The following is a 57,671-nucleotide window of genomic DNA, read 5'->3' on the forward strand; positions in this document are numbered from 1 at the left end:
CCCGCTTCCTCCTGACCTCGCGCTGAGGCCAGCATCTTCCGAAGGGGTCAGTTTTCAGTTGCCGCCTGGGGGTCAGTTTTCACCTGCCGTCGACAATCGTCCATCCACAGCCGGATGTCTGTGCCCCATTGCTGATCGACGAGGCGTGCGACCGTGTCGACTCCTCCGGCCGCATTCGTTGATGTCCAGGTCACAACACCCGGTGATGCCCGATGGATCAGGAGCTCTGCACTTGCCAAGCTAGTCGTTGCCAGCACTAGCACCATGATCATCGTCAACTGCAGTATCCGGGACCGACTCAGGCGATGCACAACCGCGGACCAGAAGGAAGTCTCGGCAATAGTGGCCTCGAACGGCTGACTTGCCGCGTCGGACTTTGGGACGCGGTCAGGTCGAGAGCCAGCTTGGAGGTTGCGTACAGATGCCCTCTGAGAGACGTCCTCCAGCGCGAGTCTGTGCATGAGCCCGGGCAGGTGAGCCATCTCGATCAGTTCCTGGCGGCAGACCTCGCACGTGCTGAGATGTCGTTCAATCTCGGCGTGCTCCTGCGGGTCCAGCGCACCCAGCAAATACGCCCCGATCGACGTCATCCTCGGACACAGCATGGGCCTGTCGTCCTGTGTGCTCCCGCTGTAAACAAGGCGTCCAGCGCGTAGTGACTGCGTGGCTCGACGCGTACCGATCGGGACACTGAGCGACCTGGACGTCTCGTCAACCGCCGCAAGAACAGCTCGATCTCATCGGTCTCGGCCTCGAACCCTCGCTCGGCGATCAGCACCCCCGCCATCCGCGACGAGCGACGATGCCCAGGCGCGTGCACCGGGAGCCTGTGCCGGTCGCACAACACCCGAATGGCTGTTTCTGTCTCTGGCCGTTCCTTCACATATGGCTAGTACGCCGACCGCGGTCGCATGGTTCATCTGGGTCAAGGGATCTGAACCGATCGCCTCGAGTCTTGAGACCTGCGAACTGACCGAACTGGACTGGTACGCCGCACAGGTCGGCAACATGACCCCTGCGGTAGCCGGACCTCGGGCACTACAAGCACCCGCGGCACGCTTGGCCGCCGAAATCAGGCACCTGAGCTGCGGTTGATAAGTGAGTGCTGCCGGTCCGCGCCGTACAGCGCCCTGGAGGCGCGGACCGGCCTCTCCAGGTCGACGAGTGTCCTCGTCCAACAGCGAGTATTCTCACGCAACAATAGGTCCCCTAGCCGAGGGGGCCACGTCCTGCCTCAGGCCAGAGGCACCCGTGTAAGCCACCGGCACATACTGACCGTACATGGCGGAGGCGCCAACGATCGGGTGGCACGGCCGTCGAGCATGATCCGACACGCTCCAGGGCTCTAGGTCTAGAGATCGAGAGTGTCTAGGTCTACGGCGTTGGCCATGGCATGGGCGCCCTTGTCGTTGAGGTGCATGCCATCGCCGCTGTCCAGCGCGGGGTGAATGTAGTCGGGATCCTCGGGGTTCTCGACAGCTCGGGCCACGTCAAAGATCGCGTCGAAGGTGTCGGTCGAACGGATCCAGTCATTTACCTCGCGCCGGGCCGCAAGGCCGTCTGGGGTACTCACCCCTGGGTAAACGGCGCCCGCGAACGGACCGATGGTGGCCGCGATGATCTTCAAATCTGCCTCTTGAGTGTGGCCGGCCAGCGCCTTGAAACCCTCGATCAGGGCGTCGGATGTGACGGGCGCCTCCCCAGACATGCCGGGAAGGCCAAGATCGTTCACACCGAAGTGCACGAGCACGTGAGTGACGCCGGGAATCGACAGAACGTCGCGATCGAAGCGTGCGAGCCCATGTTCGCCAACCTCATCCCGCAACAGACGGTTCCCGGCGATGCCCTGGTTGACGACCCATCCCCGCTCGAGGCGCCGATTGAGGAAATCGATGGAGCGGTTGTTCGCGCCGATCGTGGAGCCGACTCCTTCGAACCAGGAGTCACCGAACGCTACCGCAATGGCAGTGCCATCCGGAGCGAACACATCCACACCCGAGACGTAGAACCGACCTTCAACCTGCTCAGCGCCCGGTAACTCGGGGGCCATAACTTGGTTGCCGTCGGCAATTTGTGCGAGCTCAGCTGGCTTATGGGAATAGGTAGCCAGGCCCGTCTCCTCAGGGAAAAACAAGCTGAGGAACAGGTCGTCGCCGGCCGTGACAGGTAGATCGAGCGGGTCAGCGACAACCTCACTTCCTGGCGGGATGCTAAGTTCGGCACTGCCATCGAAGGTGAGGGCGGCGTGTCCATGTACGGTGGCAACTGCGCCGGCGGCGATGGTCAAGGGGATGCGGCCGTAGCGATTCGTTAGGCACACACGGATACGTTCTCCACCACCGGCCATGCGCAACACATGACGCACGGTCTGGTTCTCGAAGCCGTGTGGTTCGGAGAGCTTGACCTGCTCGTAAGGACTGATCACTGCGGTACGGAAGCCCGCAGTCCACATCATGCTCACTCCAATCCATTGCGAGGAATCAATGCTTCGAAGTTGAAGCATGATCAATCTCGAGATGAGCGGCCCCTGACCACAACCCCACCGGCGACGCAGACACTCGTCCTATGGAGGCCGATGCGCTTGATCCCAGCAACTGGAGGCCTATCTCGTTCTCACCGAAGCTCTCGCCTTGCTCAGTGCCAGGTGGAACAACAGCCACACGGCGTTGGCGGAGTCAGCTGTGTTCTGCCTCAACTCCTAGCCCGTCTCGTCCATTCAAACAGCGATCTGACGATGACACAACTGGCCGACGGCGTCGCCTACGGCCCGTGGCCTGACCTGCCAGGCCTCATCACCGGCCCCCCCGTCCCCGGACGGTGAACGCGCTCCCTACATCACCATCAGAGACCGGCCGCGATCCGGTCGACCGGGTCCTGCGCGGCCACGTCGAAGTCATCCGCCTTCTGCTGTTTCGATCCGCTGAGCAACGATGGTGAGCTTGTGCGGCTTAGTATGCTGGCTGCGGGTTATCACCCTCACCACCCCCGGGTGGGAGTAACCCATCGCCACGATCGTGACTGTGTCGGTTGCGTGCGCTTTCACCTAGTTCTCATACGCGAAAGCGCCGTGTTCATCGAGCTGCGCATCCCGTGCCATCGCTATCGTTGTCGAGAGCAAGAAACTCCCGGATCGACCGGTCCGGGTCGACCCGGTGGTGCATTAGCTCCAGGTTCAGTATGGTGCGCGAACGTTCGGCTCGGTGTCTGCCGCCGGTCTAGGCACGGCCTGACGCCTCGCTCCAACGTCCGCCTTGAAACGCGGCTCATCCGATCATCAACGAGGCGCACATGGCGTCCTGGTACACGCAACTCAAGAGTTGCAAAATTCCAATCGCCTATACGACTCGGCAGGTCCGTGGCAAGCCGAAACACAACCCTCTAGCGCAGAAGACTTCAGCGTCTCGGCGGCAGCAGTCTCGAGGAGGTACGCAGTGCGCCCGCGCGATCCTTGCCCGACCTCGCTGTATCTTCGAGGCAGTCGCGCCGCGGGGATCATCCCGAACCCCGGCAGCACTCATCGTCCGACCACCACCTGCTCACCCTCGGACAACTCGGCGTTGCCCTTCGGCGCGACCTGCGCGAACCCATCCGCGGACAGACCGACAATGACCGGCACGAGGTCGGCCTCCCCGTTCCGCAGCACCTCAACACGCGACCCGCCATCCGACCCAGACGACAAAGCAGCCACCGGTACTGCGAGCACCTTGCCGCTTGTACTTCTCACCGGGATCGTCACCCGAACATTCGCATCCCGCAGCAGCGCCAACTGACTCGGGGTCAGCCTATTGGGGGCTACGACGACATCGTACTGGTTGCCGTTCTTCGTGATCCTGCGGACCTTCGCCGCGATCGGCGTACCCTCACCGAGGTCAAGAGTCGCGGCCATGCCCGCCTTCAGCCGCTGGGCGGTCTGTGCATCGACCTTGAGCGTGACCACCAGCGATGCACCACTCGCCGACATGACCACACCGTCCACCGTGCCGCCACGCTCGACCTTCACCTCATCGACCCGGCGCGGCAGGGTCTTCACATACGCGATTTCCGACACCGGGAGCGGGGTGCTGGCCTTGAACTTCGCCTCGCCATCCGCTTCCTGCGCGTCGACGAGATTCTCCTCCGCGTCATCGACCGCGCCCTGCTGTACTGACGTGTCCCTGACGTTGGCATCTTTCGCCGCGTCTAACTGGGCTCGGGCCTGCCGAAGCCGGTTCCTCGCCGTGTCGACCTGCGCCTTGGCCGCATCAACTGCCTGGGTGAGTCGGCCGTCCGGCTCGGGAGCGTCGTACCCCGCTTTCTCATAGAGCCGCTCGACCGCCCGCGAGGTGTCAGTGTCGTATTCGTCGTCGACCGTCCCCGGATCCAGGCCGAGCCGGTCCAGCGTCTGCTCAAGCTGGAGTACGTCGGGACCCTTACTGCCCGGCGTAAGAGTCCGGTACATCGGCAGAACCCCCGCCAGGCCGATCACCGGGCGGCCGGTGATCTCCAGCAAGGCCTTGCCCTCGGTAATCATCGACCCGACGGCCGGCACCTTCCCAGTCACGATCGGCGGCGTGGTCAGCCCGCTGGTCTCGACCCGGATGTTCACCGCACCGTCGAACGACGCGTCTCCACGGCCGACAATCCTGCTGGACAGCGCCATCTTCGCGACCGGCGCCGTGATCTGCGACCTCATCGGCGGCGCCGTCCTGGCCGCCGCGTCCTCCGGCGAGGTGATCCGACTGCCCATGGCCACGCCGACTCCAAGGGAGACGATGGCCACTCCGGCCACCCCTAACAGCACCCGGCGCCTGGACCTGGGCGAAGCGCTCATCGGTTCGCCATCTCGTCGCGATATGCCTCGAGCTCGGCCTTGTTCTGGTCGACGAACTCCTTCTCGGCCTCGTACTGCACCGTCTTGTATGCCTCGTCGTACCCCTTGGCCTTGCACTTCTGGTCCGCCACCGCGAGCCCGATCTCGAACCTGCGGAGATCGGTCAGCTTCGCCGCGTCGACCCTGTCGAACGACGGCGGACCCTGCACATTCTTGCCTGGGCTGCCGCCAGCCGGCGGCCTGTTGCCAGTCAGCACGTCCAGCCGCTCCTGCACCTCCTGACGGGGCTCATCGACCTTCGTGAAACCGGAGTGCCCGGCGTCGGCCAGGCAGTCGGACCACGTGGCGATCGCGTCCACGACCCGCTGGTCGGACTCGATGCGCCTCGCCAACGCCTCGATGTCCTTGAACAAGTTCTCGAACCGCGAGAATTGAGCGGCCTTGTCGCGGCCCTCGCCATACACCTCTTCCTGCGCCTGCCCACGGCAGCCCAAGTCCACGCTGCCCCTCGTGGCCGCCTCGCCTTTAGGCGCGGTCGCAACAACCCCATTTCCGGTAGTAGTCGGGCCGTTGAGCGCCTTGTCGTAGGCCTTCTGCGCCGCCGGCGACAGCGCGTTTCGGATCCTGGTATTCGGATTGCTGTCGTCGCCCGACCCGGCCTTGGACCAGTCGATCGTGCTGATCCCGTACCCGTACTGCTCGGCGAACTCGTCCGGCGGCAGGCTGAACGCCTCGGCGAACTTGCCTTTCGCATTCTGCTCCGGCGCTACGGCGACATACTCGAAGCCAGCCGCCTTCATACAGGCCGCGATGGCGTCCTCGACCCTGCGCTGCTTGGCCAGTTCCTCCTCGCTCGGCTGCTGGCCGCCACCGGCCCGACCCGCGGCCCGGAGCCCGTCACCACCGGACGAACTGACGAAGCCCTCGCCCATGTACTCCGCGAGCGGGCTCTTGTCGCTCTTCTCGTTCCCGGACGCCGCAGGACTCTGCTTGCTCCCACACCCGGCGAGAGCCAAGACCGCCAGCACGGCGAGCGCTGATGCTGTTCGTGAGATCTTCATAGCCATGGAGCGTGCCGTCCACGCAATAAAGAACCTGTGAAGGAACGGTTTGCTCCCCATGCTATCAGCTGATCTTCATCGGATCTTGAGGAACTGTGCAGCCCTCAGATACCATTAGAGGCTCGACCCGGAGACAAACCACATCGATGCAGCTTTCGGCCGCACCAGTTGGGGAGATGGCAGATCGTCGGCACTCAATCGCCAGATAAGTTCAGGTGATCTCACTAACGAGGTACCTGGCAGTCTTGGTTAGTCTGCTGCGGCTTCTGGGAGTCGGCCGCGAAGGTGATCCCGAGCCATGCTGCCGCCCCTTGGGAAGGGTGGCTGTACCTCACTACGGTAATCGACATGGCCTGGCGGCGGGTCGACCGCTGTGAGGCCGACCACCTGCGCACTGAGCTGATCGATGACGCCCTGTCCAACGCCATCGCTGGGCCCATGTTCTCGGCGCGAGGCGTGAGCTTCCACCCCGACAGCGGCTGCTAGGGCGGATTCAACTGGTCGTCGCAACACCTCGATCCGGGAGGTGTTCGTGGGCAGGCCAGCGGGATGGATGCGGGAGTTGACGGGCAGGGCGCCGATGAAGTCGCCGGGCAAGCCGTCGCTTCGGCGCGATGTGGAGCGGTTGTTCTGGCGTGAGATCCGCAAAGGGCTGACCAGCGAGGACGCTGCGATCGCTGTCGGCGCGTCGCAGGCGGCCGGGAGTCGTTGGTTCCGAGAGCGTGGCGGCATGCCGACGTTCTTGCTCGCACCGGTCACCGGTCGCTACCTGTCGTTCGAGGAACGGGAGGAGATCGCATTGCTGAAGGCCCGGGGTGCTGGGGTGCGGGAGATCGCACGCCAGTTGGGCCGCGCGCCGTCGACCATCTCCCGGGAACTGCGCCGAAACGCGGCCACGCGAGGCGGGAAGCTGGAGTATCGGGCGTCGGTCGCGCAGTGGAAGGCAGAGCTGATGGCGCGGCGTCCCAAGACGGCCAAGCTCGTCGAGAACGAACGGCTGCGCGAGTACGTGCAAGAACGGCTGTCCGGGCAGGTCCGCCGCCCCGATGGGACGCCGGTGCTGGGGCCGGAGACAGCGCCGTGGAAGGGCCGAAACAAGCCGCGGCGCCAAGATCGCAGGTGGTCGACGGCGTGGAGCCCGGAGCAGATCTCAAACCGGCTGAAGGTCGACTTCGGTGATGATAAGTCCATGCGCATCTCGCACGAGGCGATCTACCAGGCGCTGTTCGTCCAAAGCCGCGGCGCGCTCAACCGAGAGTTGGTCGCCTGCTTGCGCACCGGACGGGCACTGCGAGTCCCCCGTGCGCGTGCCCGTCAGCGGGCCAACGGTCACGTGACGCCAGAGGTGATGATCAGCCAGCGGCCCGCCGAGGTCGAGGACCGTGCCGTCCCCGGGCACTGGGAAGGCGATCTCATCATCGGCACCAACCGGTCAGCGATCGGCACCTTGGTGGAGCGCAGCACCAGGTTCACGATGCTGATCCATCTGCCCCGGATGGAGGGATACGGCATCGAACCGCGAGTGCACAACGGTCCCGCCCTGGCCGGCTACGGCGCCGAGGCGATGCGTGACGCGCTTACTGCGCAGATGGCGACGATGCCCGAACAGTTGCGCCTGTCGCTGACGTGGGATCGCGGCAAGGAGCTCGCCCAGCACGCACGACTGAAGATCGACACCGGCATCGCGGTCTACTTCGCCGACCCGCACAGCCCCTGGCAGCGCGGCACGAACGAGAACACCAACGGCCTGCTGCGCCAGTACTTCCCTAAAGGCACCGATCTCTCCCGCTGGAGCGCCGCAGACCTCCAGGCCGTCGCCACCACGATCAACGGCCGCCCCCGCAAGACACTCGAGTGGAAGACACCTGCCGAGGCACTCGACGACCAGCTAACCTCAGTCCAACAAGCCGGTGTTGCGACCACCGGTTGAGTCCGGTTAGTACACATCTGCTGCCTTCGCCGACCTGGCTTCGAGTTCGTCGTGACGCTGTCGCACGGCCGCACCGGCCAGTGCTGGGACAACCCTCTGTCGGAGTCGTTGTTCGCCTCACTCTCAATGGTGAGCTCATCGACCTGCACACCTGCCCACCTCCGCCACGGCAAGGCGTGCGGTGGTGAAATACACCGCCTGATTCAACGACTCTCGGCTACCGCAGCACTCTGACCGGTTCGACCGGCGTCGCGTGCGACGACGAACATGCCGCCTGTCACGGAAGCCAAGAATCCGCAGTCGATCAAACAGGTACTCCCAGGCGAGTGCCCAGCTGGCAACGGTCTCGTATCCGAGCGTGCTTCCTCAGATGTTGATCACGAACCGTCAGGAGTGGATACGCCAGTACGCGACTGTTGCAGGCAGCAACACCGGCGGACATTTGCCCGACCTTTCTGGTGTCGAGCTTCGCACCGTCTCGACTACGCTTTAGTGTAATGCATAGGCTGGCAATCTACATTAGCAACCGAACGATGCAAGTCATGGGGCATTAACTGGAGGGTAGATGAGCTTCGCAGCGCTCGGCGGCGTCAACTGGCTCGCCGTGATTGTCGCCGCGCTCGTGTACCTCGCGATCGGCGGACTGTGGTTCTCCAATTTCGCGTTCGGCAGACAGTGGCGGTCGGCCGTTGGCTGGCCGGAGGGCAAGGCGAGGGATGCAACTCCACCGGAGACATACGTGACACCTGCAGTCACCTGCCTGCTGTCAACTGTGGCGCTGGCGTGGCTGGCGAGGGCGACCAGCACCGACAACACCATCGAAGGACTCGTTCTCGGGGTTGTTACCAGCGCAGGCCTGGTTGCGGCCGCTGTGTACGTGGCCGGCTTCTACGACCTGCGGAAGCCAAGACCGCGCATGTGGATGGCGATCAACGGCGCATACCACGTAGTAGGCATCATCGCAGCCTCCATCATAGTTGCGGATTGGAACTAATCAGGCTCGCCGCGAGCCGAGCGGCTGCCAGATGATCGCGGAGACCCAGATGCCAGCAGACTTACCCGAGCGACGGCATCCAGCTTGGTCGACGAGCTGATCGCCGGCCATCTCGTCGAGGAGCTTCCGGCGACCCGCGGAACGAGTGGTGGTCGTCCCTCGGCCCAGCTGGTGTTGGCCAGGTCCGGGCCCTGCGGTCTGGGGCTCGAAGTCAACGTCGACTATCTGGCGGTCTGTGTCGTCGACCTCACCGGCGAAGTGCGTTATCGAGACGTGGTTCAGCAAGACCTGCGGGGCCGGACACCGCGCCGGGTGTTGAAGCAGCTCGCCCAACGGGCCCGCAAGGGGATCGACGCGGTGGCCGAGCAAGGACTGGCCGTCGCCGGCGGCGCATTGGCTGCCCCCGGCTTGGTCGAGACGTCCACCGGGCTGCTGCGTACAGCTCCGAACCTCGGATGGCGAGACGTCGACATGCTCGCGCTGCTAGCCACCAACCTGGACACAGCGGATCTTCCGATGTCGGTGGAGAACGTGGCCAACTTCGCCGCGCTCGCCGAACTCTACGCCGCGCGAGGCAGCGAACCCCCCAGCTTCATCCATGTCAGCGGCGAAGTCGGCATCGGCGCCGGAATCGTCCTCAACGGAACGCTCTACCGCGGCCTGCACGGATGGGCAGGCGAGATCGGTCATGTCGTGGTGGACCCGACCGGGCCGCCCTGTCCATGTGGTTCACGCGGATGCCTGGAGCGCTACGCCGGCAAGGAGGCGGTTATCACCCGCGCCGGCCTGGCAACCACCGCAACGGCCACGTTGGGTGGTATAGCGACCGGTGACTACATCGCCGACTTGGCCGAAGAGGGTGATCGAGAAGTCCTGGAAGCGTTGCGCGAAACGGGCCGCACGCTTGGAATTACTCTCGCGGCCGCGGTCAACCTGCTTGACATCCACCACATCGTGCTCGGCGGCATTTACCGATCGCTTGCTCCATGGCTCGCCGTCGAGGTGCGGCGCGAGGCGAACGAACGAACGCTGGCCGCCCCGTGGAGCGAATTGGAAGTGCGACCCGCCGCCCATGGCGAGGACGCAGCCGTGGTCGGCGCTGCACAATCTGTCGTCGCCAAGCTGCTGAACAACCCTGCCGTCTGGCAGCGAGGGACGGCACTGCGATCGATCAGGGTGAGTTGACCCGGATAGATACTGCCGCGATCCGGGACAGCGATGCACAACTCGGTACTGGCGCCGTTGTCCGCGAGTGACGGTAGAGATGACGGCGCCAGACTGCAGGCAATCGACCCGTCGTGAACCAGTGCGGCCCAGCACCTGAGGGCACTGACTATGGAGGAGCGAATACGCGGTGACGATCCGCCTGATTCACGTAGGACTGGGCCGGTTCGGGCTCGACTGGGAGCGACGACGGATCCCACTGGTCCACGAAATCGAACGGGTGGCGTGTGTCGACGCGAACGTTCAATCACTCGAACGCGCCCAGCAACTGACCGGCGTCGCGGCTGAAGACTGCTTCACCCGTCTGCGCGACGCGATGCAGCCGAAGGAAACGGGGCGAACGTCCTGTATCGGACCGTGGATGCGGGCGTCAGTTGGGAGCCGGAGGCGTTGGAGCCGCCGCCGAGGCTGCCCGTCAACGCGGAACGCCGAATTGACCCGGTAATACGCCGGGATGGAACTGTCCTGCTGGTGTTGTCGGCCCTCTCTGACAGGGACTCGCCTCGGCGGCCGAAGTGGGAGGGCCGCTACGTCTACCGGCGTGTCGGGTCGCGGGACTGGGCTGGTCCGTACCGGCTGCCGATGGTGCCAGTGCGCTCGCGCCGACCGCACCCGGCGGCGTGGGGGGCGGACGGGCGGATCTGGACGGCGGCGGGCCACGACCTCTTCGTCGCCGATGACCCGGCAGGCCCATGGCAGCGCCGCCAACTTCGGCTGCCGGCCAAGCAGCTCATCACTCGGATCGACCCGGTCGCGGGCGGGACGGCCTGGTTGACCACGAACAACGCGTTCAAGATTCCAGGTGCTGCTCCCGGCGGTCACCTTTACCGCAGTGTCGACGACGGCGCGAACTGGGATTACGTGCCGATTGATAGTGCTATTCGATAACTGACTCACCGTACTTGCGGTGGGGTTCTCCAACGAACGTTGACGTCGTAATCGTGTCGGGTTGACGGCGCGGCGTTGGCCTGGCCGCTCGATGCGGGAGCCGATGGTGGCTTGTCAGGCTGAGGTTCGTCCACGGCCGTCCGGTGAACCGGCCGAAGGTTCTGCCAGACTTCCTTCGTGACCGACGACGATGACGATCTGCGGCTCGACGAGCTCATCCCTGCACCGAGTGGAAGTTGGTGGGGGCTGCTCTTCGACAACCCCACCATTGGCCTAGCACCCCAGCTCACCTGGGGCTTCACGTTCCCCTTCGAAGAGGTGACACGCGAGGACGGCAGCAGCCCCGTCAGCCTGGACATCGAATGGCTTCCAAGTCCCGCGAACAGTTGGCAACGGATGGCCGGACAACGCCTAACGTGTGCGGGGTTCGCAGAACCAGCCGAGGCCAGCATCTATTTCTACCTCCACCATCGCTTCGATGCGATCGAGTTGAACCTAGTCGAGCAGCGGGGCACGTTGCTGCACGCTGCCGCGGAGGTGTCCGGCGACATCGATGGCCTCGGGATGGAGGTGGTACGCGCCGAGCGCTGGCTGACGTTCGCCGGGCTACTCGTCTCGCTCAGCGACGCGACGTCTCCTGACACCGCGCTGACGCGGCTCAACGAGTTCACCGACGCCACAGGCCTTGCGTTCAACCCGGATAGCGGTAACGCTGCGCTCACGTTCATGCCGGCAACAAGCTGACCCACGGCCCACTCGGCCGGCGACAGCGGCGTGACCCGGCTTTGGATGGTGTAGGTGCCGGCGTGGACAGCGATCCTTGGTCGCTAGCAGGATGCGGCCGGTTGGCTATGGGTGATCGAGAGGGGTACCGCGCCAAGAGATGCCACTAACCAGCGACGACTCAACCGCGACGATCCAGATCGCCAAATCGCCAATTACCTAACATCACGAACTCCGGCTGTAGTACTAGCCTCGAGAGGTTCTCTTCCTGCAGGACATCTCCAGAGGTAGCGACGGGCAACGACTGACGGACGACCATTCCAGCGCTCGCCGGAGCTTGCGTGACCAGCACCTCGGTCTCGAGTTGCTGGTCACGCTCGATCGCTTCACAGCTGTGCGTCACGTGTACACCTGGGAATCGGAGGACGCCTGTCCTGTCAGGCGAGCATCGGCCTCAATCACTCACGGCCGCCAACACCAGTTTCGAACTGCCCTTGCGTGCCGTCGATCGGCCTGGCATCCGCCGCGCCATTGGACGTTGATGGGCGCTTGGAGCGGCCGAACGTGACGAGGCTTGCGGTGGCGATGACCCACACAGCGATGCCTCTATAGAGGGTGACCAAGCCAAATCCGCTGGCAAGCGCCGAGCCGACCAGACTCGAGGTCGAGTCCACGGCCGCCAGTTGCGGAAAGGCTTCACGCAGAGCCGTCGTATCGTCTCCATTCGCTACGCGTTCGGCGAGAGTCCGAACGGTGGCTTCGTCAACGTGGCCGGACAAAAGCTCGTGCAATCTGTCCGAGATCCCCAGAGCAAGCAGAAGACCCATTACGGAGATGTTCACAGCCAACGTGATCAACCGTGCGCTCATGTCGAGACCTGATGCCATACCCGACCGATTGCTTGGCACGGATTCTGTGGTCGTGTTGGTGACTGGAGTGGAGGTCAGCCCCAACCCGATGCCTCCCAACAGCAGGCCAGGCAGCACCGTCAGCCAACTCGCGTGGTCGGAGCGGCTGCCAATGTTCAACAGGAGTAGACCGGCACCGATGACATACAGCCCCAGCGGAATGATCGACGAGGGACGAAACCTCAGAGCCAGCCGTTCTGCTACGGGCGGCAGCACCAAGGTTGGAAGGGTGTAGGCAAGCAGGACTACGGCCGCGGTATCGACGCCGTACCCGAGGCCGTGCTGCAGGTAGATCGGCAAGTAGATGATCAGCGGCCAGAAGCTAAAGTTCATGCCCACGCAGCCGAGCAGAGCGCCCGAGAACATGCGAATCCGGAACAGGGAGAACTGAAACATCGGGTGCGTGCCGGTCTTCTCGACGATGAAGACTGTGAATAGTGCGACCGAGAGCCCTAGCACAACCAACTCCGCAGGATCGGCAAAGCCCAGTTCCGCGCCCTGTGTGATGTAGAAGACCAGTCCGAACACCGCAAGACTGAGCATGCCGATCCCTCGGATGTCCAAACGACCGGCCGCGGGATCGCGAGATTCGCGCACACCGAGTGTAAGCAGCACCATGGTGACGGCTGCGATGAAAACGTTGATCAGGAAGACCCAGCGCCAATTGAGCACAGTGACAAGCCCACCGCCGACGGCCGGGCCGAAACCAAGCCCAAAGCCGAACACGGTCGCCGACGGTGAGGAGACCGGGGCCGGACTTTCGATCTGGAAGGACGGCACAGAGGTCGTGAGCCTGACCGCGGGATCGAGCGACCCCGAACAGGGCGACCCGTGGCGTGAAGACACCCTGGTTCATACATACTCCACGTCCAAGCCGTTTGCGGCTCTGGCCGCGCTGTCGGCGGTCGGACAGGGCGCCCTCGGGCTTGACGAGCCGGTAGCCAAGTACTGGCACGAGTACGGTCGGGCCGGAAAGGAGGACTCGACGCTTCGTCAGATCCTCACGCACCGGGCAGGCCAGCCTGTCTTCCCGCCTGCCGCCGCAGCCGTCGATCTCGTCGACGAGGAGGCGCTACGCGAAGTGCTGGCGGAGTCGCCGCCTGAGACACCGCCTGGCACCGTGGTGGCCGAGCATGCTCTCACCTACGGCCACCTCATCGACGGTGTCCTGCGGGCCGCGACCGGACGACCGCTCGGGTACTGGTTCAACGACATCGTTCGTCCGGTGTTCAGCATGGACGCTTGGTTTGGTGTACAGACCGCGGATCTGTCCCGCGCCCTCGAACACGGCCTTCCCGGTCGCGCCGCCCAGATGCTCGTCGAGGTCTGCCCGACCTATGAGCGCTCCCTTGCGGTCCCACACGGCGCGATGGACATGAGCCGCATTAACTCGACCGACTTCCGGCAGTCGACCTTCGCCGCAATCAATCTGCATGCCTCGGCACGCGGTTTGGCACGCTTCTACTCGACAATCACCCAGGTAGACGGCCCGCTGCGCGAACTACTCGGCGAGCAGCTACACACCGAGTTCGTCACCACCCAGGTAACGGCCGTAGACGAAACGATTCAAGAGCGCGTGAACTGGACGCTGGGCATGTTCCGCACGGACAACTTCATCGGTATGGGCGGGCTGGGAGGCTCTGCCGCGTACTGGTCGTTCACTAACAACCACGCGGTCGCATACGTAACCCGCCGACTCCACGACCACGCCGTATCGGGCAGATCGCCTTCGCCCTTGCGACAATCTCATCAAGGCTGTGTGAACGAGAGCCTCGCAGTTGGACGGTGGGGTCACGCTCGCGTTCGACCGCCATACTGCCGCACGCACGAGTCACGCTGCGCTCAGTTCGCCCTTTCGAAGGCTTGGCGGATTTCGTTCGGGATTCGGCCGCGGTCGTTCACCTCGTATCCGTTGGCTCGAGCCCACTCCTTGACTGTCTTCGCATCGGCACCGACTCGCGTGCGCTGTGTTCTAACACCCCGGGTGTTCTTCGATGGCCCCCCCGCCGCGACGTAAGGTTGAAGAACGTTCCGCAGAGCTCTGCCGTTCTTCACTGTGAGGTCGATCTCGTAAGTCGAGGTCGTCGAGATGATCCTCTGGCCGCGTCAGCAGTACCACTTCGGGCCGGGCAGGATCTCGATGTACTTGGACAGCTATCACCAACTGAAGAGAGCCCGTCTGGCGTGTGGCGGATCCTGCACCGAGCGGCGTGAACCCGATGCCGGTCTCACAGCGTTACCAACGCCACGAGACCCGCTGGAAGCGCTACGAGAAAGCAGCGCCCTGGCCACCAGTTGCAGGCTGATCGTCCCCCGCCTCCGCCGCCAGCTCGGACGCGACGCGCTGGAGCCAGTCGCGGACCAGGACGCCCAACAGCTCAGGCTGCTCGAGCTGGAGGTTGTGCCTGGCGACCTCGAGTATGGCTAAGGTGGCGCGGGGATAGTGGGGAAGCAGGACGTAGGTGTCCTCGTAGCCGGTGATCGCGTCCTGCCGGTCGCAGAGGATCAGCCTCGGCCGGGTGTACGCCGGACCGCTCTCGGGATCAACGGATAGTTCCCGCTTGTCGAGGATCCGCTCCAACCCCTCCGTGTCGGCGATTCGCTAGGCCCAGCGCGATGTTCTTGCGGTGTGCCGTCAGCGCGGCAGCGGTCTGTACGACAGCGAGGTCGCTGAAGTCCTCGCCCTTCGCGTGCCGCGAATCGCCTGCCGTCGACATGGAACCGGTCCGCGCCGTATGGCGTGAGCGACAGCACGGCGGGCGCCGGCGAGGTCGCTGGCCGGTAGTGCAGGCCGCGCAGGATCGCGCCGTCACGCATCGGCACCTCGATGTTCAGCACGCTTGCTCCAGGTCGCGAAGGATGAGTTCCTCTTGTCGCCACCGAATCCGCCGAGCACGTTGCCGGACGGTGCGGCCACATAGGACCCACCGGAGTATCCGGCGTCGGCCCGGTTGACGGTCGCGACGAACATGTCGTGCAGGAACGCGACCGCTGGCTGGACGAGCGTGGCCAGCCGGTTTTCCCGGATCAAGCGTGGACGCGATCGGTACCACCGTGAGCTCCGCCCGATCCCGCGCGAGCGCTTGCCAGGTCTCCGGGAAGTACCGGTCCCAGCAGATCGCCACGCCGAGCCGGCCGACGGCGGTGGCGAACACCGCCGGTCCGTCACCCGGTTGGAAGTAGTCATGTTCCCAGCTGCCCGGACCGTGTGGCAGGTGCCGCTTCCGACACGTGCCCGCGACCGTGCCGTCGGAGTCGATGACGACCGCACTGTTGTACCGACCACCCGAGCTGTCCCGCTCGGCAAGCGGCACGACGAGCACCACGCCGAGTTCCCGGGCGAGTGCGCACATCTCGCGCGTCGTCGGACCGTCCGGTACCCGCTCGAAGGCCCCATCGGCCGCCCGGTGAACGCAGAAGTAAGAGGTCGTGGACAGCTCGGGATACGAGACGAGGCCGGCACCCTGACCGGCGGCAACGCGGATCGCGTTCGCCAGCCGATCCATCGTGGACGTCACCTGGGCGAGCGCCAGGCGCAGAACGCTCATGTCCCCGCGACCGCCGGCTCGCGCAACGCGTTCTTCGACAGGCTCTTCAGCCCACTGCCGGTGCCGAGCGCCACGATGCGGAGCGCAGGATCCCGGCGCAGCAGCAACCGCGCGGCCACCAGCGCCACGACCGATGACGGCTCGAGGAACACACCGGTGGTCGCTGGCAGCCGCTGGTACTCCGGCAGGTAGTCGCTGACCGACACGGCGATCGCCTCGCCACCGGTGCGCCACAACGCGTTCAGCCCCTGCCACGTCGGCGTCGAAGAGCCGATCGAGAACGCCGGCGACGGGCGCATCCGGACCACCACTCTTTCCTGCGCGGCCCGGTCGACCAAGGCCAACGCGGCGGCGAACGGCGCACCTGTCTCGGTCTCGGCCGCGACAAGCCGCGGCACCCGGCCGACCAGGCCAGCCGCGTGCAGCTCGCGATACCCGCGCTCGATACCGGACAACACGTCAGCACCACTCGTGGGCACCACCACGGCGTCCACCTCGGATCCGAGATCGCGGGCCAGCTCGTAGGCGATGCTCTTGCGCTGGCGATGGCACCGTTCCTCAGTGCCCGCCTGACACACGCGAAGCAGGCACTGATCGTCTACCCAGCGCACGCGCGGGATCAGCCGGCCCTTCCCGAACTCGTCGCGGCGCTCAAGGCGCTCGCCCACCCCTCACCGCTTGGAAATCCTGCGGCTCGCCAGCCAGGCGCCAATCACGGGCCACGCGCTCGCAAGAGCACTCGGGCTGACCGAGGCAACCGTGCACCACCACACGTCGCTCCTCCGGGCGGCCGGTCTGATCACAAGCCACCGCGACACACACCGCGTATACCTGACGGCCGTGCCAGGCGCACTAGACCGACTCTTCGACGAACTCCGACGGGCGGGACTGTAATTTCACCTAAATGACGGACCCGGATCCGCTCCGGCGGCTCGCGGGGCTCCCTGCCCGTCGCAAGGGTCGTCTGTGAAGGCTCGGAGACCAAGCCGACCCCGAGCATGGTGGGGAGAAGGAGGTGGGAGGTGAGGGCGGAAGAGTGAGAAGCTGGCCGCGGTGGGTGCGTCCAGCGGGAGACTCAGGCTCCGGAGCGGTCGAGCACAGCGAAGCAGTGCAGGTGATCACAGGGGTTGCTAGCGAGGGTCGCTTCTCTGCGCGCGCGTCCGCCAGGAGATGCATGCCGGGCCGGTTGGCTGCGTAGCTGGGTGTCGACCTCTGGGGGTCGCGGGTATTCCAGTCGCCTGGTTCGCGCTGACTCGGCAAGATGGGTTCGTGAGCCACCATGGCAACGCCGACCTAATGACCGGGGCGCTCAGAGACGCTGAATCAGCATCGTGGTCGGTCAGAGCGTCGGCGGGCCGACGACTGGCCGCTTGGGCGGATCGGGACGAATTGGGACCCGTCCTCGAACGCCTCCTACTGGACGCGCACGACACCGCAGTCACACAGGAGACGGCCTGCGCCCTCCTGGAGCGAAAGGACCTGTACGGCCTACGCGCGGTACTGTCAGCTCTCGCTCGTGCTGAGGAATCGTGGACGACAGATGAGCTCGCCGCCGTAATCGACACCGACCCACGCTGGATGGCTGACGTTGAGGAGACGGCAGAACTTGTTGCCCAACTCGTATCACTCTCGTCGGACGAGGACACTGCCACTCGGAACGAAGCACTCCGTCTGTTGCGGCGGGTAAGAGATCGGGCCGGACAGTCGGGGTCCGACGTTAAGCGTCCGCCCCGTCGGTAGTCGGGCAGTGCTTGGGGCACTTCCTGAACGGTGGTTCTTCATTCCGATACGCAAGCTGGTACAGGTTCGGCAGGGCGGCGCAGCCGAACACACGCAGTCTCGAAGCGCGGCTTGTCGTACCAGAACTCACTGGTACTCAGTGGATGTCCTAGGCAGCATGACGCCCCGACGAGGAGGCTTGGGGTCTAGTGGTCGTCGCAACACCTCAGTTCGAGGGGGTGCGATGGACTTCGATATCTGCTTCGCGCCGCGAGGCGGATGGCTGTGAATGCGCAGCGCGCGACGGATGCCGACCGAGCCGCCTTGTTGGCAGGCTGATTGCAGTTCTCGCAGCCACCCTGCGTGTCAGGGTGAGTTGAGGACAGTGACTCCTAGCAAGTTCAGCGGGACGAGAGAGAGTCGGGATGATCGAGAAATATTGCTGGTTCTGTTCTTTCACCGGCAGTCGATGATGCCATGGTGAGCAAATCGGGTCCGAGAGCTGATGGTCCGAGACCTCGGTGGACGATAACGCCCGCCGAGAAGCTTCGCCAGCTGGCGGTCACGCACCACTCACGCCGGGCCAGCGGCTGGAGCAGCCCAGTCAGCGGAGGGTACGCGCTCGACGAAACGCTCACCGGACAACCATGACTCTCATCACCTGGGGTCCGTTGCGGTCCGAGCCGTCGGACCATTAGCCTGCGACCCACTGCTCGATGGCTGTCAGTAGACGGGTAGTTGTGGGAACTCCAAGCCACCGTGGCGTGAACGCAAACCCTCGACACCTAGGATCCGATACGGATTCGAACCGATTGGCCATTAGCCTATAGCTCACTTCTCAACACCTAGTTGAGCAGAAGGGATCGTCGTGACCACTTCGACGCCTCCGCCGGGCTACGGTCAGCAAGACCCACAGCAGCCGGGTCGTACGGGCAACCTGGCCAATACGGACAGTCTGCGCAGCAGCCGGGTGGTACGGGCAGCAGGCGGGTTACGGTCAGCCGCAGCCGGGGCAGTACGGGCAGCAGCCCGGCTACCTCCAGCAGCCCGGTCAGTATGGGCGACAGCCGGGCTACGGGCAGCCGTACGACCAGCCGGGGTATCCGCAGGGCTACGGGCAGCCGGGTGGTTTCGGTGGGGTCCCGGGCAACCTGGCGGCCTGGCCGAGACGGGTCGGCGGTGTGCTCATCGACGGTCTGATCATCGGTGTCCCGTACGGGATCGCGAGTGCGTTGTCCAACGCCGACAACTCGGCCGTGATCATCGTGGCTCTCCTCTTCTACCTGGTCGGCGTCGGTCTGGCGATCTGGAACATCGTGATCCGCCAGGGCCGCACCGGCCAGACCGTGGCAAGCAGGTTCTCGGTCTGAAGCTCGTCGGCGCCGAGATCGGCCAGCCGATCGGTGTGGGCAAGGCGTTGCTGCGCCAGCTCACCCACTCCATCGACGGCTTCGCCTGTTACATCGGCTACCTGTGGCCGCTGTGGGACAGAAGGCGGCAGACGTTCGCGGACAAGATCAACAACACCTACGTCATCAAGCTCTGACACCGAGCGAGCGAGTACTCGTCGCCCAATTCAACGATTTGCGCATCGTTCACGTCGCCGGCGAGACCGGACACCGTGCCAGCAGCGTCCAGAAGCCGTAGAGACTGCTCCTGGAACAACTCCTCGACCTGCTGAGCTTCGCACCTCACCAGCGGCGCGAGATCGAGGATCGCCACGTTGCCGGCATCCACCCCGATGATGTTCGATCCCCCGGTCACCTCGGCAGGATGCCGACTGACCGCCGGCGCCTCGGAGATGAGCGGGCGCAGTGCGACGTTCGTGCCTGCGATTGTGGAGACCTCGACACGATAGGTGCCGGCGCGCACCCGGCGGGCCAGCGGCGCCAGGGCAAATCGCCGTAGCCGAAGTCTCGGACGGTGAGCACGCCTGAGCCGCATGTCACCTCGCCGAGGTGGACGACCTCGAGCGAGACCGTGTCCCCGAAGGGGGCGACCTGGCGTCCCTGCGCGAACAGACCTGCCACGTTGAGTTCCAGGTGTGGGGGCAGCTCAGCCAGGGCAGCGTCCAAGCTCCCTGAGTTCAGCATGGCCTCGGCCGTGGCTGGGTCGACCAGCGGGACGCCCGGTGGGTCGAGGAAGCGCAGAAGCTGACAGATCCTCCACCGCTCGTCATCGCGCACAAGTCGGTACTCGTAGTAGGTCGGCGCCGACCCATTGTCGATGACCGAGCACACTGTCGCGCGATCGGCCTCGACCTTCACCGCAGTGACGGTTTCCAGTGAGGATCGTCCCTGCGCCCGCTCAGCAGCGCCGACCCTCAGCCGGCGTCAAGCGCACTCTGCTTGACACCGACGAGGACCGGCGCACCCTGACCAACGCGGGGAGCCAAATCCGTACATTGTCCTGCCCGATGCTGGCACGATGCTTTGTGGATGTGGATTGGCCCGACCGACGCAGCGACGTTCTCGACGCCTTGGACCTGCTCGCGTCAGAGCCGCCGTCCCTCGACAACGAGGGCCAGGACCTCGATAGCCCGACTTGACGAACGCGGTCCACTGGCTGGTGGATGACACCTTTCGGCACGTCCACGACCCGGCGAAATCGATTGGAACCATCCTCCGCGACGAACGAGAAGCCATCGCTGTTCGAAGGGTGGTCGCCGCCGTCGTGGCTGTGTCGGACAGACAGGGCGCCACCTGGACCGACGCTCGATGGTTCGCAGACGAGGTTTGGGCAGAAGTTCGAGCCGCGGCGACTGACGCTGGCACTCTACTCCGCCCGTAGCTCAAGGGCATGCGCACTCATCGGCATGAGCGGGCTTCACTCTCCGCGGCCAAATGCGCGCATCCATCCCTACCGGCTATGGAGTCCAGCGGGCGCGGAGGACTCCATCGGAATCGGGAAGTACGGCCGTCATTAGAGGGCGGCGTTGCTCGGCGTACACCGATAGAGCTGTTGCGGCAGCGGCATCCGCTAGTCGCGCGCGAACTGCAGGCTGGTCGGACTCCTCGATAAGACGGCTGGTGATCCGGCCGGCATGATCCAGCCAGACCACCTCGACAAGTCCTTCGTCGGGCAGCGAGTCCAGCACACCCGGGACATCGGCGCTCAGGTCGGGCCAGACCAGCAGTCGCGCGCGAGGCGTCAACCTGTCACGGACCGTGTCAACGGTGCTCGGGGTCAGCTGGTGCCATCGCGAGTCGTTGTGCACGTAGCCCTCCTCGAGCAGGGCGGTGCCGAGCTCGTCAACCAACCCCGCCAGGTCGGCCCAGAATGCCGCGTCGGCGGAGCGGACGTCGATGTGGTCGTCGTCGTCCAGCCCGAAGGCGTACGGCGAGCCGGAGATCGGCTCCGCGAACAGGCCATGGTTGTGGACGAAGGCGACCGCCCTGGGGCAGCCAGCGCTGCTGCCGACATAGACGTTCTGGTCCCAGCCGACGTGAACGAAGAAGTCGTCCCCCGCTTCCAGCCGGCACCATACGCCGTCGTCACGCAGCATCAACCGCACCAGCTCCACGGCATGGTCCAGCTGAAGAGGAGCGCCGTCGTGGTAGCCGTCCAAGTCGGCGCCGAACAGCTCGACGAGCCCACCGAAGCGTTCGCAGATGTCCGATCCGATGCCCACGACAACGGGGACCGACGGCTCCCGCATCTGTAGGACGTCCACGCCGGTGTCCTCGGCGAAGGTCGCCACCGTGTCCAAATAGGCGGCCTCGACCGGACCGTGGTCGCTGTCGGTGTCTTCGCGGCCGATGTAATGGCCCTGCTCGTCTCGGTCAGCCGGGTTGTACTTCGTCACGCGCCAGACGCGAAGCGTCGGAGCCTGGCTCCCCATAGTCACCTCACGATCATGGCAGAACTTATGCCGCGGACCGACGGCTCGATGCACATGGTTTCCAGGTTCACCGACTGGTCCGAGCGCACTACTTTCGGCAATTGAGCGTACTGTCGGCGGCAAATCAGTGCGCTTTGACCCCAAGGTGGGCATGCTGCGCTAGTGATTGATCTAGTCGCGTGGTCCGACCGAGTGAGGCGCTCCAGCGAGCAGTTCCTGGAGCGCTTCGAGGAGCGATACGGCTACCCGCCTGATGTCAACGTCGTCGTGACTGGAACCGGCCAGGGCGGATCGAAGCTGAGCCTGGAACTCGGACCCGACATCCAGGTTCCGCCGTCGATCGTGGAGTTCTTCAACGTCGTCGAGGAGGTGAGCCTGCCCAATGTTCGGAACGGCTACTTCCTCGGACCGGCGACATCGGTGGCCGCGAAGCATGCCGAGAAGTATCCGCGCTGGCTGGAGCTCGGAGGCCGGCGGGTCGAGATCCTGACGATCGGCTCCGACGGAGGTGGTGCCCTCTACGTGGGGGAGTGGATGAAGACTCGGCAGTCTTCAGGATCGAGGAGGCGGCGATCGAGTCTGGGGTGCTCTGCCCTGCGACGGAGCGCCAGGTGCAAAGGCTGGCAGCGAACTTCTCGGCGTTCCTCGAATTGTTCGCCAGCAGTCTGGAGTCATACGCCGCCGGGTACACCACGCCCTCTTTCTAGGCCCAGAGCGGCAGTAGCGCGAACTGACTGCGCGATGCGGTACGACCGAGCACAGTCGAGCATGATCGGCGCATGTTGATTCGCGAAGCCGAGACCGACTTGTTGACGATCCTGGCCGACGCGGGCGTGGCGTCTGGTCCGATCACGCCCGGTGACGTAGGGACCATCGGTGAGGTCTTTCGCGGATTCGCTACCATCCCTGCCGATGCTGCCCGCACCTGCCGATGAGCACGGAGACGGCGTCCTGGCTCAGTTCGGCACCTACACCTTCCGAGGCAGTCCCGAGTTCGACACAGATTTGACCCGCCAACTCATTGGACGGCGGGAGCAGGATCCTCCACGTTGGCAGCTGAGCCGCACGATTCACTGGGATCCGACTCCCGAAACTGCGGCCCTCGCACAGGGCAACCTGTGGTCATTCGGCATGAGGGCTTGATGACTTCTTCGCCCAGGCGGACGCGCTTCGGGGCTGGGCGTGGGCCCTGAGTGGGACGGCGCCCCCGAGACCTTGAGATCAGGTTCGAAGAGGTCTGTTGAGCCGGTCTTGCCGTGCTCCGATCGTGAGCCCGAAGCGGCAGCAAGCAAAGCATCCAACCACCGCTGCGTGAACCTGAACCAAGCCGACCCTGCACCTGGTCGTCCACTCCGGTCTACACCGTTTGTTAGCAAATCCGTTAGCAAGATCGCCGAGATCCATCAGCGACGTTCGTGAGCATCAGCCAAGCGGGGAATGCCCTGCCTCGGACAGTTGCCGGTTGAGTCGCCTCCGAGCGTGCACGTCCGCTCGCAGGGAGACAAGCTCGTCGAGGCGTCCGGCCTGCGCTAGGAGGTCCATATGCCAAAGGTGTGCGTTGTGCCGCCAATCGTCGCCGCTGTAGCACTCCGCGACAGCCCTCACGGCCGATATCGCACGGTCCCAGTTGCCTTGGCCCTCCGTATCGCGAGCGAGCTCATCGCACAACATGTGGCCGTCTTCGCCGCTCGATGCGTCCATGGCTGATCCGACGTAGTCGTCACCTCTACGAAGCATCTTCCCGACCTCCTTCGACCTAGTACTCCGGCCGTTGGGCCTGACCCGTTTTGACGGACATCCGAGATCAGGAGCTTTTGCTCCGGAAGGATGTTCATCATGGAGTCCATGGGCAAGAAGAAGCCACGGCCTCGTCGTTCGTTCACACCTGAGTTCAAGGCCGAGATCGTCGAGCTGTGCCAGCGCGGTGACCGGTCGGTCGGGCAGGTCGCGAAGGACTTCGATCTGACCGAGACCGCGGTCCGGCAGTGGCTGAACCAGGCCGAGCGCGACGCCGGCACCGGCGACGGCGGGCTGACCACCAGCGAGAAAGACGAGCTCGCGCAGCTGCGACGAGAGAACCGCCGGCTCCGCGAGGACGTCGACATCCTCAAGCGGGCCACGGCTTTCTTCGCGTCAAGGAGACCCGGTGAACTGTTATCCGTTCATCGAGGCGGAGAAGCAGGGCGACCACAACGTGAAGCGGGCGTGTGAGTTGCTGCAGGTCTCCCGTTCCGCCTACTACGCCGACCGCGCCAGCGGGCCATCACTACGCGAGCAGCGCGACGTCGAGCTGACCGCAAGGATCATCGAGATCCACGACGAGTCCACCCAGACCTATGGCTCGCCGCGGGTCCACCGCGAACTGCTCGACCAGGGCCACAGATGTTCTCGCAAGCGGGTGGTGCGGCTGATGCAGGCCGCCGACCGGCACGGCCGGATCCCGCGACGATGGAACAAGACCACCATCGCCGACCCGGACGCCGCGCAACGCCCGGACCTGATCGGCGCGACTTCGCCATTGACCCCGACCACCCCGGTCAGCTGGACCGCCGCTGGTGCGGCGACATCACCTACATCCACACCTGGCAAGGCTGGCTCTACCTGGCCACCGTGATCGACCTGGCCTCCCGCCGGGTGGTCGGCTGGGCCACCGCCGACCACCTGCGCACCGACCTGGTCGCCGACGCCCTCACCGACGCCGTCAACCGGCGCCGCCCCGCGGCCGGTGTGGTGTTCCACTCCGACAGCGGTCAGTACACCTCGGCCCAATACGCCAACCTGGCAAGGGATCTGGGCGTGACGCTGTCGGTCGGTCGCAAGGGTCAGTGCTGGGACAACGCCGTGGCCGAGTCCTTCTTCGCCACCGTGAAGACCGAACTGATCCACCGCCGCGCCTGGCCGACCCGCAAGGCCGCCACCAGTGCGCTCTTCGACTACATCGAGGGCTGGTACAACACCCGCCGGCGCCACTCCACCCTCGCCTACCTCAGCCCCGCCACCTTCGAATCAACCCACGCCACCACCCACGAACAGATAGCGTGAACCAACCTCACACCAACCCTGTCCGTCGAACCGGGTCAACCCCAGTTGCGCGCCGGCTGGACCAGGCAAGGCTGGGGGTCAGCTGGTGTGGCGGCGGACATCCCGGCCGTCGGGGCGGAGTTCCTGCGCGACCAGCGGATGGTGGTCATTGGCGCGGTGGACGACGAGGCCGCGCCTTGGGTGACGGTGCTGACTGGTATGCCCGGATTCATGGAGGCGACCAGCGATCGCACCGTGATCGTACGCAGCCTGCTCAACCCCGGCGATCCACTCGCCACATCCTTAGCCGCCGACGCGGAAGTTGGCATGCTCACGATCGAGCCGCAGACGCGGCGCCGCATGCGCATCAACGGGCGATCTACCCGGACCAACGCTGACCTGGTCGTATCAACCGAGCAGGTCTATGCGAATTGCCCCAAATACATTCAGGTCAGGCACCTCGAGTCCGATATCCGCGACGACGCAGCCGTCGGGTCGGTACGCACGACGGACGAGTTGACCATTGCGCAGCAGGAATGGATCGCCGCTGCGGACGCGTTCTTCGTCGCGACCTACGCTCCGGGACACGGCGCCGACGCCTCGCACCGCGGCGGGGACCCGGGTTCGTCAGGTGCTCGACGCACGGCGGCTGGTGTGGCCGGACTATGTCGGCAACTCGATGTACATGACACTCGGCAACTTGGAGCTGTCGCCAGCCTGCGGTTTGCTCTTCCTGAACTGGAAGGACGGTCATTCGCTGCAGATCACCGGTACGGCTCGAGTGAACTGGGATCCCGACGAGGCGGCCACCGTACCGGGCGCGAAACGCTTGATCGAGTTCACATCTGACTGCGTCATACAGATCGATCATGCTAGTCCGCTGAGCTGGACGCTAGGCGAGTACTTCCGGCACAACCCACCAACGACACGTCCCGACTGTGGAGCCCCGCCAGCGGTGAGCCAGTTGCACAGAAGCTGATCACATCGACGCATCACCGACAGAAGCTCACTCAGCCGCGTCCCAGGTCGCCGCGACGAGATCCCGCCAGGGACTCCGACGAGGCAGAAGCCGGCGAGCCGAAGAGTTCAGTCGACTGACCGGTCACACCATCGATCGCCGCCGCCGCGCACTCGTACGCTCGGAAACACCGGGACCTCCCGCATAGGTCGGAGAGGCCAGGCAGCCCCTGCCCGGCAATCCACAAATCTGTGCGAGTGAGGCCCCGGCCCGCAGCCCCGTCACCATGACGGCGTCACGTCATACCGTCCAGTCATGTAGCTCCGGGAAACCACCACCATGACGCGCACGATTCAGATCGTCCGACGCGACGGCTTCCAGAGCCTGGTCAAGGTCGGTGATGAGGTCCTCCGTGCTCTCCAGCCCGACTGAAAATCGGATAAGACCTGCGGGAACTCCAGCTTGGACGAGCTGCTCGTCACTCAGTTCGTGGGCCCACATTGCGGCAGGCCGAATGACAAGCGACCTAAACCCACCCAGACTCGATGAGCGCACCGGGATACGGAGTGCATCAATGAGCCGCTCGCCAGCAACGGCTCCACCTCGGAGCTCGAAGCTCAACAACCCGCCATAACCGCGCATCTGCCGTTTCGCAAGATCGTGCTGCGGGTGGCTGACCAGGCCTGGATAGTTGACCTGCGCAACGGCAGGCTGAGCAGCCAAGAACTCAGCCACCGCAAGAGCGGTCTGATTCTGGCGCTCCACACGTAAGGACAACGTCCGCAATCCTCGCAGCGCGAGCCATGCATCGAACGGGCTGATGACCGACCCGAGCATGGTGTGCGTTTTCCAGATAGCATCGATGAGTTCCTTGCTACCAAGCACGATCCCGGCCATCACATCGGAGTGTCCGGACAGTTGCTTAGTGACGCTGTGCATCACCAGGTCCACGCCATCCTCGATCGGGCGATGGTTTGCGGGCGTTGCGATCGTGTTGTCAGCAAAGGTCAAGATGTCATGCGACCGGGCAAGAGCTGCGACAGCACCTACATCGCTGACCTGCAGCCGAGGGTTGCTTGGGGACTCGACCATGAAGAGCCTCGTCCGAGGCCTGATCGCTCGCTCGAAAGCGGACACATCGCTGTCATCGACAAGGGTTACCTCGAGGCCGAACCGTGGCGCCACATCCTGAAGAAAGCTCAACGTGCCGCCATACATGCTGCGCTGGGCCACAAGATGGTCGCCGGCCGAAAGCAGCGTCAGCACTGTCGTCGAGATCGCTGCCATCCCGGAAGCAGTAGCAAGCGCAGCTTCGGCACCTTCGATGGCCGATACAGCCCTCTCCAGACGCGCTTGAGACGGATTGCCATATCGCCGGTAGAAGCGTTCATGGCGAGGATGGCGATTCAAGCTCGCAAACTCTGCAGCGGAGCCAGCGGAAAAGGGCACCGACAGGTACATGGCAGGCGCGACGTCGGAGTCGGCCTCGTCGAGGGCGTCCGAGTGCTGAAGCATCGTCTCAAGTTCCAACTCGATGTCCATGAGCCCTATACTTTCGGAGATTGGCCCTGACTTCGATAGCCATTTTGCACCAGATTGGACCCTGATGGCCGTCTCGACACTGCTTCATGAACTCGGCGACTGGTCTACCGGAGATGGGCCGCTCTATCAGAGGCTGGCCAATTCCCTCCGCGGTGCGATCGGCCGCGGTGCCTTTGGAACGGAGGCAAAGCTTCCATCCGAGCGCGACCTCGCGCGGTTGCTGGATGTCAGCCGTACAACCACGAGCGCGGCCTACGGATTGCTCCGCCGCCAAGGCGTTCTCGCAAGCCAGTGCGGCAGCGGCACGCGACTCGTTGGCACGAGCCGGTGGGCAGGACCCCAGGTGCCAGGTGCAGCAATGACTCCGACAAAGTTGCTGAGCGAGCCTTTGGCCGGGACCATCGATCTGTCGACGTCGAGCATCTCCGGCCTTCCCGACTTATCTGATGAGCAACTCGGCATTAGCGCCGACGAGATTCGCCACTTAGCCGCGGGCACCGTCTACGAGCCGTTCGGTCTTCCCGCGCTCCGTGAGGCGATCGCCGTGCGTTATAGCGAGCTTGGCCTTCCTACCACCTCTGATGATGTGCTGGTCACGAGTGGCGCGCAGCAGGCGGTAAGCCTGCTCTTCAGCCTGTTCGGTCGGGACCACGGCACCATCGTCACCGAAAACCCCACCTATGCGGGTGCGATCGACGCCGCGCGAGTTGCCGGAGCGACCATGATCGGGCTCCCGATCGACGAGCAAGGCATCAAGCTCCGCCCATTGCGAGAAATCATCGACAACTCAACGGTCCGATTGGTGTACCTAATGACAACCTGCCAGAATCCCACAGGCGCGGTCATGGGTTCAGCGCGGCGCCACGACATCGCTCGTTTGGCAGAGAGTACGGGGACTTTCATCGTCGACGACACGAGTCTCGCCGACCTCGTACTCGACCGCACTTCTCATGCATTCCTGGCGAGCGCGGACAGCAGCACGATCATCACCATTGGTGCCCTCAGCAAGCTTCTCTGGGCTGGTCTGCGCGTGGGATGGATCCGAGCACCAGCGCATCTCATGGCGCGACTCGCTCGCCTCAAGGTAATCAGTGACCTCGGCTCATCGCACCTTAGCCAGATCCTTGCTGCCCGGTTGTTACCTACAATTGAAGACACCATTGCAGTTCGTCGATCCCAACTCAACGAGCGTCGAGCCGTACTGAGTGGACTTCTTGGAACTGAGCTACCCGATTGGTCCTGGAGCCAACCCGCGGGAGGGCCGTTCCTCTGGGTCCGCCTTCCGAGCAGCCAGGCCGAAGCGTTCGCTCGCGTTGCCCTCAACCACGGCGTGCGAGTCCTGGCCGGCACGAGGTCATCACCTGACGAAACCTTTGGCTGTCACCTTCGGATCTCATTTGTCGTCGAACCAGACGAACTGCGAGTCGCGGCTCATCGGCTCTGCCAGGCATGGACCGAGCTCAGATCCAGCGGCAAAACCGCTCGGGTTGCGATGGATATCGTGGTCTAACCAGCTTACGGTACAGAGTTTGATGTCAATCTAGACCAGGTCGGTCCCGTTTGACGGACATCCAGATCAGGAGTCTGAGCTCCGGAAGGATGCTCGTCATGGAATCGATGGGCAAGAAGAAGGCGCGGCTTCGTCGTTAGTGCACTCGCGAGTGCAACGCAGAGATTGTCGAGCTATGTCAGCGCGGCGACCGGTCGTTTGGTCAGGTCGCAAGGATTCGACCTGACCAAGACCGTCATCTCGACAACCCGCAGGCCTTGATGAGGGTCATCATCGAGTGATTCCGCCGCGTTGGCGACCAACGGTCACGCCGATGAGGATCATCAGGCCACCAGCCAGCGCGGCCGAGTGGATACTCTCGCCAAGAGCGGCCCAGCCGATGCCGATCGCCAGGAACGGCACCAGATTCAGCGTGTTGGCAGCTGCTGCGACGGGTAGTCGAGCTAACGCATAAGCCCATGTGGCGAAGCCGAGTGCGCTCGGTCCGACGCCAAGGTACAGCAAGGCCCAGGCGGCAGCCGTCGAAACGTGCGGCACCGCACGAATCAGATCCGGCATCAGCGGCAGCGACAGGATGGTGCCTAACCAGGTGGCATGACAGGTGACCTCAATCCCGCTATAGCAAGACAGCAAAGGCTTCTGTGCCACGAAGAACGAGGCTTGGGCCAAAGCTGCGCCGACGACATAACCCGCGTCCAGGCTCGGGGTCAGGCCGTCGCCCTGGGAAAGAGCGATGACACTCGCACCAGCAAATCCCAGCGCAAGACCGAAGATGCTGTGCCGGTGCAACGGCTCCCGCAGTACCAAGACAGCAAGAACGGCGGCGATGACCGGACTGGTCTTGATCAGCAGGCTGGCAGTGCCTGCTGGCACGCTACGTTCACCCGCATTCAGCAAGAGTTGGTAGGCGGTCATTCCGGTTAGGCCGCACCACACGATACGCGGCAGATCGTGGCGAGCGGGCATCCGCACATGCAGGAGCGGAGCAGCCAAGGCGAGAACCAGCGAGGCCATCAGCAGGCGGCCGACCACCTGCCCATAAACGCCGAATCCGGTGAGGGCGATGCGTATGGCGACGAACGCGGAGGACCACAGCAACACTGTGACCGCCACCGCGACCATCACTCGTCGACGGTCAAACATGCCTCCTAGCCTGCTTGGCGACCACCGTAAGCACCAGTAAAGGCTAGACACTCTGCTATGTAGGATTGCTTTATGCTGGATGTGCGACGTCTCAGAGTGTTGCTCGCAGTGGCGGAACATGGCGGGATCGCCGCCGCTGCGAGGGCGCTGACCTTCACCCCGCCTGCGGTGTCACAGCACGTTGCGGCTCTCGAGCGTCAATTGGGCGTATCTCTGGTAGACCGCACCGGACGCACCGCTCGACTGACCGCTACAGGGCATCAGCTCGCTATGCACGCCCGCCACGTGCTGGCCGCCCTGGAAGCGGCCGAGGCCGACCTGGCCAATCTTGCCGGCCACGACCGCCGTGGGACGCTTGCCGTGGGCACCATTCCCACCCTTGGCCGGACGTTGCTGCCCGCCACGATGACAGCCCTGCAAGCTATCGCACCCGGCGTGGACCTGCGGATCCAACAGAGCGAACCAGAAGACAGCCTGCCCGCCCTCGTCCGCGGTGACCTCGATGTCGTGCTTGCCAGCGAGTACAGCCTCACACCGCGCCGATCGCTCGCCCGCACGGACCGCCTCGATCTGTTCACCGAGCCGTTGTATGTCGCTGTGCCGCCCGATCAGAACGTTCATGAGCCTGAAGTCGACCTCGCCGAGCTGCGCGAGGAACGCTGGATCGCGCCAGCCGCAGGCGGCTCCTGCGAAACAACACTGCTTCGTTCCTGCGCCTCCGCCGGTTACGAGCCCCACATTGTCGCGCATTGCGCCGACTTCGCAGTCGCCGCCGCCCTTGTTCAGACCGGATTTGGCATCGCACTCCTGCCCAACATCGCCGCACCACGTGATGACACTGTCCGCCTACTCGACATCCGACACCCAGGCGTCCACCGGACGCTCTATGCCGCCATCCGCCGTGGCACCCGCGAACACCCTGTGCTCAGCGACTTTTTGGAGGCCTTAACCGCCACCGTCCAGCAACAGGACAGGTGGCACCACGAATGACCGCAGAGTCCCCGAAGCATCCTGCTCTTCAGTTCCGTTCTATCTGTGCCATTTGACGCTGATAGCTGAGAAGTCTGGCTTGCATCTCTGGGTATGACACAGCCGAGGGAAACTTGTCGCCCTCGCGTACCGCTGCCGCGACCTGCGCTGCGGAATGGATGGCGGCCCGATAGGGCAACGAGCCTGTGCTTACTCTGCGGATCCCGAGGTCGGCGAAGTCAGACAGCGACATCGACGGAATAGCCAGCACATTCATCGGAACGCCAATCTGGGCGGCGAGTTGACTTAGTTCGGCCGGCTCTGTAGCGCCGGGAACGAACACGCCGTCGGCACCTGAGTCCACATAGCGTGCGGCCCGCCGCAAGGTACCGCCGACGGTGGCCTCCTGTCCCAGCCAGTATGTATCGACTCTGGCGTTGACGAACAGGTCCGGGCATGCCCGCTTGATCGCTGCTACCTTCGCAGCACAGAGATCGGGGCTTACGAGTTGCCCGGACGTACTGTCTTCAATGTTGATACCTGCGACATCAAGTTCGGCGACATAGTCCGCGATCTGTTGGGGATCGTCCGAGTAGCCGTCTTCGATGTCCACGTTGATGAAGACCGGTAGGACAGTTAGGGCGCGCGCGAGCCAGAGGTTGGCGTCCCTCGTCAATCTGGCAGCGTCTGGCTGACCAAGACTGGACGCCACGCCGAAACTCGTTGTCCCGATGGCCTCGAAGCCTGCCTCAAGGAACGCTAGCGCGGAGGGAATGTCCCAAGCATTCGGCAGCAGCAAGGGAACGTCGGCGTAATGAAGACCGGAGAACGTCATCCCTCAACTCCCTTCGGAAGGTCGGTTTCCAGTTGATCCATATACGCGGTCGAGGGACCACCGGTTCACATGGACAGGCGTGATCGACCTCCTGGCAGACTGGCGGCCGGTGAACGAGGTACGCCGCCCAACGGCCGGGTAGGCACCTCTGTCGGTGTCTCACCACCCGCACAACAGCATGGACGTCCCGCCCGCAGACATCCGGGGAGACAGGTGTTCTATGGCCACCTCGTCATCGGTGCGTGGACTCACATGCTCCGAGCCCCTGCAGACGGTTACTCTCGCTTGCATATTGGTCGCCGGGTGCGCGTCAGCCGTCATCGGTGCCTTCGCGCAACGTGCTTCAATGACGCCAGCGCACGGAGCCTCGACCAATGACTGGCGGATCACCACGCCACGGGTTGCTGGCGCCTGCTGGACGAGCACCATGTTTTCAACTCTGTCCGTCATGACGCTATCTGTGTTCATACGCGGACCTCACATCTGCATCGAGGCGATCGAGAACCACCTGGCCTCCACCCTGGTTGTCCCCTAACGCCAGTCTTATACGGCACCTGTTTGCCCTTCGATCGGCGCAGGCCGCGAACCAGTGTCGTCTCCGCCCGTCGACACCGGTGATCGCGCGGAGCGTCCGAATGTGATCAGGCTTGCGGTGGCGATAATCCAAACAGCGACGCCGCCGTAGGACGTGACCAGTCCAAATCCATCGGCAATCGCCGAGCTCACCAAGCTCCCCACTGAGTCGAGGGCCGGCAGTTGCGGGAACGCGGCACGCAGGGCTGCCTCGTCGTCTCCATTCGCGACGCGTTCGGCCAGCGACTGAACCGTGGCATCGTCGACCTGGCCGGACAAGCGCTCGTGCAATCTGGCCGAGATTCCCACCGCCAGCAGAAGGCCCATCACCGAGATGTTCACAGCCAATGTGATCAACCGGGCGCTCATGTCGAGGCCCGACGCCATGCCCGACCGATTGCTGGGCACAGATCCTGTTGTCGTGTTGGTGACTGGCGTCGACGTGAGCCCGAGGCCGATCCCTCCCAACAACAGGCCGGGCAGCATCGTCAGCCAGCTCGCATGCGCTGAACGGCTGCCCATGTTCATCAAGAGCAGGCCGGCACCGATGACGTACATACCCAGTGGAATGATCAACGAGGGCCGGAACTTTAGCGCGAGCCGTTCTGCTAGAGGGGGCAGCACCAGGGTCGGAAGGGTGTAGGCGAGCAGAACAATGGCCGCGGTGTCGACGCCGTAGCCGAGGCCGTGCTGCAGGTAGATCGGCAAGTAGATGATCAGCGGCCAAAAGCTGAAGTTCATACCCACGCAGCCCAGCAGTGCCCCGGAGAAGGAACGAATCCGGAACAGGGAGAACTGGAACATCGGTTGCGTGCCGGTCTTCTCGACGACGACGAAGGCAACGAACAGCGCGAGCGAAAGCCCGCCCGCGACCAACTCCACCGGCTTTGTGAAGCCGAGCTCCGCGCCCTGAGTGATGTAGAAGACTAGTCCGAACACCGCAAGACTGAGCGTGCCGATCCCCCGGACATCCAGGCTGCCGGCCGCAGGATCACGAGACTCGCGCACACCAGCTGCGATCAGCCCCATGGTGACCGCTGCGATGAAGACGTTGATCAGGAAGACCCATCGCCAATTGAGGACGGTGACCAGGCCACCGCCAACGGCCGGGCCGAAACCGAGGCCGAAGCCGAATACGAGGCCCCAGATACCAAAGGCCCTTGCACGCTGCCGACCCTCCCGAAATTGATGCGACAGGATCGCAACATGGCAAATCAGCATCGCACCACCGCTCATCCCCTGCAGAAATCGCCCGACGATCAATACGGTCACGTCCTGGGCGAGCCCACAAACCAAGGATGTGAGGCCGAACGCTGCGACAGTGAGCGCCATAACCCGCTTGCGGCCGACCCGGTCCGCCAGAACACCCGTAGCTACCAGCACTGTCGTGCATGCGATCGTGTAAGCGTTCATGATCCATTGGAGATCCGCGAAGTCACCATCCAGCACGCGACCGAGGGTTGGAAGAATCACCGGGACGCTGGAGATCTCGAGGCCGAACATGAGCCCTGCCAAGCAGATGGCCGCCAGCGCTATCCGGTTTCGGACCGTCGGGGTAGGAGTCATGGCAAGCATGATCTCGGTGCTCAGCGCACAAGGGAACGGGCATCCATCGGCAAATTGGGCTCTTAGGGCTTGCGATCCCGGGTATACTCGCGATCGTGCCGATGAATCAACGACCGACGCTCGATGCGACCGACAACGCCATCCTCCAACTCCTCCAGGAGGACGGCCGGATGACGACGGCGGAGCTCGCGCGGGCGATCTCCATGTCGGCGTCTTCGACGGCGGACCGAGTGCGACGCCTGACAGACCAGGGCGTCATTCGCGGGTACAGAGCGATCGTCGATCCAGTCGCTCTTGGCTACGAACTGACGGCGTTTGTTCGCATCCGGATGGCTACTCCTGCCGGCAAGCCGTTCTTCGAACTGTTGAAGAGTACGCCGCAGATCCTTGAGGCACACTACGTCACCGGCGAGGACTGCTTCATGCTGAAGGTCATCGCAGCGTCGATGCCGAACCTGCAAGAACTCACCGCAAGGCTCATGACCTTCGGCCAGATCACCACGAACCTCGCGTTCTCCAGCCCAGTGAATGACCGCCCCCTTCCACCCAGCGTGGACGCGAGCGAGACCGCCGACTCCTCGCCTTCAATGACAGCCTGAACAGGACGTGATCAACCGCCTTCCGTAGGCGACGTCGCCCACTACCCCAAGGGGACATTGGATGTGACTCAGACAGTCAAGTTCGGCGATGAGCGGATCGTGCGGGCGCTGATCTCGAAGTTGATGCTCAGCTGAGTGGTCGCTCGACTGGACCGATCAGGCAGCTCCGACTCTGATCGTTTCGAGCAAGGCATGGGCGTTGCCGTGCCGACCTGTTCATCTCCGCATAATGCCGCGACAACCTACGCGTTACGGTAGAGGTAGATAGCTCAGCTAGTCGGTCCCATCTACCTGCGTGCACGGAACCTGAACTTCCTCTCGCCGAGATCCGTCGGCACATCCGTGAAGCCGCCGTCTCGGAGCCGGGCATGCAAAGTCCCCGGATCGACGGGCTCGAAGGTGTCGTTGGCGTGAGATTCGCCAGCTCCGCCGCTAGCCGCGGATCGGACTCTACAACGACAAGCTCATCGACCTGGTCGACCAGATAGACGGTGCTGGCACCGACCCCAGAGCCAAGTTCTCCCACGTCGTCAGCGTCGGCACGAAGCTGACCGACCTCGCGGGCGTCGCGAACGACGGCGATGAATGGATCGAGGAACTTGAGCGGCACGTTTCCGACCTCGTGCGCCCAGTGAAAGCTCGTTCAAGGATCTACCACCAGACCTCGCCAGCGACTACGGACAGGTGGTCGCTCGCATTGAAGGTGCGATCCTCACCCTAGGAGACATCGCTCGCGTCCACGTCTACCGTTGGGGCGACGGCGCAGCTCGCTTCCACGTCTGGTTCATGCCTCGACCCCTCGGGATGCTCGAGGCAACCAGATACGCCCTTCCCGTCTGGGAGGACCGCCTATCACCTGCATCACAGTCCGACATCGAGAAAGCCGGCCGCGCCGTCGCAGCGGCTCTCGCCCGTTAGCCTCTCGAGGAACGCAACACGGGCTGCACGCGCCACCTGGCCATCGCGAGCCCACCGTTCCGTGTTCGAGCTGCCTATTACTCGGCGTTCGCGGCCACGACGCTGACGTTCTTCGTAAGGGTGACGCGGCCCGGCTGATGAGGGGCGTCAATTCGCACAGTCAAGGGGCCGACTGCGGCGTGGTGCACCCGACTGGGAAACCAGGCGCGGTCTTGATCGACAACGATCAGCAGTCCGTCATGATCTCCTACCGGGGCGAAGTCGGCCTCTTGCGGCGGGAAGGTGGGTAGTCCTAGCTCTCGGGTTAGGTCGGTGACGGCTGCCTTGGTGTTAGGGACGGCTACGCCTATCTCGCTAATGGAGAACGGGGTCGGAACATCGCGGTCTCGAGGCGGGAGCGCGGCGTCGGCCTGCCGGCCAATGAACTCCAAGAGGATGTCTTCCGGACCGAGGAAGTACATCGACCGAGAGTTCCAGCCCGGCGGACCCTCGATCACGTCGGAGTCTCCGGCAATGATCAGATCGACTCGCTGCGTGAGCCAACTCCGCGCGTCGTCGAAGTCGTGTGGCGACACCCCAAAGGCCACGTGGTGGACTCCATCAAACTCCTTTCCAGGAGTCATGACGAGTCGGCTGAAGCCGACTCTGACAGTAGCACGGTCGGCCTCTTCCGCTACGGGCATCATCAACACATCGCGGTAGAACGAAGCTGCTGCATGAAGCTTGCCAACGGTGATCGCGATCTCGCGAATCCTCATGCCTTGTACCCTCCAGTGCTGCGCCAAGGGCGCCAATAGCTCACGGCCAAGGACGCTAGTAGTTCAAGTTGACTTGAGGTCAACACGTGAGCGTCCTTGGCGGCGGATGACTCGCACTGTGGGCAACGTGTGGAATCGATGAGCGTGCGACACCGTACTGCTGGTTCTCAGACAGTCTGTCGTCAACAAGCCGCTCTGCCGGAACGCCGTGACTGGCACGCGACGTTCTGAACCCTTTCACATCCACCCGCGTAGATGACTGCAGAGGCAGCGCCGTACTTGCACACGTTGTGTCGGCGCCTGTTGCTATGCGATCAGACTGGAGGAGAATGCATGATCCTTGGGAGAAGCGGGTTGACGAAGCAGACTGCAATCGCCGTGGCGTCGCTTGCAGCACTGTCGTTCGTCTCGGTCCCCCACGCGGCGGCCGCCACTGGGTCGGTCCTGGGATTCAGCGAGGATCCAACAACGTTCGGAAGCCTGACATCTTGCCAAAATGTGTTCAAAAGTTCAGTTACTGGTGACAACGGCGACGGGAGCGTTGTAGCCAGAGTCAGCGATGTGGAGTTCCACTTCTGTCGATCTGGTACGAGCGTGGCTGCAAACGCGCTCCCGTGGACCCTCAACCTCACCGAGAACTCCAGCTACACCATCAAGGGCGTAGACGTGAGGATCACCACACCGCAGGGCGCGTGCCGGTACACCGGCCAAGTGCAAGGCCTGATGCAGTTTCCCGGCGTCTACAGCCTCAGCGGTCAGCTCGCCCGCCAGAGCTCCGGCTGCGGAGGACCAGAACAGATTGCGGCAAGCAATCTGACGGAGGTGATCACCATCAGTCGCTAGTCCTCCGCCGACTGCCCGTTGCGCCGCCACTCCATGAATCATTGCCGGTCGCGGGCCCTCAGCACTTAGCCATCGACGGACGACCGGTGATCAAGGCATCTCCAAGACTGACCATCGCCGGTCGTCTGGCGTGGTGTCCCGATGGCCTTCGACTCTTGACCGGATGCGGACAGCGAGCTGAACGTCGGCGGCGTTCAAATCTGCGCCGGAGTGACGATCCTCGGGCCGAACCAGGCGCGTTGTCCCGGAACCACGCGATCGACCCCTTCCCATCCGAATCGTTCCGCGATGACCGTGGCCGGCATCTGCGGGTGCTCAGCCAGCATCCCCCTCCCCCCGCGGCGTCACGGCGTCGACGCCGACTCCGCGCTCCTGCTTCGGCGGCCGATCAAACACCGACCTGTCGACCCCAGATCCCGTCTGACCTGAAGGCTGCAGAACACCGTCCGCCACCAGTCGGCGGATCAACGCCCGATCCTCCCTCGACTGAGATCACGCATCCAATCTGTCTGGGTGGAATCGTCTTCGACCATCGTATTTTCACGCGGTCCTCGTTGGGCGATCAATCCTCGGTTGTTTGTCGGTACGCGGAACCGCAGCCGTCCGTGTCGTGTGTCTATCAGCTGTCCGCCGACCGCCTCGATCACCTCGTGCGAAGCCACGTTGTCGGCGCTGCACGTGAGAAGGGCTGGGTTGACGCCAAGACCGGCCGCTATCGGAAGCGATTCAGCCAACATCCTGGTCGCGTACCCACGGCGCCGGGCCGAAGGACGTACGACGTACCCGACGTGGCCGCCAACCTCCGTCAGGGCCGGTGTGAGGTGGTGGCGTATCGAAAGGCGGCCGAACCACTCCCCGGCCTCGACAAACCAGAGCACGGTCTGGTGCACGATGCCCGGCGGCAGCACGGTCTCCGGCCATGCGTCGGCCTGGAGCCTTTCGACGAGCCGCACGAACTCAGTTGGATCGTCCGCCTGTTCTCGGCTCCACTTCTCCTCGCCGTCACCGTACATGCGCACCCATCAGGTGCCCGTGCTCCGGTCCCATCTCGTCCCAGGCGGCGAGGAACGAGCGGTGAACGGCGACAGTCGGAACAGTCAGAATTGGCATCTTGGACCATTGACCTCCAATCGTTCCAGGCGCACAGGGCGACCTCACAAGCCGCCCGTAGGCTAACGGGAACCGTTAGCCGCTCCATTATTGCCGAGCCAAGGTCGTTGGTCGACATCGGCGAGACCCGACTCGACCGCACCGCCACCCGTCTCTATCGCAGGCCGCTCGCAGGAGGGTGCATCCCACTAAGATGAGCTCGTTCGCCTGAACCCCGACACACCAAGGCATGCGCCCAAGACGGCACTCGGCGGTCACTTGAGCAGATACTCAAGTATCTTGATCCGAGCTTCGGTGGGTGAGCAGCATCTGAACAACATCTCTAACAACTCCCTTCGCATCGCGAAAGGGTGAGCGTCCTGGTCAGACGAAATGAGTAGGCTCGCTATGTCGTCTCGCCATAGGAGCGACCCCAGCGCCGCAATATCGGTGGCCTGCTGTACCAGAGCTTCTCGAACGGAAGTGAGCGTCGGACGGCCATTCAGGTACCCGAGTGCGTGCAAGCCGATGTGGCGCGGGTAGAGATCGAGCGCATACGTCGCAGCCTGTTCAGGCACGATTACGGCGACGCTGTCGAAGATGTCTGTGAGCTTGCTACCGAGACGGACATCCGCAGGTCGGTAGCGCAGAAGCCAGGCGTTGGCTACGCGCGGCTCGATCACCACGACGTCGGTTGCTCCTAATGTCCCGCCAAAGCTGTAACCTGGCACGCTCCGCACAAGCCCAGCGCCCGTTGTGGCGACGATGTAACGCTCCAACGCCCGAGATGCATCCCGTTGCCACCTTCGACGGCGTCTTCCATCCGTGACCAAAGCCTCAGCCTTCGTCTTCTCGTCACATGTCTCAGAGGCTCCAACGACGCCCCTGACAGAGGTTCGCACCCTCACGCACATCGGTTCTTGTCGCTCAGTCCAAACCAGACGCGACTGTCTTGGCTTCCCTGCCATACAGACGAACACGATGGACGGCGATAGTGCCCAGCACAGACGATCTCTTCAACCTGATGAGGAGCGACGCATGGGCAAGCTCACCGACTCCGTCGACGACGTGCTCAATACGGCGGTGACAGACGGTGTCGTGCCTGGCGCCGTTGCAGTGATAACCGGTAGCGAGGGCCTCCGGTGCGAGAGCGTCGCTGGACGTGTCCGCATCGACAAGGATGCGCCCGTCCGCGCCGACACGATCTTCCGGACGGCGTCGATGACCAAGGCCCTCACTAGCGTTGGAGCCCTGCAGTTGATCGAGCGCGGTCGCCTGTCACTGACCGACGAAGTGGCGTCCATTGTTCCGGGGTACGGGGAGTTGGCCGTGCTCGAGGGCTACGACGGCGACAGGCCCCGCCTCAGGCCCGCGGCCCGACAAGCTACGATCCTCGACTTGCTCAGACACACCTCCGGACATGGCTATTGGTTCTCCAACGTCGACTTGCTCCGCTACTTGGAAATGACTGGTACACCGGACCCCTTCACCGGTCGGCGCGGAATGTTCTCCGCGCCTCTCGTCGCCGATCCAGGAACACGGTGGGAGTACGGGATCAGCACGGACTGGCTTGGACAGGTCATCGAAGCGATCACCGATCAACCACTTGACTCATACCTCGCTGAGCACGTCTTCGGTCCGCTTGGGATGACGGATACCACGTTCTTTCCGAACACCGATCAGCGATCCAGGTTGATGCCGATTCACGACCGTACGGCGGCCGGTGGTCTCTCCGTGAGCGAGATCGATCTACCTGTGGAACCGGAATTCGCGGCCGGCGGGCATGGCGCGTACTCGACCGCGCGAGACTATGCACGCTTTATGACCGCACTGCTGCGCGACGGCGAACTAGACGGCGAACGGCTCCTTCGGGCCGAGACAGTCGAGCTAGCCTTCACCGACCACCTCGATGGCATGGCGTTGCCCGACAAGACGTCGACTGCAGTGCCCGCACTGACGAACGACATGGGCATATTGCCGTTCCGACAGGGTTTCGGCTTGGCGTTCCAGGTTGTTCATGAAGACATCCCGGGGATGCGTCAGGCTGGGACCGGCTTCTGGGCAGGTCTGTTCAACAGCTACTACTGGATCGACCGCCGTGCGGGGATAGCCGGAGCCTTGTTCACTCAGGTGCTGCCATTCTTCGACGCGGCCGTACAGCGTGTGTTGGCCGAAGTCGAACTAGCGGCCTATGCCGAAGATGCACCGGGCCGTGCCTGATTATGCGCACACGGGCGGCGGTCCTGCACGCGATGGGCGCCTCGCCCCCTTTCGCCCGATCCGAGCCACTGCACATCGAGCATGTCGAGCTGGCACCGCCCGGTCCTGGAGAGGCGCTGGTTGAGGTCGCGTTCGCTGGATTGTGTCACTCGGACTTGTCTGTGATCGACGGTTCGCGGCCACGGGTTGTGCCAATGGTGCTTGGCCACGAGGCAAGTGGCATCGTTCGCGAGTGCGGGCCTGGCGTCGATACGGTCCAGGTCGGCGACCACGTCGTCTTCTCCTATGTGCCTCTGTGCGGCCGCTGTTCGATGTGCGAAGCCGGGCGGGGCTCGCTCTGTGAGCGTGGCAGCGCTGCGAACGCGAAAGGCACATTGCTCAGCGGGCAACGGCGATTCTCGAGCAGGGACGGGAAGGGGACGATCAGTCACCACCTCGGGGTGTCTGCGTTCTCACAATTCACGGTCGCCGCCCAGGAGTCGCTGGTCAAGATCGATCGCAACACGCCACTCGAAGTGGCCGCGGTGTTCGGCTGCGCGGTGCTGACCGGAGTCGGCGCGGTGGTCAACACCGCGCGGCTTGCGGCCGGCTCAAGCGCGGCTGTGTTTGGGCTTGGCGGCGTCGGACTCAGCGCAGTGCTCGGTGCGTACGTGGCCGGCGCTGATCCCCTCGTCGCGGTCGACGTACTTCCTGGCAAGCTCGATCTCGCGCGGCAGCTCGGAGCGACGCACACCGTCAACGCCAGCGAGACGGACGCGATGGCCGCCGTACGGGAGATCACCGGCGGAGGCGCTACCTTCGTGTTCGAAGGCGTCGGCAGCGAGCACGTTCTTGCCCAGGCTTACCAGGCGACGGCGCGGGGCGGTACGACAGTGACGATGGGACTGCCGCATCCCGATCGCCTATTCTCGATTCCAGCTGTCACGCTGGTGGCGGAAGAACGCACGGTCAAGGGCTCGTACATGGGTTCCGCACTGCCGCGCCGCGACGTTCCCGCATTCATGGCTCTCCATCGTTCGGGCCGGCTGCCCGTTGACGCGCTCATCACCGGAAGGCTCGCGCTCGATGACATCAACGCCGGGTTCGACAGGCTCGCAGACGGGCAAGCAGTCCGCCAACTGGTCGACTTCTCGCTGGACTGACAGACGACCTTGTTGTGCCGCACAAGCCCTCTCGCCGAATTTTGACCACGCATCCATGGGCGCAGTTCCTCGTACGGCGCAAACTCGGTGGTACCCGTTGAGGGTATTCACCTTTGTCGTAGCGCCCATGGATACGGAGATCACCACTGATGGTTAAGCCGATTCTGCAGTTGTACCCGATGCTTCCGGCTGCTGATGAACTGGAGCGCGAGGTTCTTCGTCCACTCGGCCGCAACGTCGAGCGGTACCAGGAAGCCCTTGCGGGCCTGGATGATCTTGTCACGGCAGCTGATGATCTCGGCTTCTGGGGCGTTTCCACAATCGAGCACCACTTCCACTCCGAGGGATACGAGATCGGGCCCAACCCCGCCCTGCTGAACGCGCACTGGGCCGCCAAGACGAAGAGAGTCCGCGTCGGCCAACTGGGATTCACGATGAGCGCGCAGAACCCGATCCGGGTCGCCGAAGATACCGCCATCATCGACCACCTCACGAAGGGGCGTTGCTTCGTCGGCTTCTCGCGTGGCTACCAGTCCCGCTGGACGAACATCCTCGGCCAGCACCTCGGCACCCGAGCGACAGCTTCCCCGCAGGGCTGGTCCGACGATGCCAACGCGCGGGTCACCGAGGCCCAGCGCGCGGCGGAGATCAGCGACGACGAAGTCAATCGCCGCATCTTCCAGGAGAACATCGACATCGTATTGTCGGCCTGGAAGCAGGAGAGCATTGACCACGACTCGAACACCTGGCAGATCCCCTATCCCTACCGTGACGGCCTTGCCGGTTGGGGTATGCGTGAGGTCACGCGGCGCCTCGGCGCGCCTGGCGAGGTCGATGAACAGGGCCGGATCCGACGTGTCAGCGTCACCCCGGCGCCGTACACCGATCCCCACCCACCGGTGTTCGTCGCCTCGAATGCCAGCAAGGAGACCGTCGAGTACTGCGGTACCAAGGGATTCGTCCCAACGTACTTCTCACCGGTCAGCCGTGCCGTGGGCTACGCGCAGGCCTACGTCGATCGTGCCCATGAGGCCGGCCACGAGTTCGCCCTGGGCCAGAACCAGGCGCTTGTGCGATGGATGCAGATCGCCGAGACGCGCGAGCAGGCGCACCGCGCCGTACTCGACTACGACGTGGAGATCTACAAGAACCTGTACTCACCGCTGACGCCGCACGGAGGCCTGGCATTCGACGAAGCCAACCCGGTGCAGTCTGTTCTCGACTCCGGCGTGTGGGTCGCTGGATCCGTGGACGAGGTGCGCGAGGCGTACGTCGCCGAGTGGAAGCAACTGCCGGCGGAGTTCGTCGTCCTGATCTTCCACTACGCCCAGCAGCCGAAGGAAAGCGTCATCAGGAACATGGAGCTGTTCATGGAGCACGTGAAGCCGGCGCTGGACGAGCTGACCGAGTACGCCGCCACGAGCGCACCCGCGCGAAAGGGCGCGTGATGGTCGCCTTGGTCGCGCACCTGACGGCAAGCGAGGGAAATGCCAAGCGACTCGAGGAGTTGCTGCGGCTGCTCGTCGAGCGCTCACGAGAAGAGAACGGCGTCCTCCAGTACACGGCACACCGCGACTGCGACGATGAGTCGAGCTTCTGGATGTACGAGGTCTACGCCGATGACGAGGCGCTGGCGGCCCATCGGGCTCGCAAGCCGCTCGAGGCGCTCGGGAGCGCCTTCCACGAGGCGATCGCGACGCCACCATCCATCACACTGCTGACCCCGCTGGCGAGCCGATGACCGCCGCCATCCTCACCGCCGCGCTGACGGGACCGATGGCGACGAAAGCGGACAACCCGAACCTGCCGACATCGCCCGAAGAGATCGCCGCCGACGCGGAGGCGGCGTACGCGGCGGGCGCGTCGATCATCCACGTGCACCTGCGGGACGCCGAACAGCGGCCGACAGCCGACCTCGACATCGCCCGTCGCACGATCGCACTGATCCAGGAGCGCTGCGGTGCGCTCGTGCAACTGTCCACCGGTGTTGGCTTCGGCGTACCGTTCGAGGACCGGGCGGCACTCGTCGAGCTCCGCCCTCCTATGGCCACGCTTAACGTGTGCTCGATGACCTTCGCCGACGGTGAGTTCCTCAATCCGCCCGACCGGGTGCGAGCGCTCGCGAACCGCATGCGACAGCTCGGTGTGAAACCTGAGCTCGAGCTCTACGACACTGGTCACCTCGACGTGGCGCTCGCGCTGCACCGGGAAGGACTGCTCGTCGAACCGCTGCAGTTCTCGATCGTGCTCGGCGTGCGTGGCGGCATGGCGGCCACGGCGGACAACCTCATGCACTTCGTCCGCCGCATGCCACCGGGCTCCATCTGGCAGGTCATCGCGATCGGCCGAGCGCATCTGCCCTTGACGACGGTCGGCCTTGCTCTCGGCGCGAATGCTCGCACAGGCATGGAGGACACGCTGATGGTCCGCGCCGGCGTTCCGACGAGTGGCAACACGGAGCTGGTCAACCGGATGGCGAACGTGACCCGCGCTCTCGATCGAGAACTTGCGTCCGTGGCCGAAACCCGCGAACGGCTCGGGCTCGACGCAGCCAGTGGTCCGGGGACCAATCCGTCTTGATCATCGTCGGTGCGCTGACCGATGCGCGTCGGTCAGCGCAGCGATACGACGATCTTCCCACTTTGCACGTTGCTCTCCATGTAGCGATGCGCGTCGGCGTACTGCTCGAGGCCGTTGAACACTCGGTCGATCCGTGGGCGCAGGTCCCCACTCCGAAGGCCGTTGAGCAGAAAGTCCTTCCCGCGAGCGGTCGCCGCGTCATCGCGTGGCAGGCCTAGTTGCGGATGGCCGGTGAAGTCATAGATCTTGTAACCCGCATAGAGCCGGATCGTGCGCTCGAAGGCCGACAACAGAGGCAGTGGGGTGATCTCACCATTCATGGTTCCGAGTGCGCCGTACACCACGATATGGCCACGCACACGTGTCGCCCGCGCAAGCGCCTCGAGTCCAGCCCCCGCTACCGCGTCGTACACGACGTGCGCACCTTGGCCGCCGGTGAGCTCCAGCACGCGTGCGGTGACGTCCTCCGACTCCACGACGATCACGTGGTCGAATCCAGCGGCCGCGAGGGTGGGAGCCTTCTCCCTGGTGCGCGTCGTCGCGATGGTCACGGCACGACGTAGACGCGCGACTTGAAGCGCGGCAAGCGCCGTAGCGCTACTGCCGGCGGTCATGACGACGACATCGCCAGGGCTGGTGTTCGCGACCTCGACCAGCGGAAAGTATGCGGTCAGAGTGGTCGTGTTGACCGCAGTTGCCTGTTCCGGACTGAGCTCGGCGGGGTACTCGATCAATCCGTCCTCGGGATAGATGGCGGTTTCACCGTGATTGCCGTACCTGCGCAAACTGGCGATCGGGAAACTGCTCACGCGCGAACCAATACGCAGACTGGTGACATCGGGGCCTACAGCATCGACAATGCCGGCGACGTCGTACCCGATGCCGGACGGCAACTGCGGATCCTCGATGTACGCGCCCATGCGCCACAACAGGTCAGCGCGGTTGAGTGAGAGCGCCTCGACCCGGATCCGCACTTCGTTGGCCCGCGGCTCGGTCAACGGCACCCCCTCGACCTTCAGGACCTCAGGTCCGCCGGTCTCGTGGAAGCGAACGACTCTTGTCAGTTCCACAGTCAGCCTTCCGTTGTCGACGGCGCTTCGCCATCTCGCCGCGGGGGGATGACTGGCAGCAGGAGGTAAGCGTCGCGCCGATTGCCCGCGTGAAGCGTCTGCGTACCGCCAAAGATGTCGGCCGGTCGATCCTCTGGATCGATGTGACGAAATGGCCCGACTCCGGTCATCGGCTCGACCCACGCCAACGGTGCGGGTTCAGCGTCATGCTCGTAGTCCTTGCCACGGACTGTCAGGCCGATGCGATAGCCGGCGGGTACGACGACGCACGTGGGCCAGATCTCGACATCGAGCCCGTAGACGTCGCCCGGGGTCAACGGCTGGTGCTCGTCGTGTGTGTGGTACGGCCGGTACGGCCTGCTCAGCGACGTGTCGAGCTTCCGGTGCGAGGCGCGCATCCAGCCCAGGCTCACCGGTGACCGCGGATCGAGCGCACCCTGGAACAGCACCTCCCGGCCAGCCGGGTCGAAGACGCGCAGCACAAGGAACAGATCCGCGTCTGTCGTCGACGAGGAGACAAAGACTTTCGCCGCTGACGGGCCAGTGATCTCCGTCTCGTGCTCCAGCGGTTCGGTCATGAACGTGATGCCGTCACCAAGCGCGTCGTACGGCACCGCGACGTCAGAGGCCACAGGCTTCTCGACAAGCATTCGGTGCTCGAGATCCAGGTGCAGCCGCCACCACCGCGTGTCGACCAGCGGCCACGCCGACTCGCCTCGCTGCTCGAAACTGCCGTCGACCTTGCGCACCTGCAGTTGTACCGGCGGCTGTTCGGACCATCCATTGTCGACGCCTTTCAGCACGTGGTCGAAGAAGCGCTTTTGCAGGTCGACGCCGTAATCGGTGTAGTAGTGCGTCCAGTGCTCGAGGCCGTGAACCTCGAGCCACCTGCGGTTGGATGCGGCGCGGACGAAGCCCTCGAAGTTGCCGCGCGCGTGCAAGCCCTGCCCGCCCCAGTTCGCCGCAGACAACAGCGGAACTTCGATTCGCTCCCAGATCGGGGAACGCTCTCGATGCCACGAGTCATCGAGCGGGTGCTCCCGTACGGCGTCGCCCAGGTCCGTGCGATTGGCGCGCAACTCCTCGACACTCAAGGTTTCAGGCCCAGCGACCAGCTCCCCGGTGACGCGGCCGACAGGGCCTCGCTCCCCGACGCCGTGCTGTACATTCGCAACCTGCTTAGGGAACCAGTCGCCGAAGAACGTGCTGCGGATGCCGCCGTGATAGGTCATGTCGCGATAGAAGTCCGCTGCCCCTTCCCAGACGCAGATCGCCGCGAGATGCGGCGGTTGCAGCGATGCGACCTGCCATTGATTGATCGCGTAGTACGAGATCCCGCTCAAGCCGACCTTGCCGTTGCTCCAGGGTTGGGTCCCGGCCCATTCGATGCACGCGGCGTAGTCCTGCGTCTCACGCGGCGAGTAGGCGTCGAGGTGCCCGGGCGATCGGCCGGCGCCGCGAGAGTCGACGCGCACGCAGACATAGCCGTCAGGAACCCACTTCTCCGGGTCCACCGCCTCCCAGATCTGGTACTTGTTGCTCGATCGAGCCGCCACGTCAGGATGCGTCGTCACCATCCGGTTCCACTGGTCGGCGTATCCGTCCTGGAAGGCCAGGCCCTTCCCGTACGGACCGTGACTAAGGATGACGGGATATCTGTCCCCATCCAGTGGGCGGTACACGTCGGCACGCAGCACGATGCCGTCGTCCATGGCGATCGCCACGTCACGCTCGATCCGCATGCCATCGGACACTTCGGTGGTCGACACGATGGGAGTGTTCTGTTCAGACACCAGTCAGCTCCTTGTACGAGGGACGTCGATTCCGGCAATGGCGGTCAGATGCGGCCGCCAGCGGAGCGAAGGATCTCCTCCGTTCGCGTCTTGACTCGCGCATTGTGCGAGATGAGCGCGGTCCGCGCAGCCGCTTCGTCTCCGCGCTTGAGTGCGTCGGTGAGCGCGATGTGGTCGCCGATCATGTCGTCCGATGTATCGGTCACTCCACTCAGCGCCAGCGTCATCAGTCCCTTGAGAGAAAGACGCCGGTATGCGCCGAGCAGCGACTCGCTGCCGGCCAGCGACACGACCTGCTCGTGATAGGCGTTGTTGGCCTCCACGTAGCGGCGTACGTCGACGAAGCGGCCGGCTCGGATCAGGGGCATGAGCTCCGCCAATCGCGCATCGAGTTGCTCGAGCTGCGGCTTTGTCGGCCGGCCTGCGATCCGAGCCACGACACCAAGTTCGATGGTGCACCGGGCATCGAACGCCTCCGCACACGTCGCGGCGTCGATCGGCGCGACCATGTAGCCACGCCGTGGGTCGCGGGTGATCAGCGTGTCCGTTGCGAGTCTCGCCAACGCATAGCGAACGACTCCTGCCCCGACGTCGAACTCCTTCGCAAGCGCCGGAATATCGACGATCGCGCCTGGCCTCAGGTTTCGCTGGATAATCTGCCGACGGATCTCCTCGTACACGGCGTCATCGCGGTGGAGATGGAACTCTCCGAAGCCGCCGCGGTAGTAACCCAAGGGGTCGCCGGCACCCGCGGTCGCCGCCAGCACAGCGCCGATAAGCACGCGGTGAGTTCCACCCTCGACTGCCTCGACAACCTGACATTCGATCTGAGCCAGCACGTCCGGCAGCAATGGCGCGCCGGAGAATCCCTCTGCTACGTCGAGGCCGGAGAATTTGTCATCGGCGGAGGAGGCGAACCGCTCGGCAAGCGGCCCCTGATCCTTGTTGAGGATGTTGATCGCGTAGTACCCGGAGCGATAGATCGCCTGACCGGTCCGGCTCGCCTTGTTGACGCATGCGATCATCGTTGGAGGCTCGACAGATAGCGACGCGACCGAACTCGCTGTTACGCCATGTCTCATGCCGCCGTCGTTCGCCGTGATCACGGTGACGCCGGTCATGAAGTGACCGACAACATAGCGAAACGTCGTTGAATCGATGGTCATTTGATCGCCTGCGGATTCGATGGTGCACCGACAGCACCAGGGATGACCAGCGGAGGCGCGACAAGCATGAACTCGTAGACACCGTCGGCCGCGCAGTCCTCGGCCAGTTCGTCGAGTTGCCATATCTCGCCGACGAGCAAACCCATCGAGACGATCATGATGAGATGCAAGGGCTGAAACGTGCCAGAAATCTCGTTGGGGCGTACTTCGACGCCCCAGGTATCCGTGGCGACTGCGGATACGCCATGCCGGTGCAGCCATGGCATCGCCAGCAAGGACAGGCCAGGTGCGTCGCCGCCGGCATAGCCGTCCCAGCCGACCAGAGTTCGCCGGCGTGCCATGTCCCCAGTCCGGATCAACAACGCATCGCCGTCGGCCACAGTCACACGCTGATGAGCGCATGCGGCGTCGAGCAGATCGGCGTCGATCGCCTCACCGGGCCGGAGGTGATCGCGACCCACAACACGCGGGAGGTCGAGCAGCACACCACGCGTGACCAGTGTCGGTATGTTCTCGACGCCGTTACGGCGCGCTCCGCTGCTGTCCACGAGATCGGCGCCGTACCCGTTGTACATCTGTCCGTCGCGGAATATGTGCGACAGCGCGTCCCATTGCGTACCACCTTGCAGCACGAGGAACAGGCTGTCGTCGGCGTAGCCGAGACCGTTCGGGAAGTCTTGCTTGCCTGCCACATGGTCCGTGCCGGTCGCCATCATCTGATGAATCGGGTTGACCCGACCCAGGCCGCCCCTCTGCGGACCCGAGGCGTCCATTGGCAGTTGCAACGAGAAGCCCACACCGCGTCTCACGAGGGCCGCGGCCTCACGCACCTTTTCAGGGGTGATCAGGTTGGCAGTCCCCCGCTCATCTTCTGGTCCCCAGCGTCCCCAATTGCACAGCTTCCGGTAATACTCCTCCAGCAGTTCAAGTGACGGCGCCGCCCATTCAGGGTCATCTGCCACGAGAAACTCCTCTGTAGGATCCGCCATTGCGTGGCCAAAGTACCGCCGTTCGGCGCGTGCCGCTTTGTCAAAGAAGACAAAGCGAGAGCCACACGGTTTGAGCACCGACATCACGTCTGTCAGGCCCTGGAGTATTAACAGAACGGCTGGTTACGGCACGAGCACGATGCGAGAGAAGACATCGTGCGCGTTCACCCTCGCGAGGATTGCGGGAGCCTCGGACAGCGGATGGGTTTCACTCAACACGGCCGACACCGCGCCACGCTCGAGCAACTCGACCACTTCGGTCAGGTCCGCGCGCGTCGTACCCAACGTGCCGACGATCTCGGCCTCTTTTTGGAGAATCGCAATCGAGTCGAGCGCAAGCCGCGCGCCAGGTGCGCCTCCCATGACGCACAGGCGCCCACCGCGAGCGAGTGCAGTGAACGAGTGCAGCAGAGTGATGTCCGTACCCACGATGTCGAGCACCTTGTCCGCACCTCTGCCACCGGTCAGTTCACGCACAGCTTCGACGACATCTACGTCGCGGGCGTTCACGACATGATCAGCGCCGAGCTCAGCGACCCGCGCCAGGCGAGCGTCGTCGACGTCGATGCCGATGACTCTGGCGCCACTCCGCTTGGCGAGCTGCACAGCATGAATTCCAACTCCACCGGCCGCGGCCACAATGGCTACCGTGTCGGTTGGTAAGACCCCGAGCCGTTTCATCACCGCGTGGTACGCCGTACCCAATGCCCCTGGCACGAACGCCCCCTGCGTGTCCGTGACCCCGGGAGACAGCGGGATCGCATTCCGGGCCGGAACGCGGGCGTATTGCGCCAGTCCTCCATCGATGTTGACGCCCACATACCCGCGGAACTCGGAGCAGCGATTCTCGTGGCCCGAAAGGCACGGTAGACACCGGCCACACGTCAGCAAGGGATATACGGCGATACGGTCACCGATGCTGACCTGATTCACCCCTGCGCCGAGTGCGGCAACGACCCCGGCGAACTCGTGCCCCAAGATGAGTGGGGGGTCCTGCGGCTGTGGCAAGGCTGTCTGGTCACGCATCCGGCCGTCGGAGATGGTGACGTCGAAGGCATCCAGCGCCGTCGCTTTCACCTCGATCAAGATCTCGCCCGCACGGCACTCGGGACGCTGCACTCGCTTGACGACAAGGGGACTCTTCCAGCCGGTCAGCACTGCAGCAGTCATCATGCTCACGCTGCTCAGTATGCGCGACGGCAAGACCGCGACATCGTGCGTCTGTTCAACCCGGTCGGGTTGCGCTTGTCGTCGCCCACAAGCGGCAGCTTCGAGCATGAGGCAGGCTAGGCATATCGATCGCAGGCCCAAGGAGGCATGTTCGTGAAATTCCTCGCGGTTGTCAGCCCGCGCGCCGGCGTCGGACTGGCCGAGCTGGCGCCACTGCGGCGCGCCGAGGCGGACTATGTCTGGAGCCACTACGTCACTGGCGTCGTTCGCGAGTTCTACCACCGCACCGACAAACTCGGAGCGGTGCTCATACTGGAGATCGACGACGCACAAACTGGCCACCGTGTGCTGGACGGCCTTCCGATGCTGCAGGCCGGCTTGCTGACCTACGAATTGTTGTCCCTGGCACCGTTTACGCTGATCGCCGACCTATTCGGCGACGACGCGGAGGCCGAGGCATGAGAATCGGCATTATTGGCGCTGGAAACATCGGCTCGACCGCGGCCCGGCGGTTCGTCCGCCTCGGTCATGACGTCTGTATCGCCAACAGCCGAGGACCGCGGAGCCTACGCTCGCTCGTGCGCGAACTCGGTCCGCGGGTGACGGCGGCGACTGTCGAAGACGCCGCGCGTTTCGGTGATGTGGTGCTCGTTGCCATTCTTCTGTTCGGTCTTCGCTCGATGCCGAGCGCTGCGTTCATCGGCAAGATCGTGATCGATCCGAACAACTACTTCGCCGGGCGCAATGGCAACTTCACGGAGCTCGACAGCGGCGAGCTGACACACTCCGAGCTGTTCGCTACGCAGTTTCCCGGGACGCGCATCGTCAAGGGCTTCAACACGCTTTCGCACATCGCGCTCGCGAACGGTGGACGCCCCGAGGCCACCTGGGACGACCGTCTCGCGCTCTACGCCGCAGGCGACGACGCCGCCGCCAAGTCAGTGGTGCTCGATCTGTACGACGCGCTCGGCTTCACCCCGATCGACGCTGGGCCGCTGGTCGCTGGCGGTCGGCAACTACAACCGGGTGGGCCCGTGTTCAACACCGACCTCACCGGGGCGCAGGCCCGGGAGATCTTCCCACATCCCGGTTGGTGACCGAGCAGGTCGCCCGTAAGAACGCACAATCGCGCGAGACGTCGTTTGGCCCAACGGACAACGAGTGTGCTCGACCAGACTCCTACGCTGTCACCGAGGGAGGCCCCTCGAGGGGTGCCACATCGGCTGTGAAATGACGAGGAGGAACTGGATGCGTGCCGTGCAGGTCAGCAAAATCGGAGGACCTGAGGTGTTGGAGGTCGTCGACGTCGTGGTGCCGGAACCGCGCGATGGCGAGACGCTGATTCGAATGGTCTACGCACCTGTCGCGTTCAACGACTACACGGAGCGTACTGACCTGTTCCGGCATCCGGGCGAGCCTGAGAAGCAGACGCCGTTCTTCCTCGGCACCGAGGGCATCGGCGTCATCGAGCGCATCAACGGAGACGCCCACGGGATGGCGGTTGGCCAACGGGTTGCGTTCGTACTGCACGGCGCACGCTCGTACGCCGAATACACCGTGGCGCCGACGGAGCGCCTGATCCCCCTGCCCGACGACATGCCGGACGACGCAGCGGGTGCCGCACTGCTGAGCGGCATGACCGCGCAGATGCTCCTGCACCAGTACCGTCCCATCGGCAGCGGAACCCGTGTGCTCGTGACGGGTGCTGCCGGCGTCATCGGCCGGCTTCTGGCCTCGTGGGCAGCCAGTCTCGGCGCCGAGGTGTTCGCGACAGTCACCTCGCAGGAAGTTGTCGATGACGTCAAGGCGACCGGGGCCGCCTACGTCATCGACATCTCGAGCGAGGACCTGGTCGAGGAAGTAAAGCGGCACACGAACGGCAAGGGCGTCGACATCGCCTTCGACGGGGTCGGCGGCGACACCTGGCGCGACGTGTTCGAGACGCTCGGCGTCCGCGGCATCGGTGTGGCCTACGGCATCACCGGCGGCCTGTATCCGCTCGTCGACCCGCTGACACTGGTCGACCGGTCCCGTTCGGTCGCGAGCCTGCTCTTCTTCAACTTCGTGGAGACGCGAGACGATCTTCTCGCAGTCGCGGAAGATGTCATCGGTGCCTATCGTCGCGGGGCGATCAAGCCGGCCATCAGGACTGTGCTTCCGCTCGAGGAGGCGCCCGAGGCACACCGGCTGCTGCGTACACGCGGCCGCGGCGGCAAGATCCTGCTGCTCGCCGTTGACAGCTGACGATGCTTGCCCACTTATGGCGCGTGCCGCTCAGGCGCGGACGCAGAGGCTGCGGATTCAGCTCCGCGGCTCCGCGATCGTCAGCCGCGATCAACGGGTTCGTCACGATCAGCCGACCGTTCCGAAGCGTGCTCGCAGCGCGCACTACTAATCAAGCCGTACCAAACGACCAGGAGGGCCAGTGATCGGATCGATCTTTGTCAGAGGCCGGTTCATGAGGCGCAGTCCAGCGGTCGCGCTGGCCGTATGCATCGTCGCCTCCCTCGCAACCACAGGCGTCGCTCACGCGAGCACATCGCGAGACGGCACCACAGTCGTAATCCGCGCGTACGCGGACTCCGGCAGGTTCGTGCCGAGTGACGTCGATTGCTCTCGCTGGCCGGCGCCCACGGGAACGGTTTCCACGCTCGAAGCGTCAGGGACGAACCTCATCGGCACCCACGACGGCGACACACTCGTCGGCAACGAGACGTGGGAAGGTTGCTTTTACAATCAGGCCGACAACAGCGTCATGGCGTTCGGCGAGGCGCAGTTCACCGGAACGCTCCAGGGATGCGGCGACGATCAGCCCGGAACGATCAAGATTGGGTTTCACAACAAGATCTCCCCGCCGGATTCCAGCGGAGCACGCGTTTCCGTCGGGATGCACACGCTCGGGGCGCCTGGCACCGGAGGCTTCGCTGCCGTGCAACGCGGCAGCTATGCGACCGTTACCACCATCCGGGACTTCGCATTCACCGACGGCCTCGGTGTCGGCCTGGCCACCTGCTGATCATCGCCGCCTTGCCCTCACCGGGGCAAGGCGGCGACGAAGGCACGAAGGTCGGCTACGAACACCTCAGGTACTTCGAGCGCCGGGAAGTGGCCGCCTCGCTCAGGACTCGACCAGTACGCAAGATTGCGCGTGCGTCGCGCGAACGATGCCGGCGCATCGACGCCACGGGGATCGGGATAGGCCGCGTATCCGCTCGGCACGCTGATCCGTTCACCCGGCGGGAGTGTCAAAGGGCCATCGAAGAACTCGCCGTACGCGACCAGCGAACTGGCGACGCTACCCGACACCAGGTAGATCATCACCTCCGTCAGCACATCGTCGATGTCGACGCCCAGCTCACCGTCGTCCCCGCGGCGGTCAGTCCAGAGCCGGTACTTCTCCATGAACCATGCCGCCAGCCCAACCGGGCTGTCGGACAACCCAGGTGCGAGGGTCAGCGGTGTGTGCAGTTGCAGCGGGAAGTACGCGTTGCCCGGGCCAACATTGAGATCGTGCTCCGCCTGAACGAATGCCGTCTCCTCAGGCTCTGGATCGTCGACACCGGTCAGCCCGCTAGCAAATGGCGCGCCGTCCGATCTCAGGGCCAGCAGCGGCGTGTGCAGGCCGATGCAACTGTCCGGATGGTCGAACGCCATCCACTCGGCGATCGGTGCCCCCTGGTCACCACCATGAACCAGATAGGTCGTGCAGTCGAGCACGTCGACGATCAACTCGTGGAACAACTCGGCGGCATCGCGGAAGCTGAGCGGCCGCGGGGCGAGCGAAGAGAAAGCGTAACCAGGCAGCGACGGCACGACGACTGTCATTCCAGTCTCCGAGTCGCCGCCGTTCCGTTCGGGATGGGCGAGCGCGTCGATCACCTTACGAAAGCTGGCAAACGAGGACGGCCAGCCATGGATCAGCACAACCGTGGGCGGAGCCTCGCCCGAACCAGGCTCGCGCAGCACGTGGAGCCGCGTGCCGTGAACATCCGCGGTGAGCTGTGGAAAGCGATTGAGCTGTGTCTCGACCGACCGCCAGTCGTAGCCTGTCAACCAGCGATCGACAAGCTCGCGCAGTGCTGTGGGGCTGGTGCCAGACGCCCATCCGGACCGTGCAGGAAGTGCGTCCAGGTCGAATGCCGAGACTCGCCGTTGGATGGCGTCGAGGACCGCGTCGGATACCTCCAAGCGGAACGGCTCGACGCGTGCGCTCGTGCTCATAGCTGGCTCCCGTGTTCGTCAGTTGTCTCGTCGGGTTCGCTCACATCCTGGCTGAACTGCAGTGATCGCATTCGCCCGTGACGGCGACGCACGTCCAGCAGCAGGTTCGACGACAGGGCGACCAGCAGGGCTCCGCCGTACACCGCTTGCGTGTAAAGCGCGTTGACGTGCAGGGCGCTGAGGGTGTTCTGCAGCAGGAAGAGCACCGCACCACCGGTCGCAGCGCCAAGCAGCCCTCCTCGCCCCCCCGCCAGCGCGACGCCGCCGACCGCTGCTCCAGCGAGGGAGATCAAGGTAAACGTCGTCGGAACAGTCGCGTCGCCGGCGCCCAGCAGCGCGACAAACGCCAATCCGGTCACGGCGGCGAATGTGCCGCTGAGCACATACGCGAGCGCCTGTACACGCGCGACATCGATACCCGCCGTGAATGCTGCCCTCGGCTCCGCCCCAACCGCAAACAGGTTTCGGCGGTACGCCGTCCGTTGCAGCACGCTCCAGATCGCAACGACGCCCGCGATGAGCAGCAACGTTCCGGGAACCGGGCCGATGACAGCACCGGAGAGCGCGGTCAACCAGTGCGGCGCCGTACCGCCGGCGGTTGGCAGTACCTCGAGCGCCAGCCCAGCGAGCATCAGGTAGGTGCCCAGCGTCGCGACAACGGGCGGGATCCGTGCGTAGGCCACCAACATCCCGTTGACGGCTCCTGTGGCCGCACCCACGACCAACACGATCGGCACGACCTCGAGCGGCGAGTCGATGCCGCGCGGGCCGAGCACCGCGACAACCACGGCACCGACGAACGCGGCAAGTGGCCCGACCGACAGATCGAGGCCACCACTGCCCGAGATGACCGCTGGCGACTGAGCCATAGCGACGAGGATGAACGGCGACATCACCGCGAGGGAACTGCCCCAGTTGCCAGGGCTGAGGAACGACGAGTCGGCGAAGGCAGTGACGATGAGCAGCACAATCGTAAGGAGAAGCGCCGGACCGGCATACTCGAAGTCTCGCAGGCGGCTGTACATGGTTCAGCTCTCCTCCGGAGAAGTGACTCGCCGTCCGAACATGGCGCCGACAACGGCGTACCGGTCCGCCGCAGGCCGCGGAATCGTGCAGTGCAGCGTGCCTTCGCGGAAGATCAAGATCCGATCGCAGACGAGCAGAAGTTCCTCGACCTCGGTCGAGAGAAAGACGATCGCGACGCCTCGGTCGCGCAATGCCTTGAAGAGCTGGTGAATCTCCAATTTGGCGCCGTGATCCACTCCGCGCAGAGGATCGTTGAGCACCAGCACTCTGGGGTCGCGCGCGAGTGCCCGGCCGAGGAGCACCTTTTGCTGGTTTCCGCCGCTCAATGCAGTGATCCGGGCACCGCCACCAGGCGACTTGATGCGCAGCTGATGTGTCTGTGCGTCAACCAACCGGCGAAGTTTGGCAGGGTTCAGCCAGCCTAAGCGTCCGAGCCGCGACAGCGAGGAAATGGTGAGATTCTCGGCTACCGATCGCGTGGGCAAGATGCCTTCGCGTTTACGATCACGCGGCAGGTAGCGTAGTCCGTTCCGCGCGGCCTGGAACGCGTCGCGGACTGTTTCCGTACGACCGTCGACGCTCAAGGTGACGGTGCCCTCGGCAGGTCGACGCAATCCGCACAGGCACTCCAGGAACGGGATTTGGCCGTGTCCCTCCAGGCCCGCCACGCCAACAATCTCGCCGCCGCGGATTGCGGCGTCGAACGCGGCGGCGCCGGGCATCAGTCTCAGGTTCAGCACACGCGCCTCGCAACCAGCGTCGGCCTGTGCAGGACCGGGCGGTACGTCGGACGTGCCGATCTCCGACCGCGACTCCGGAGCACTGGCTGCGAGACGCAGAACCAGGTCGGAGGGTGCGTCGGCAATCGGCAGTGTCCGGACGCTGGCACCGTTGCGCAGCACGGTGACACGGTCTGCGACGCGGGCTATCTCGTCCATCCGGTGCGAGATGAACAAGATCGACCGGCCCCTTCGGCAATGTCCGGCCAGGACATCGAACAGACGGTCACGATCCTGGATGTCCAATGCAGACGTCGATTCGTCGAGGATCAGCAACCGCCACGGACGGATCAACGCCCGGGCAATGGTGACAAGCTGTCGCTGGCCAAGCGAGAGGTGCCACGCTGGCGTCTCTGGCGCGACGTCATCCATCCCGAGCTCGGTGAGCAGTGAGAGCAGCCTCGTGCGGCGTTCACGGTCAGGTGCCCGCCGTCGCACGACGCGGTCAAGGCCGAGGTAGACGTTGTCTGCGACCGACAGACCCTCGACGATCATCGTTTCCTGAAAGACCGTGACGAGCCCGGCAGCCTGCGCCGCGGACGGGCGCGCAAACCTCGTCGGCGCGCCTTCCACCGTCAATGTCCCTGAGTCGCCCGCCAGTACACCGCTGAGGATCTTGACCAGTGTGCTCTTTCCCGAGCCGTTCTCGCCAAGCAGAGCATGCGTCTCGCCACGGCGGATGTCGACCGTGCATCCTGCGAGCGCTTCGGTCTGGCCGAATCGCTTCCGGAGGTCCCCGACACGCAGGAAGGCATCGCCCTCGCTCACTGATGCACCTCCTCTGATCGCTTGCTGTTCTTGCTCCTCATACGTGATCCCGAATGTGTGATTGCCGACCGTAGACGCTGACAAGGAGCACGATCAGCAGGCCGAGCAAGATCTGCTGGACGTTGTTGCTGTAGCCGCGGCTGATGAGGATGATCGTGAAGAGGTTGATCACGATCACGCCGACCACCGTACGGCCGTATCCTCCACTGCCGCCGAGGAGCGGCGTCCCGCCGACCACGACGGCTGCAATGGTGAGAAACAGGTACGGGTCACCGATCGCCGCTGACGCCGTACCAGTGAAGCCGGCGAGGAAGATCCCGCTCAAGGCGCCGAATCCGGCCGCGAGCGTGAATGCCGCGACCCAGACTCGACGCGTGCGAACGAGCGCCAGCCGGGCTGCTTCGGGGCTCGCGCCCGTCGCATAGATGGATCGTCCGAGTGCGGTGAAACGGAGCGCAAGTACGACGACGATCGCCAGCAGCGCCCACACCACGACGATCATCGGGATCGGCATGCCGAGCGTCTGGCCTCCAGGCGAGACGACCTGGCTGATCCACTCTGGCACGGCTGCCGTCTGACTCTGCGCCATCACCTGCACGAGACCGATGACGATCGCCCCGGTCGCGAGCGTGACCACCAGCGGGTGCGTCCGTAACAGCTGCGATGCCAGTCCGTTGACGATACCGATGGCGATCGCGGACGTCGCGATTGCCGCCAATACCAGAACCAGCGGCCAGCCACGGCCGCTCAACTGCACGGTCAACACGTTGCCCAGCG

Annotated in this window: 54 protein-coding genes and 3 pseudogenes (1 of these 57 running past the window's edge); 29 read left to right on the top strand and 28 right to left on the bottom strand. The window is 64.2% G+C overall.

What is annotated here, in order from left to right; all coding sequences use genetic code 11:
* Positions 1–47: 47 nt before the first annotated feature.
* The 4 genes from EV647_RS02440 to EV647_RS02455 all read right to left on the bottom strand — a co-directional run bounded on the left by EV647_RS02440 (position 48) and on the right by EV647_RS02455 (position 5,871).
* Positions 48–590 carry an anti-sigma factor gene (locus EV647_RS02440; RefSeq protein WP_166680190.1) on the bottom strand — a complete coding sequence of 181 codons (543 nt, stop codon included), beginning with the start codon at positions 588–590 and terminating at the stop codon, positions 48–50.
* Between the two features lie 761 nt (positions 591–1,351).
* Entirely contained in the window at positions 1,352–2,455 is a 1,104-nt protein-coding gene (locus tag EV647_RS02445) for a GDSL-type esterase/lipase family protein (RefSeq protein WP_202876013.1), read from the bottom strand.
* Between the two features lie 1,059 nt (positions 2,456–3,514).
* Positions 3,515–4,726, bottom strand: coding sequence for a peptidoglycan-binding protein (locus EV647_RS02450; protein ID WP_238177002.1), 1,212 nt, complete (start codon positions 4,724–4,726; stop codon positions 3,515–3,517).
* A gap of 80 nt (positions 4,727–4,806) precedes the next feature.
* A complete protein-coding gene (locus EV647_RS02455; protein ID WP_133997769.1) occupies positions 4,807–5,871 on the bottom strand; it encodes a hypothetical protein in 1,065 nt (354 codons plus the stop codon).
* 553 nt (positions 5,872–6,424) lie between these two features.
* Here EV647_RS02455 and EV647_RS02460 point away from each other — a divergent pair.
* The 5 genes from EV647_RS02460 to EV647_RS02480 all read left to right on the top strand — a co-directional run bounded on the left by EV647_RS02460 (position 6,425) and on the right by EV647_RS02480 (position 11,651).
* Positions 6,425–7,801: an IS30 family transposase gene (locus EV647_RS02460; protein ID WP_133997772.1), complete on the top strand. Its 1,377-nt coding sequence runs from the start codon at positions 6,425–6,427 to the stop codon at positions 7,799–7,801.
* 565 nt (positions 7,802–8,366) lie between these two features.
* Entirely contained in the window at positions 8,367–8,795 is a 429-nt protein-coding gene (locus EV647_RS02465) for a DUF1761 domain-containing protein (RefSeq protein WP_133997775.1), read from the top strand.
* An 84-nt stretch (positions 8,796–8,879) separates the two neighbouring features.
* Positions 8,880–9,980, top strand: coding sequence for an ROK family protein (locus EV647_RS02470; RefSeq protein WP_202876014.1), 1,101 nt, complete (start codon positions 8,880–8,882; stop codon positions 9,978–9,980).
* 621 nt (positions 9,981–10,601) lie between these two features.
* Positions 10,602–10,907 (top strand): hypothetical protein, encoded by a 306-nt coding sequence (locus EV647_RS02475; protein ID WP_133997781.1) that lies wholly within the window; start codon positions 10,602–10,604, stop codon positions 10,905–10,907.
* Positions 10,908–11,084: 177 nt separating this feature from the next.
* Positions 11,085–11,651: a hypothetical protein gene (locus EV647_RS02480; RefSeq protein ID WP_133997784.1), complete on the top strand. Its 567-nt coding sequence runs from the start codon at positions 11,085–11,087 to the stop codon at positions 11,649–11,651.
* A gap of 437 nt (positions 11,652–12,088) precedes the next feature.
* On the opposite strand, the gene EV647_RS02485 is transcribed toward EV647_RS02480, so the two are convergent.
* Entirely contained in the window at positions 12,089–13,318 is a 1,230-nt protein-coding gene (locus EV647_RS02485) for an MFS transporter (protein ID WP_238176986.1), read from the bottom strand.
* Positions 13,319–13,325: 7 nt separating this feature from the next.
* Here EV647_RS02485 and EV647_RS42770 point away from each other — a divergent pair.
* Positions 13,326–14,183 (top strand): annotated as a pseudogene (locus tag EV647_RS42770) (serine hydrolase domain-containing protein); the annotation flags it as partial.
* Between the two features lie 197 nt (positions 14,184–14,380).
* Here the strand turns inward: EV647_RS42770 and EV647_RS42775 are convergent.
* The 4 genes from EV647_RS42775 to EV647_RS02510 form a co-directional block, all read right to left on the bottom strand.
* A complete protein-coding gene (locus EV647_RS42775) occupies positions 14,381–14,593 on the bottom strand; it encodes a histone-like nucleoid-structuring protein Lsr2 (RefSeq protein ID WP_238176987.1) in 213 nt (70 codons plus the stop codon).
* 211 nt (positions 14,594–14,804) lie between these two features.
* Positions 14,805–15,119: an alpha/beta fold hydrolase gene (locus EV647_RS02500; protein WP_133997793.1), complete on the bottom strand. Its 315-nt coding sequence runs from the start codon at positions 15,117–15,119 to the stop codon at positions 14,805–14,807.
* A gap of 250 nt (positions 15,120–15,369) precedes the next feature.
* On the bottom strand, positions 15,370–16,086 hold the full coding sequence (locus EV647_RS02505; protein WP_133997796.1) for a carbon-nitrogen hydrolase family protein: 717 nt from the start codon (positions 16,084–16,086) through the stop codon (positions 15,370–15,372).
* Positions 16,083–16,754 carry a pyridoxal-phosphate dependent enzyme gene (locus EV647_RS02510; RefSeq protein WP_133997800.1) on the bottom strand — a complete coding sequence of 224 codons (672 nt, stop codon included), beginning with the start codon at positions 16,752–16,754 and terminating at the stop codon, positions 16,083–16,085. Before EV647_RS02510 ends, EV647_RS02505 begins: the two co-directional genes overlap by 4 nt.
* Positions 16,755–16,764: 10 nt before the next feature.
* Here EV647_RS02510 and EV647_RS43585 point away from each other — a divergent pair, with 10 nt between their 5' ends.
* The 3 genes from EV647_RS43585 to EV647_RS42785 all read left to right on the top strand — a co-directional run bounded on the left by EV647_RS43585 (position 16,765) and on the right by EV647_RS42785 (position 19,351).
* A complete protein-coding gene (locus EV647_RS43585; RefSeq protein WP_166680193.1) occupies positions 16,765–16,980 on the top strand; it encodes a winged helix-turn-helix domain-containing protein in 216 nt (71 codons plus the stop codon).
* A gap of 2,006 nt (positions 16,981–18,986) precedes the next feature.
* Positions 18,987–19,175 (top strand): hypothetical protein, encoded by a 189-nt coding sequence (locus tag EV647_RS42780; RefSeq protein WP_238176988.1) that lies wholly within the window; start codon positions 18,987–18,989, stop codon positions 19,173–19,175.
* A 35-nt stretch (positions 19,176–19,210) separates the two neighbouring features.
* Complete coding sequence (locus tag EV647_RS42785; protein WP_238176989.1) at positions 19,211–19,351, top strand: RDD family protein; 141 nt, start codon at positions 19,211–19,213, stop codon at positions 19,349–19,351.
* Here the strand turns inward: EV647_RS42785 and EV647_RS02525 are convergent.
* Both EV647_RS02525 and EV647_RS02535 read right to left on the bottom strand, forming a co-directional pair.
* Positions 19,333–19,677, bottom strand: a complete 345-nt coding sequence (locus EV647_RS02525; RefSeq protein WP_133997803.1) for a hypothetical protein — start codon at positions 19,675–19,677, stop codon at positions 19,333–19,335. The genes EV647_RS42785 and EV647_RS02525 overlap by 19 nt on opposite strands.
* Before the next feature lie 994 nt (positions 19,678–20,671).
* A complete protein-coding gene (locus tag EV647_RS02535) occupies positions 20,672–21,652 on the bottom strand; it encodes a hypothetical protein (protein WP_202876016.1) in 981 nt (326 codons plus the stop codon).
* Positions 21,653–22,425: 773 nt separating this feature from the next.
* On the opposite strand from EV647_RS02535, the gene EV647_RS42450 reads away from it, so the two are divergent.
* The 6 genes and pseudogenes from EV647_RS42450 (at position 22,426) to EV647_RS43595 (ending at position 25,646) form a co-directional block, all read left to right on the top strand.
* Positions 22,426–22,581 carry a hypothetical protein gene (locus EV647_RS42450; protein ID WP_202876017.1) on the top strand — a complete coding sequence of 52 codons (156 nt, stop codon included), beginning with the start codon at positions 22,426–22,428 and terminating at the stop codon, positions 22,579–22,581.
* A gap of 901 nt (positions 22,582–23,482) precedes the next feature.
* Entirely contained in the window at positions 23,483–23,857 is a 375-nt protein-coding gene (locus EV647_RS02545) for a transposase (RefSeq protein ID WP_166680194.1), read from the top strand.
* The gene (locus EV647_RS02550) at positions 23,793–24,260 is read left to right on the top strand and encodes an IS3 family transposase (protein WP_133997809.1); all 468 of its coding nucleotides are present in this window, start codon (positions 23,793–23,795) and stop codon (positions 24,258–24,260) included. The genes EV647_RS02545 and EV647_RS02550 overlap by 65 nt, the downstream gene beginning before the upstream one ends.
* Positions 24,221–24,688, top strand: a complete 468-nt coding sequence (locus EV647_RS02555) for an IS3 family transposase (protein WP_238177003.1) — start codon at positions 24,221–24,223, stop codon at positions 24,686–24,688. The genes EV647_RS02550 and EV647_RS02555 overlap by 40 nt, the downstream gene beginning before the upstream one ends.
* An 87-nt stretch (positions 24,689–24,775) precedes the next feature.
* Positions 24,776–25,039: pseudogene (locus tag EV647_RS43590) on the top strand (pyridoxamine 5'-phosphate oxidase family protein); the annotation flags it as partial.
* Between the two features lie 313 nt (positions 25,040–25,352).
* Positions 25,353–25,646 carry a pyridoxamine 5'-phosphate oxidase family protein gene (locus EV647_RS43595; protein ID WP_370342178.1) on the top strand — a complete coding sequence of 98 codons (294 nt, stop codon included), beginning with the start codon at positions 25,353–25,355 and terminating at the stop codon, positions 25,644–25,646.
* Positions 25,647–25,925: 279 nt separating this feature from the next.
* Here the strand turns inward: EV647_RS43595 and EV647_RS02565 are convergent, their stop codons facing one another.
* Positions 25,926–27,167, bottom strand: a complete 1,242-nt coding sequence (locus tag EV647_RS02565; RefSeq protein ID WP_133997815.1) for a PLP-dependent aspartate aminotransferase family protein — start codon at positions 27,165–27,167, stop codon at positions 25,926–25,928.
* A gap of 64 nt (positions 27,168–27,231) precedes the next feature.
* Here EV647_RS02565 and EV647_RS43600 point away from each other — a divergent pair.
* Positions 27,232–27,465 (top strand): annotated as a pseudogene (locus tag EV647_RS43600) (GntR family transcriptional regulator); the annotation flags it as partial.
* Positions 27,466–27,525: 60 nt separating this feature from the next.
* A complete protein-coding gene (locus EV647_RS02570) occupies positions 27,526–28,677 on the top strand; it encodes a PLP-dependent aminotransferase family protein (protein ID WP_238176990.1) in 1,152 nt (383 codons plus the stop codon).
* A gap of 270 nt (positions 28,678–28,947) precedes the next feature.
* On the opposite strand, the gene EV647_RS02575 is transcribed toward EV647_RS02570, so the two are convergent.
* On the bottom strand, positions 28,948–29,820 hold the full coding sequence (locus EV647_RS02575) for a DMT family transporter (protein WP_166680195.1): 873 nt from the start codon (positions 29,818–29,820) through the stop codon (positions 28,948–28,950).
* A gap of 72 nt (positions 29,821–29,892) precedes the next feature.
* On the opposite strand from EV647_RS02575, the gene EV647_RS02580 reads away from it, so the two are divergent.
* Complete coding sequence (locus EV647_RS02580) at positions 29,893–30,810, top strand: LysR family transcriptional regulator (RefSeq protein WP_133997824.1); 918 nt, start codon at positions 29,893–29,895, stop codon at positions 30,808–30,810.
* 28 nt (positions 30,811–30,838) lie between these two features.
* Here EV647_RS02580 and EV647_RS02585 read toward each other — a convergent pair whose 3' ends face one another.
* Both EV647_RS02585 and EV647_RS02590 read right to left on the bottom strand, forming a co-directional pair.
* Entirely contained in the window at positions 30,839–31,624 is a 786-nt protein-coding gene (locus EV647_RS02585) for an isocitrate lyase/phosphoenolpyruvate mutase family protein (protein WP_133997827.1), read from the bottom strand.
* A gap of 543 nt (positions 31,625–32,167) precedes the next feature.
* The gene (locus EV647_RS02590) at positions 32,168–33,772 is read right to left on the bottom strand and encodes an MFS transporter (RefSeq protein ID WP_370342181.1); all 1,605 of its coding nucleotides are present in this window, start codon (positions 33,770–33,772) and stop codon (positions 32,168–32,170) included.
* A 92-nt stretch (positions 33,773–33,864) separates the two neighbouring features.
* On the opposite strand from EV647_RS02590, the gene EV647_RS02595 reads away from it, so the two are divergent.
* Positions 33,865–34,362: an Lrp/AsnC family transcriptional regulator gene (locus tag EV647_RS02595; protein ID WP_133998055.1), complete on the top strand. Its 498-nt coding sequence runs from the start codon at positions 33,865–33,867 to the stop codon at positions 34,360–34,362.
* Between the two features lie 127 nt (positions 34,363–34,489).
* On the opposite strand, the gene EV647_RS43605 is transcribed toward EV647_RS02595, so the two are convergent.
* Together EV647_RS43605 and EV647_RS02605 are read right to left on the bottom strand one after the other, a co-directional pair.
* Complete coding sequence (locus tag EV647_RS43605; protein WP_133997830.1) at positions 34,490–34,972, bottom strand: rRNA adenine N-6-methyltransferase family protein; 483 nt, start codon at positions 34,970–34,972, stop codon at positions 34,490–34,492.
* A gap of 385 nt (positions 34,973–35,357) precedes the next feature.
* On the bottom strand, positions 35,358–36,038 hold the full coding sequence (locus EV647_RS02605; RefSeq protein ID WP_133997833.1) for a VOC family protein: 681 nt from the start codon (positions 36,036–36,038) through the stop codon (positions 35,358–35,360).
* Between the two features lie 333 nt (positions 36,039–36,371).
* Between EV647_RS02605 and EV647_RS02610 the strand changes: the two genes are divergently transcribed.
* Positions 36,372–36,881 (top strand): hypothetical protein, encoded by a 510-nt coding sequence (locus tag EV647_RS02610; RefSeq protein WP_133997836.1) that lies wholly within the window; start codon positions 36,372–36,374, stop codon positions 36,879–36,881.
* A 464-nt stretch (positions 36,882–37,345) separates the two neighbouring features.
* On the opposite strand, the gene EV647_RS02615 is transcribed toward EV647_RS02610, so the two are convergent.
* Both EV647_RS02615 and EV647_RS02620 read right to left on the bottom strand, forming a co-directional pair.
* Complete coding sequence (locus tag EV647_RS02615; protein WP_202876020.1) at positions 37,346–37,894, bottom strand: GNAT family N-acetyltransferase; 549 nt, start codon at positions 37,892–37,894, stop codon at positions 37,346–37,348.
* 351 nt (positions 37,895–38,245) lie between these two features.
* Positions 38,246–38,656, bottom strand: coding sequence for a hypothetical protein (locus tag EV647_RS02620; protein WP_133997839.1), 411 nt, complete (start codon positions 38,654–38,656; stop codon positions 38,246–38,248).
* A 352-nt stretch (positions 38,657–39,008) separates the two neighbouring features.
* Between EV647_RS02620 and EV647_RS02625 the strand changes: the two genes are divergently transcribed.
* From EV647_RS02625 to EV647_RS02645, 5 genes are all read left to right on the top strand, one after another.
* Positions 39,009–40,190 carry a serine hydrolase gene (locus EV647_RS02625; protein ID WP_133997842.1) on the top strand — a complete coding sequence of 394 codons (1,182 nt, stop codon included), beginning with the start codon at positions 39,009–39,011 and terminating at the stop codon, positions 40,188–40,190.
* 32 nt (positions 40,191–40,222) lie between these two features.
* Positions 40,223–41,332: a zinc-dependent alcohol dehydrogenase family protein gene (locus EV647_RS02630; protein ID WP_255517892.1), complete on the top strand. Its 1,110-nt coding sequence runs from the start codon at positions 40,223–40,225 to the stop codon at positions 41,330–41,332.
* 149 nt (positions 41,333–41,481) lie between these two features.
* Positions 41,482–42,780, top strand: coding sequence for an LLM class flavin-dependent oxidoreductase (locus EV647_RS02635; RefSeq protein ID WP_133997848.1), 1,299 nt, complete (start codon positions 41,482–41,484; stop codon positions 42,778–42,780).
* Positions 42,780–43,073, top strand: a complete 294-nt coding sequence (locus EV647_RS02640; RefSeq protein WP_133997851.1) for a putative quinol monooxygenase — start codon at positions 42,780–42,782, stop codon at positions 43,071–43,073. Before EV647_RS02635 ends, EV647_RS02640 begins: the two co-directional genes overlap by 1 nt.
* Positions 43,070–43,912 carry a 3-keto-5-aminohexanoate cleavage protein gene (locus EV647_RS02645; RefSeq protein WP_133997854.1) on the top strand — a complete coding sequence of 281 codons (843 nt, stop codon included), beginning with the start codon at positions 43,070–43,072 and terminating at the stop codon, positions 43,910–43,912. The genes EV647_RS02640 and EV647_RS02645 overlap by 4 nt, the downstream gene beginning before the upstream one ends.
* A 32-nt stretch (positions 43,913–43,944) precedes the next feature.
* On the opposite strand, the gene EV647_RS02650 is transcribed toward EV647_RS02645, so the two are convergent.
* The 5 genes from EV647_RS02650 to EV647_RS02670 form a co-directional block, all read right to left on the bottom strand.
* On the bottom strand, positions 43,945–44,982 hold the full coding sequence (locus EV647_RS02650; RefSeq protein WP_166680196.1) for a zinc-dependent alcohol dehydrogenase family protein: 1,038 nt from the start codon (positions 44,980–44,982) through the stop codon (positions 43,945–43,947).
* Positions 44,983–44,984: 2 nt separating this feature from the next.
* Complete coding sequence (locus tag EV647_RS02655; protein ID WP_133998058.1) at positions 44,985–46,724, bottom strand: CocE/NonD family hydrolase; 1,740 nt, start codon at positions 46,722–46,724, stop codon at positions 44,985–44,987.
* Between the two features lie 95 nt (positions 46,725–46,819).
* Entirely contained in the window at positions 46,820–47,941 is a 1,122-nt protein-coding gene (locus tag EV647_RS02660) for a flavin reductase (RefSeq protein WP_133997860.1), read from the bottom strand.
* Complete coding sequence (locus EV647_RS02665) at positions 47,938–48,903, bottom strand: cyclase family protein (RefSeq protein ID WP_238176993.1); 966 nt, start codon at positions 48,901–48,903, stop codon at positions 47,938–47,940. Before EV647_RS02665 ends, EV647_RS02660 begins: the two co-directional genes overlap by 4 nt.
* Positions 48,904–49,053: 150 nt before the next feature.
* Positions 49,054–50,103, bottom strand: coding sequence for an alcohol dehydrogenase catalytic domain-containing protein (locus EV647_RS02670; RefSeq protein WP_238177005.1), 1,050 nt, complete (start codon positions 50,101–50,103; stop codon positions 49,054–49,056).
* A gap of 144 nt (positions 50,104–50,247) precedes the next feature.
* Here EV647_RS02670 and EV647_RS02675 point away from each other — a divergent pair, with 144 nt between their 5' ends.
* From EV647_RS02675 to EV647_RS02690, 4 genes are all read left to right on the top strand, one after another.
* The gene (locus EV647_RS02675) at positions 50,248–50,562 is read left to right on the top strand and encodes a hypothetical protein (RefSeq protein ID WP_133997866.1); all 315 of its coding nucleotides are present in this window, start codon (positions 50,248–50,250) and stop codon (positions 50,560–50,562) included.
* Positions 50,559–51,197 (top strand): NADPH-dependent F420 reductase, encoded by a 639-nt coding sequence (locus EV647_RS02680; protein WP_133997869.1) that lies wholly within the window; start codon positions 50,559–50,561, stop codon positions 51,195–51,197. The genes EV647_RS02675 and EV647_RS02680 overlap by 4 nt, the downstream gene beginning before the upstream one ends.
* Before the next feature lie 151 nt (positions 51,198–51,348).
* Entirely contained in the window at positions 51,349–52,344 is a 996-nt protein-coding gene (locus tag EV647_RS02685; protein WP_166680198.1) for a zinc-binding dehydrogenase, read from the top strand.
* Positions 52,345–52,525: 181 nt separating this feature from the next.
* Positions 52,526–53,116, top strand: a complete 591-nt coding sequence (locus EV647_RS02690) for a hypothetical protein (RefSeq protein WP_133997875.1) — start codon at positions 52,526–52,528, stop codon at positions 53,114–53,116.
* 17 nt (positions 53,117–53,133) lie between these two features.
* Here the strand turns inward: EV647_RS02690 and EV647_RS02695 are convergent, their stop codons facing one another.
* The 4 genes in view from EV647_RS02695 to EV647_RS02710 are tightly spaced (at most 37 nt apart) and all read right to left on the bottom strand, a layout consistent with a single transcriptional unit that may run on beyond the window.
* Positions 53,134–54,321, bottom strand: a complete 1,188-nt coding sequence (locus tag EV647_RS02695) for an epoxide hydrolase family protein (protein ID WP_133997878.1) — start codon at positions 54,319–54,321, stop codon at positions 53,134–53,136.
* Positions 54,318–55,346, bottom strand: a complete 1,029-nt coding sequence (locus EV647_RS02700) for an ABC transporter permease (protein WP_133997881.1) — start codon at positions 55,344–55,346, stop codon at positions 54,318–54,320. Before EV647_RS02700 ends, EV647_RS02695 begins: the two co-directional genes overlap by 4 nt.
* Positions 55,347–55,349: 3 nt before the next feature.
* Positions 55,350–56,894 (bottom strand): sugar ABC transporter ATP-binding protein, encoded by a 1,545-nt coding sequence (locus tag EV647_RS02705; RefSeq protein WP_166680199.1) that lies wholly within the window; start codon positions 56,892–56,894, stop codon positions 55,350–55,352.
* Positions 56,895–56,931: 37 nt separating this feature from the next.
* Positions 56,932–57,671, bottom strand: the 3' portion of a protein-coding gene (locus EV647_RS02710; protein WP_133997888.1) for an ABC transporter permease. Its footprint extends 262 nt past the window's final position; only the last 740 of its 1,002 coding nucleotides appear in the window; its start codon lies off the right edge, out of view; its stop codon occupies positions 56,932–56,934.

It is taken from the genome of Kribbella sp. VKM Ac-2566 (genome assembly GCF_004366005.1).
Classification (GTDB): domain Bacteria; phylum Actinomycetota; class Actinomycetes; order Propionibacteriales; family Kribbellaceae; genus Kribbella; species Kribbella pratensis.

Excerpts from the sequence above, each read along its gene's own strand:
- EV647_RS02440 (WP_166680190.1), bottom strand. The coding sequence starts at position 590 with ATGACGTCGATCGGGGCGTATTTGCTGGGTGCGCTGGACCCGCAGGAG.
- EV647_RS02445 (WP_202876013.1), bottom strand. The coding sequence starts at position 2,455 with ATGATGTGGACTGCGGGCTTCCGTACCGCAGTGATCAGTCCTTACGAG.
- EV647_RS02450 (WP_238177002.1), bottom strand. The coding sequence starts at position 4,726 with ATGGGCAGTCGGATCACCTCGCCGGAGGACGCGGCGGCCAGGACGGCG.
- EV647_RS02455 (WP_133997769.1), bottom strand. The coding sequence starts at position 5,871 with ATGAAGATCTCACGAACAGCATCAGCGCTCGCCGTGCTGGCGGTCTTG.
- EV647_RS02460 (WP_133997772.1), top strand. The coding sequence starts at position 6,425 with ATGCGGGAGTTGACGGGCAGGGCGCCGATGAAGTCGCCGGGCAAGCCG.
- EV647_RS02465 (WP_133997775.1), top strand. The coding sequence starts at position 8,367 with ATGAGCTTCGCAGCGCTCGGCGGCGTCAACTGGCTCGCCGTGATTGTC.
- EV647_RS02475 (WP_133997781.1), top strand. The coding sequence starts at position 10,602 with ATGGTGCCAGTGCGCTCGCGCCGACCGCACCCGGCGGCGTGGGGGGCG.
- EV647_RS02505 (WP_133997796.1), bottom strand. The coding sequence starts at position 16,086 with ATGAGCGTTCTGCGCCTGGCGCTCGCCCAGGTGACGTCCACGATGGAT.
- EV647_RS42450 (WP_202876017.1), top strand. The coding sequence starts at position 22,426 with ATGTTGATTCGCGAAGCCGAGACCGACTTGTTGACGATCCTGGCCGAC.
- EV647_RS02545 (WP_166680194.1), top strand. The coding sequence starts at position 23,483 with ATGGAGTCCATGGGCAAGAAGAAGCCACGGCCTCGTCGTTCGTTCACA.
- EV647_RS43595 (WP_370342178.1), top strand. The coding sequence starts at position 25,353 with ATGACACTCGGCAACTTGGAGCTGTCGCCAGCCTGCGGTTTGCTCTTC.
- EV647_RS02565 (WP_133997815.1), bottom strand. The coding sequence starts at position 27,167 with ATGGACATCGAGTTGGAACTTGAGACGATGCTTCAGCACTCGGACGCC.
- EV647_RS02570 (WP_238176990.1), top strand. The coding sequence starts at position 27,526 with ATGACTCCGACAAAGTTGCTGAGCGAGCCTTTGGCCGGGACCATCGAT.
- EV647_RS02575 (WP_166680195.1), bottom strand. The coding sequence starts at position 29,820 with ATGTTTGACCGTCGACGAGTGATGGTCGCGGTGGCGGTCACAGTGTTG.
- EV647_RS02580 (WP_133997824.1), top strand. The coding sequence starts at position 29,893 with ATGCTGGATGTGCGACGTCTCAGAGTGTTGCTCGCAGTGGCGGAACAT.
- EV647_RS02585 (WP_133997827.1), bottom strand. The coding sequence starts at position 31,624 with ATGACGTTCTCCGGTCTTCATTACGCCGACGTTCCCTTGCTGCTGCCG.
- EV647_RS02590 (WP_370342181.1), bottom strand. The coding sequence starts at position 33,772 with ATGCTTGCCATGACTCCTACCCCGACGGTCCGAAACCGGATAGCGCTG.
- EV647_RS02595 (WP_133998055.1), top strand. The coding sequence starts at position 33,865 with ATGAATCAACGACCGACGCTCGATGCGACCGACAACGCCATCCTCCAA.
- EV647_RS02605 (WP_133997833.1), bottom strand. The coding sequence starts at position 36,038 with ATGAGGATTCGCGAGATCGCGATCACCGTTGGCAAGCTTCATGCAGCA.
- EV647_RS02610 (WP_133997836.1), top strand. The coding sequence starts at position 36,372 with ATGATCCTTGGGAGAAGCGGGTTGACGAAGCAGACTGCAATCGCCGTG.
- EV647_RS02615 (WP_202876020.1), bottom strand. The coding sequence starts at position 37,894 with ATGTACGGTGACGGCGAGGAGAAGTGGAGCCGAGAACAGGCGGACGAT.
- EV647_RS02625 (WP_133997842.1), top strand. The coding sequence starts at position 39,009 with ATGGGCAAGCTCACCGACTCCGTCGACGACGTGCTCAATACGGCGGTG.
- EV647_RS02630 (WP_255517892.1), top strand. The coding sequence starts at position 40,223 with ATGGGCGCCTCGCCCCCTTTCGCCCGATCCGAGCCACTGCACATCGAG.
- EV647_RS02635 (WP_133997848.1), top strand. The coding sequence starts at position 41,482 with ATGGTTAAGCCGATTCTGCAGTTGTACCCGATGCTTCCGGCTGCTGAT.
- EV647_RS02640 (WP_133997851.1), top strand. The coding sequence starts at position 42,780 with ATGGTCGCCTTGGTCGCGCACCTGACGGCAAGCGAGGGAAATGCCAAG.
- EV647_RS02645 (WP_133997854.1), top strand. The coding sequence starts at position 43,070 with ATGACCGCCGCCATCCTCACCGCCGCGCTGACGGGACCGATGGCGACG.
- EV647_RS02655 (WP_133998058.1), bottom strand. The coding sequence starts at position 46,724 with ATGCGGATCGAGCGTGACGTGGCGATCGCCATGGACGACGGCATCGTG.
- EV647_RS02660 (WP_133997860.1), bottom strand. The coding sequence starts at position 47,941 with ATGACCATCGATTCAACGACGTTTCGCTATGTTGTCGGTCACTTCATG.
- EV647_RS02670 (WP_238177005.1), bottom strand. The coding sequence starts at position 50,103 with ATGATGACTGCTGCAGTGCTGACCGGCTGGAAGAGTCCCCTTGTCGTC.
- EV647_RS02675 (WP_133997866.1), top strand. The coding sequence starts at position 50,248 with ATGTTCGTGAAATTCCTCGCGGTTGTCAGCCCGCGCGCCGGCGTCGGA.
- EV647_RS02680 (WP_133997869.1), top strand. The coding sequence starts at position 50,559 with ATGAGAATCGGCATTATTGGCGCTGGAAACATCGGCTCGACCGCGGCC.
- EV647_RS02685 (WP_166680198.1), top strand. The coding sequence starts at position 51,349 with ATGCGTGCCGTGCAGGTCAGCAAAATCGGAGGACCTGAGGTGTTGGAG.
- EV647_RS02695 (WP_133997878.1), bottom strand. The coding sequence starts at position 54,321 with ATGAGCACGAGCGCACGCGTCGAGCCGTTCCGCTTGGAGGTATCCGAC.
- EV647_RS02700 (WP_133997881.1), bottom strand. The coding sequence starts at position 55,346 with ATGTACAGCCGCCTGCGAGACTTCGAGTATGCCGGTCCGGCGCTTCTC.